This window comes from Streptomyces sp. NBC_00258 (assembly GCF_036182465.1).
Taxonomy (GTDB): domain Bacteria; phylum Actinomycetota; class Actinomycetes; order Streptomycetales; family Streptomycetaceae; genus Streptomyces.
The window spans coordinates 6,090,539-6,146,984 of the sequence record NZ_CP108081.1 but is presented as its reverse complement, the minus strand read 5'-3'; the positions used below and the strand labels follow the sequence as shown (position 1 = coordinate 6,146,984).

50 protein-coding genes, 8 tRNA genes, 1 other RNA gene and 1 pseudogene (2 of these 60 cut by a window edge) are annotated in these 56,446 nt (G+C 70.0%); 25 read left to right on the top strand and 35 right to left on the bottom strand.

Going from position 1 to position 56,446, the window contains the following annotated elements; genetic code table 11:
- Nucleotides 1-535, top strand: the 3' portion of a protein-coding gene (locus OG718_RS27315) for an ABC transporter permease (RefSeq protein ID WP_328845408.1). 260 nt of this gene lie to the left of the window's left edge; the window shows 535 of its 795 coding nt (coding positions 261-795); its start codon lies off the left edge, out of view; the stop codon is at nt 533-535.
- A gap of 79 nt (nt 536-614) precedes the next feature.
- Here OG718_RS27315 and OG718_RS27310 read toward each other — a convergent pair whose 3' ends face one another.
- The 7 genes and pseudogenes from OG718_RS27310 to OG718_RS27280 all read right to left on the bottom strand — a co-directional run bounded on the left by OG718_RS27310 (nt 615) and on the right by OG718_RS27280 (nt 6,371).
- Nucleotides 615-1,526 (bottom strand): alpha/beta fold hydrolase, encoded by a 912-nt coding sequence (locus OG718_RS27310; protein ID WP_328845407.1) that lies wholly within the window; start codon nt 1,524-1,526, stop codon nt 615-617.
- 302 nt (nt 1,527-1,828) lie between these two features.
- Nucleotides 1,829-2,455: a mycothiol-dependent nitroreductase Rv2466c family protein gene (locus tag OG718_RS27305; RefSeq protein ID WP_328845406.1), complete on the bottom strand. Its 627-nt coding sequence runs from the start codon at nt 2,453-2,455 to the stop codon at nt 1,829-1,831.
- A gap of 215 nt (nt 2,456-2,670) precedes the next feature.
- A complete protein-coding gene (locus OG718_RS27300; protein WP_328845405.1) occupies nt 2,671-3,093 on the bottom strand; it encodes a PIN domain nuclease in 423 nt (140 codons plus the stop codon).
- Nucleotides 3,090-3,305 (bottom strand): type II toxin-antitoxin system VapB family antitoxin, encoded by a 216-nt coding sequence (locus OG718_RS27295; RefSeq protein WP_143643565.1) that lies wholly within the window; start codon nt 3,303-3,305, stop codon nt 3,090-3,092. The genes OG718_RS27300 and OG718_RS27295 overlap by 4 nt, the downstream gene beginning before the upstream one ends.
- A 326-nt stretch (nt 3,306-3,631) precedes the next feature.
- A pseudogene (locus tag OG718_RS27290) lies at nt 3,632-4,497 on the bottom strand (MFS transporter); the annotation flags it as partial.
- A gap of 7 nt (nt 4,498-4,504) precedes the next feature.
- On the bottom strand, nt 4,505-4,972 hold the full coding sequence (locus tag OG718_RS27285) for an ArsI/CadI family heavy metal resistance metalloenzyme (protein WP_328845404.1): 468 nt from the start codon (nt 4,970-4,972) through the stop codon (nt 4,505-4,507).
- Between the two features lie 28 nt (nt 4,973-5,000).
- The gene (locus OG718_RS27280; RefSeq protein WP_328845403.1) at nt 5,001-6,371 is read right to left on the bottom strand and encodes an NAD(P)-binding domain-containing protein; all 1,371 of its coding nucleotides are present in this window, start codon (nt 6,369-6,371) and stop codon (nt 5,001-5,003) included.
- A gap of 106 nt (nt 6,372-6,477) precedes the next feature.
- On the opposite strand from OG718_RS27280, the gene OG718_RS27275 reads away from it, so the two are divergent.
- Nucleotides 6,478-7,539, top strand: coding sequence for a flavin-containing monooxygenase (locus OG718_RS27275; RefSeq protein ID WP_328845402.1), 1,062 nt, complete (start codon nt 6,478-6,480; stop codon nt 7,537-7,539).
- 50 nt (nt 7,540-7,589) lie between these two features.
- Nucleotides 7,590-7,967, top strand: coding sequence for an ArsR/SmtB family transcription factor (locus tag OG718_RS27270; protein ID WP_143643569.1), 378 nt, complete (start codon nt 7,590-7,592; stop codon nt 7,965-7,967).
- 20 nt (nt 7,968-7,987) lie between these two features.
- Here OG718_RS27270 and OG718_RS27265 read toward each other — a convergent pair whose 3' ends face one another.
- From OG718_RS27265 to OG718_RS27250, 4 genes are all read right to left on the bottom strand, one after another.
- Complete coding sequence (locus OG718_RS27265) at nt 7,988-9,298, bottom strand: hypothetical protein (RefSeq protein WP_328845401.1); 1,311 nt, start codon at nt 9,296-9,298, stop codon at nt 7,988-7,990.
- 118 nt (nt 9,299-9,416) lie between these two features.
- The gene (locus tag OG718_RS27260) at nt 9,417-10,481 is read right to left on the bottom strand and encodes an ArsO family NAD(P)H-dependent flavin-containing monooxygenase (RefSeq protein ID WP_328845400.1); all 1,065 of its coding nucleotides are present in this window, start codon (nt 10,479-10,481) and stop codon (nt 9,417-9,419) included.
- Nucleotides 10,478-11,260 carry an MIP/aquaporin family protein gene (locus tag OG718_RS27255; protein WP_328845399.1) on the bottom strand — a complete coding sequence of 261 codons (783 nt, stop codon included), beginning with the start codon at nt 11,258-11,260 and terminating at the stop codon, nt 10,478-10,480. Before OG718_RS27255 ends, OG718_RS27260 begins: the two co-directional genes overlap by 4 nt.
- A 36-nt stretch (nt 11,261-11,296) precedes the next feature.
- A complete protein-coding gene (locus OG718_RS27250) occupies nt 11,297-11,611 on the bottom strand; it encodes an ArsR/SmtB family transcription factor (RefSeq protein ID WP_143643572.1) in 315 nt (104 codons plus the stop codon).
- A gap of 103 nt (nt 11,612-11,714) precedes the next feature.
- Between OG718_RS27250 and OG718_RS27245 the strand changes: the two genes are divergently transcribed.
- From OG718_RS27245 to OG718_RS27230, 4 genes are read left to right on the top strand one after another with little or no spacing between them, the layout of a single operon-like run.
- The gene (locus OG718_RS27245) at nt 11,715-12,128 is read left to right on the top strand and encodes an arsenate reductase ArsC (protein ID WP_143643573.1); all 414 of its coding nucleotides are present in this window, start codon (nt 11,715-11,717) and stop codon (nt 12,126-12,128) included.
- Nucleotides 12,125-13,120, top strand: coding sequence for a thioredoxin-disulfide reductase (gene trxB, locus OG718_RS27240; protein WP_328845398.1), 996 nt, complete (start codon nt 12,125-12,127; stop codon nt 13,118-13,120). The genes OG718_RS27245 and trxB overlap by 4 nt, the downstream gene beginning before the upstream one ends.
- A 19-nt stretch (nt 13,121-13,139) precedes the next feature.
- Nucleotides 13,140-13,538: a thioredoxin gene (gene trxA, locus OG718_RS27235; RefSeq protein ID WP_328845397.1), complete on the top strand. Its 399-nt coding sequence runs from the start codon at nt 13,140-13,142 to the stop codon at nt 13,536-13,538.
- A gap of 60 nt (nt 13,539-13,598) precedes the next feature.
- Complete coding sequence (locus OG718_RS27230; protein WP_328845396.1) at nt 13,599-14,261, top strand: arsenate reductase ArsC; 663 nt, start codon at nt 13,599-13,601, stop codon at nt 14,259-14,261.
- 163 nt (nt 14,262-14,424) lie between these two features.
- On the opposite strand, the gene OG718_RS27225 is transcribed toward OG718_RS27230, so the two are convergent.
- Nucleotides 14,425-14,512, bottom strand: a tRNA-Ser gene (locus OG718_RS27225).
- 71 nt (nt 14,513-14,583) lie between these two features.
- On the opposite strand from OG718_RS27225, the gene ffs reads away from it, so the two are divergent.
- The 6 genes from ffs (at nt 14,584) to OG718_RS27195 (ending at nt 23,689) form a co-directional block, all read left to right on the top strand.
- An RNA gene (gene ffs, locus OG718_RS27220) (signal recognition particle sRNA small type) lies at nt 14,584-14,682 on the top strand.
- Between the two features lie 105 nt (nt 14,683-14,787).
- Entirely contained in the window at nt 14,788-17,136 is a 2,349-nt protein-coding gene (locus tag OG718_RS27215; protein WP_328845395.1) for a DNA polymerase III subunit gamma and tau, read from the top strand.
- Nucleotides 17,137-17,313: 177 nt separating this feature from the next.
- Nucleotides 17,314-18,573 (top strand): phosphoribosylamine--glycine ligase, encoded by a 1,260-nt coding sequence (gene purD, locus OG718_RS27210; protein WP_328845394.1) that lies wholly within the window; start codon nt 17,314-17,316, stop codon nt 18,571-18,573.
- Nucleotides 18,574-18,898: 325 nt separating this feature from the next.
- Complete coding sequence (locus tag OG718_RS27205; protein ID WP_328847839.1) at nt 18,899-20,710, top strand: hypothetical protein; 1,812 nt, start codon at nt 18,899-18,901, stop codon at nt 20,708-20,710.
- A gap of 435 nt (nt 20,711-21,145) precedes the next feature.
- Nucleotides 21,146-22,684, top strand: a complete 1,539-nt coding sequence (locus tag OG718_RS27200; protein ID WP_143643609.1) for a N,N-dimethylformamidase beta subunit family domain-containing protein — start codon at nt 21,146-21,148, stop codon at nt 22,682-22,684.
- Nucleotides 22,685-22,789: 105 nt separating this feature from the next.
- Nucleotides 22,790-23,689: a phosphoribosylaminoimidazolesuccinocarboxamide synthase gene (locus OG718_RS27195; RefSeq protein WP_328845393.1), complete on the top strand. Its 900-nt coding sequence runs from the start codon at nt 22,790-22,792 to the stop codon at nt 23,687-23,689.
- Between the two features lie 49 nt (nt 23,690-23,738).
- Here OG718_RS27195 and OG718_RS27190 read toward each other — a convergent pair.
- The 8 genes from OG718_RS27190 to OG718_RS27155 all read right to left on the bottom strand — a co-directional run bounded on the left by OG718_RS27190 (nt 23,739) and on the right by OG718_RS27155 (nt 28,474).
- Nucleotides 23,739-23,814: transfer RNA gene (locus tag OG718_RS27190), tRNA-Gly, on the bottom strand.
- 23 nt (nt 23,815-23,837) lie between these two features.
- The gene (locus tag OG718_RS27185; RefSeq protein ID WP_143643611.1) at nt 23,838-24,458 is read right to left on the bottom strand and encodes a response regulator transcription factor; all 621 of its coding nucleotides are present in this window, start codon (nt 24,456-24,458) and stop codon (nt 23,838-23,840) included.
- The gene (locus OG718_RS27180) at nt 24,455-25,771 is read right to left on the bottom strand and encodes a sensor histidine kinase (RefSeq protein WP_328845392.1); all 1,317 of its coding nucleotides are present in this window, start codon (nt 25,769-25,771) and stop codon (nt 24,455-24,457) included. Before OG718_RS27180 ends, OG718_RS27185 begins: the two co-directional genes overlap by 4 nt.
- A gap of 23 nt (nt 25,772-25,794) precedes the next feature.
- Nucleotides 25,795-26,601 (bottom strand): ABC transporter permease, encoded by an 807-nt coding sequence (locus OG718_RS27175; RefSeq protein WP_306938849.1) that lies wholly within the window; start codon nt 26,599-26,601, stop codon nt 25,795-25,797.
- The gene (locus OG718_RS27170; RefSeq protein WP_328845391.1) at nt 26,598-27,560 is read right to left on the bottom strand and encodes an ABC transporter ATP-binding protein; all 963 of its coding nucleotides are present in this window, start codon (nt 27,558-27,560) and stop codon (nt 26,598-26,600) included. The genes OG718_RS27175 and OG718_RS27170 overlap by 4 nt, the downstream gene beginning before the upstream one ends.
- A gap of 129 nt (nt 27,561-27,689) precedes the next feature.
- Nucleotides 27,690-27,765: transfer RNA gene (locus OG718_RS27165), tRNA-Gly, on the bottom strand.
- Nucleotides 27,766-27,846: 81 nt separating this feature from the next.
- Nucleotides 27,847-27,918, bottom strand: a tRNA-Gly gene (locus tag OG718_RS27160).
- A 238-nt stretch (nt 27,919-28,156) separates the two neighbouring features.
- A complete protein-coding gene (locus OG718_RS27155) occupies nt 28,157-28,474 on the bottom strand; it encodes a histone-like nucleoid-structuring protein Lsr2 (protein ID WP_143643615.1) in 318 nt (105 codons plus the stop codon).
- Between the two features lie 370 nt (nt 28,475-28,844).
- On the opposite strand from OG718_RS27155, the gene purS reads away from it, so the two are divergent.
- The 9 genes from purS (at nt 28,845) to purM (ending at nt 38,068) form a co-directional block, all read left to right on the top strand.
- Nucleotides 28,845-29,108, top strand: a complete 264-nt coding sequence (gene purS, locus OG718_RS27150; RefSeq protein WP_055613836.1) for a phosphoribosylformylglycinamidine synthase subunit PurS — start codon at nt 28,845-28,847, stop codon at nt 29,106-29,108.
- Nucleotides 29,105-29,785: a phosphoribosylformylglycinamidine synthase subunit PurQ gene (purQ, locus tag OG718_RS27145; protein ID WP_055613835.1), complete on the top strand. Its 681-nt coding sequence runs from the start codon at nt 29,105-29,107 to the stop codon at nt 29,783-29,785. Before purS ends, purQ begins: the two co-directional genes overlap by 4 nt.
- On the top strand, nt 29,782-32,040 hold the full coding sequence (purL, locus tag OG718_RS27140) for a phosphoribosylformylglycinamidine synthase subunit PurL (protein ID WP_328845390.1): 2,259 nt from the start codon (nt 29,782-29,784) through the stop codon (nt 32,038-32,040). Before purQ ends, purL begins: the two co-directional genes overlap by 4 nt.
- A 130-nt stretch (nt 32,041-32,170) precedes the next feature.
- The gene (locus OG718_RS27135) at nt 32,171-32,665 is read left to right on the top strand and encodes an ArsR/SmtB family transcription factor (RefSeq protein WP_143643618.1); all 495 of its coding nucleotides are present in this window, start codon (nt 32,171-32,173) and stop codon (nt 32,663-32,665) included.
- Nucleotides 32,666-32,702: 37 nt separating this feature from the next.
- Complete coding sequence (locus tag OG718_RS27130) at nt 32,703-33,590, top strand: M23 family metallopeptidase (protein WP_328845389.1); 888 nt, start codon at nt 32,703-32,705, stop codon at nt 33,588-33,590.
- 10 nt (nt 33,591-33,600) lie between these two features.
- Nucleotides 33,601-34,398, top strand: coding sequence for a maleylpyruvate isomerase family mycothiol-dependent enzyme (locus tag OG718_RS27125; RefSeq protein WP_328845388.1), 798 nt, complete (start codon nt 33,601-33,603; stop codon nt 34,396-34,398).
- A 97-nt stretch (nt 34,399-34,495) separates the two neighbouring features.
- Nucleotides 34,496-35,356, top strand: a complete 861-nt coding sequence (locus OG718_RS27120) for an META domain-containing protein (protein WP_328845387.1) — start codon at nt 34,496-34,498, stop codon at nt 35,354-35,356.
- Nucleotides 35,357-35,418: 62 nt separating this feature from the next.
- Nucleotides 35,419-36,945, top strand: a complete 1,527-nt coding sequence (purF, locus tag OG718_RS27115; RefSeq protein ID WP_143643622.1) for an amidophosphoribosyltransferase — start codon at nt 35,419-35,421, stop codon at nt 36,943-36,945.
- A gap of 52 nt (nt 36,946-36,997) precedes the next feature.
- Complete coding sequence (gene purM, locus OG718_RS27110; protein WP_143643623.1) at nt 36,998-38,068, top strand: phosphoribosylformylglycinamidine cyclo-ligase; 1,071 nt, start codon at nt 36,998-37,000, stop codon at nt 38,066-38,068.
- A gap of 185 nt (nt 38,069-38,253) precedes the next feature.
- On the opposite strand, the gene OG718_RS27105 is transcribed toward purM, so the two are convergent.
- Together OG718_RS27105 and OG718_RS27100 are read right to left on the bottom strand one after the other, a co-directional pair.
- Nucleotides 38,254-38,505: a DUF3073 domain-containing protein gene (locus tag OG718_RS27105; protein WP_143643689.1), complete on the bottom strand. Its 252-nt coding sequence runs from the start codon at nt 38,503-38,505 to the stop codon at nt 38,254-38,256.
- Between the two features lie 302 nt (nt 38,506-38,807).
- A complete protein-coding gene (locus tag OG718_RS27100) occupies nt 38,808-39,896 on the bottom strand; it encodes a Leu/Phe/Val dehydrogenase (protein ID WP_143643624.1) in 1,089 nt (362 codons plus the stop codon).
- 233 nt (nt 39,897-40,129) lie between these two features.
- Between OG718_RS27100 and OG718_RS27095 the strand changes: the two genes are divergently transcribed.
- A complete protein-coding gene (locus OG718_RS27095) occupies nt 40,130-40,996 on the top strand; it encodes a hypothetical protein (protein ID WP_306938840.1) in 867 nt (288 codons plus the stop codon).
- A 625-nt stretch (nt 40,997-41,621) separates the two neighbouring features.
- Nucleotides 41,622-41,828, top strand: a complete 207-nt coding sequence (bldC, locus tag OG718_RS27090; RefSeq protein WP_027749187.1) for a developmental transcriptional regulator BldC — start codon at nt 41,622-41,624, stop codon at nt 41,826-41,828.
- A gap of 506 nt (nt 41,829-42,334) precedes the next feature.
- Here bldC and OG718_RS27085 read toward each other — a convergent pair.
- The 10 genes from OG718_RS27085 to OG718_RS27040 form a co-directional block, all read right to left on the bottom strand.
- Complete coding sequence (locus tag OG718_RS27085; RefSeq protein ID WP_143643627.1) at nt 42,335-42,526, bottom strand: DUF6274 family protein; 192 nt, start codon at nt 42,524-42,526, stop codon at nt 42,335-42,337.
- Nucleotides 42,527-42,825: 299 nt separating this feature from the next.
- Nucleotides 42,826-42,900: transfer RNA gene (locus OG718_RS27080), tRNA-Asp, on the bottom strand.
- 94 nt (nt 42,901-42,994) lie between these two features.
- Nucleotides 42,995-47,026 (bottom strand): ATP-dependent RNA helicase HrpA, encoded by a 4,032-nt coding sequence (gene hrpA / locus OG718_RS27075; RefSeq protein WP_328845385.1) that lies wholly within the window; start codon nt 47,024-47,026, stop codon nt 42,995-42,997.
- A gap of 95 nt (nt 47,027-47,121) precedes the next feature.
- A tRNA-Phe gene (locus OG718_RS27070) sits at nt 47,122-47,195 on the bottom strand.
- 23 nt (nt 47,196-47,218) lie between these two features.
- Nucleotides 47,219-47,293, bottom strand: a tRNA-Asp gene (locus tag OG718_RS27065).
- Nucleotides 47,294-47,522: 229 nt separating this feature from the next.
- The gene (locus OG718_RS27060) at nt 47,523-48,776 is read right to left on the bottom strand and encodes an ATP-grasp domain-containing protein (protein ID WP_328845384.1); all 1,254 of its coding nucleotides are present in this window, start codon (nt 48,774-48,776) and stop codon (nt 47,523-47,525) included.
- On the bottom strand, nt 48,776-50,062 hold the full coding sequence (locus OG718_RS27055; RefSeq protein WP_143643631.1) for an MFS transporter: 1,287 nt from the start codon (nt 50,060-50,062) through the stop codon (nt 48,776-48,778). The genes OG718_RS27060 and OG718_RS27055 overlap by 1 nt, the downstream gene beginning before the upstream one ends.
- Entirely contained in the window at nt 50,059-51,207 is a 1,149-nt protein-coding gene (locus OG718_RS27050) for a YcaO-like family protein (RefSeq protein ID WP_328845383.1), read from the bottom strand. The genes OG718_RS27055 and OG718_RS27050 overlap by 4 nt, the downstream gene beginning before the upstream one ends.
- A gap of 75 nt (nt 51,208-51,282) precedes the next feature.
- Nucleotides 51,283-51,459, bottom strand: coding sequence for a hypothetical protein (locus OG718_RS27045; RefSeq protein WP_186001503.1), 177 nt, complete (start codon nt 51,457-51,459; stop codon nt 51,283-51,285).
- A gap of 95 nt (nt 51,460-51,554) precedes the next feature.
- The gene (locus tag OG718_RS27040) at nt 51,555-52,226 is read right to left on the bottom strand and encodes a TfuA-like protein (RefSeq protein WP_328845382.1); all 672 of its coding nucleotides are present in this window, start codon (nt 52,224-52,226) and stop codon (nt 51,555-51,557) included.
- A gap of 173 nt (nt 52,227-52,399) precedes the next feature.
- Here OG718_RS27040 and OG718_RS27035 point away from each other — a divergent pair, with 173 nt between their 5' ends.
- Nucleotides 52,400-53,347, top strand: coding sequence for an ATP-grasp domain-containing protein (locus OG718_RS27035; RefSeq protein ID WP_143643636.1), 948 nt, complete (start codon nt 52,400-52,402; stop codon nt 53,345-53,347).
- Here OG718_RS27035 and OG718_RS27030 read toward each other — a convergent pair.
- From OG718_RS27030 to OG718_RS27020, 3 genes are all read right to left on the bottom strand, one after another.
- On the bottom strand, nt 53,316-54,689 hold the full coding sequence (locus OG718_RS27030; protein ID WP_328845381.1) for a KamA family radical SAM protein: 1,374 nt from the start codon (nt 54,687-54,689) through the stop codon (nt 53,316-53,318). The genes OG718_RS27035 and OG718_RS27030 overlap by 32 nt on opposite strands.
- Nucleotides 54,690-54,892: 203 nt before the next feature.
- Nucleotides 54,893-54,968: transfer RNA gene (locus OG718_RS27025), tRNA-Glu, on the bottom strand.
- A gap of 80 nt (nt 54,969-55,048) precedes the next feature.
- On the bottom strand, nt 55,049-56,446 hold the 3' portion of the coding sequence (locus tag OG718_RS27020; protein WP_143643640.1) for a metallophosphoesterase family protein. The gene runs 177 nt beyond the window's last position; only the last 1,398 of its 1,575 coding nucleotides appear in the window; its start codon lies off the right edge, out of view — the gene reads right to left on this strand; its stop codon occupies nt 55,049-55,051.

The window sequence follows — 56,446 nt, the reverse complement described above, 5'->3', positions numbered from 1 at the left end:
GGTGTCCGTCTCCATGGATATGACCGAGGGCATCATCGCCCGTTTCCGCACGATGGCGATCCACCGCCCGTCCGTGCTCATCGGACACGTCGTCGGCAGCGTGCTGCAGTGCGTGATGAGCGTGATCCTCGTCGGGGCCGTCGCGGTGGCCATCGGCTTCCGGTCCACGGACGCGACCGTCCTGGAGTGGATCGCGGCGTTCGGACTGCTCGTGCTCTTCGCCCTGGCACTCACCTGGATCGCCGTCGGCATGGGCCTGATCAGCCCGAACCCCGAGGCGGCCAGCAACAACGCGCTGCCGCTGATCTTCCTGCCCCTCATCTCCAGCGCCTTCGTGCCGGTGGACTCCATGCCGGGCTGGTTCCAGCCGATCGCCGAGTACCAGCCGTTCACCCCGGCCATCGAGACCCTGCGGGGCCTGCTGCTCGGCACCGAGATCGGCCACAACGGCTGGCTCGCCCTCGCCTGGTCCCTGGCGCTGACCGTACTGGGCTACTTCTGGTCGCAGGCGTCGTTCAACCGCGACCCGAAGTAACCGCCAACGGCCACGACAGTCGTACTCGTACGTCGAAGGGCCCCACCACGAACGGTGGGGCCCTTCGACATCGTGATGACTACGAGTGGGCCGTGGCCTGCGCGGTGACTCGCTGGATGGCCTTGACGGCGATGTCCGGGCGGTCGACGTGGACGTAGTGGCCGCTTCCGGCGGCGACGCTGATCCCGCTGCGGCCGGAGAGCGCGCGCCACTGGTGCTGGCCTTCGGCCCACATCTGTTCCAGGGCGGGCCCGTAGTCGGGGACCTCGGCGTACTGGGACTCGTGCCTGATGATCTGCACCGGGATGTTCCCCGCGGAGCGGACCTTCGCGTCGGCGATGACGAACTTCTCCGGGTTCTGGCCCTCGTTCACCGCGATGGTCTGGTCACGCAGTTCGGCCGCCATGCCGGTGGCCGACCCGGGGATCGCTTTCGAGATACCTGCCGTCAGGGCCGGGATCGTGGCGTCCATCAGGACCAGGCCCTTGACCCTGTCGCGGTGGTCGGGGGCGTACCGGGCGGCGATCAGCCCGCCCAGTGAGTGGCCGGCCAGCACGACCGGGCGGTCACCGGTGATCCGGTCCAGCACGCCCGTAAGGATCTTGGAGCTGTCGTTGATGGTCTGGATGCCGTTCGGCCGGTCGCTCTCGCCCTCGCCGAGCCGGTCGTAGGAGCAGACCCTGGCCTTCTTGCTCAAGCTCTTCTGCAGGCCGGCCATCGTGTCCAGTCCGTCGCCCCCTCCGGCCATCAGGACGACCACCGGCTTACGGGCCGCCGAGTGGCCGGAGCACGAGACATTGACCGAGTAGCCGCCGACACGGATCCTCTTGGTCCCCGAGAACGAGTCCCCGTGTCCCCGAGCGGTCGTCGTGGCCGCCCACTGCGTCTGCCCCTGCGCCTGGGCGGCCTGGGCGGTGGCCTCCCCGTAACCGACGATGCCCGCGCCGGCCACGGCGCAGAACGTCGTGGCCACGGCAGTTGTCTTGAGCATGCGGTTCACGAGGACCTCCAAGAAGACAAGGGGAAGACGAGGAGAAGACAAAGGGCTGGGAGCGGGCCGGTCGGCCGGAGTGCGGCGGCGACAACTCAGACGCTACGGATCCGGCGGCCCTGGATCGTCACCCCGCAGTGGTCACTCGCGCGTAGCTCGCCAGGGGGACAACGCCCACGCCCCGGTGGCCAATGGCCGGATGACCGGGGCGGCTAGTGGTCGGCGTCGGCCCATGGGCGCGAGCCCCGCCGGATGTGCCGTGCCAGTCGCCCGCGTCAATCGGCCCGCGTCAGTCGCCCGTGTCAGTCCCCCATGTCCATGTCGAACCGGGGCGCTTCGGTACGGGTGCGCTTGACCTCGTAGAAGCCCGGAACGGTGGCCAGCAGCAGAAAGCCGTCCCACAACTGCCCGGCCGTCTCTCCGGTGGGCGCGGGGGAGACGACAGGACCGAAGAAGCCGACCCGTTCGCCACCGGGCCCGGCGACCGACAGCACAGGGGTGCCGATGTCGTCGCCGGCCAGGGCGACGGCCTGCGCGTGCGAGGACCGGATCGCCTCGTCGTACGCGGTGGACTCGGCGACCTCGGCGATCTCCTCCGGCAGCCCGGCATCGGCCAAGGCCGCCGTGAGGCCCCCCCACTCACCCCGGAGATGAAACCGGGTGCCCATCGCGGTGAAGAGGTCACCGAGCGCCTGTTGACCGAACCGCTCCTCCACGGCGGCACACACGCGCACCGGAGCCCACATGTAGTCGCCCCACTCGCCCTCGGGGTTGTCGTCCCGATGCTCGTTGAGCACCGACAGACTCATCACCCGCCAGCGGACGGTCACCGGCCGCACCTTGGTGACCTCCACCATCCACCGCGAGCTGATCCACGTGTACGGGCAGACGGGGTCGAACCAGAAGTCCACGATCCACTGTTCGCTCATCTCATCGGCTCCTCGCAACAGTCCCGCTCCGACGGAGACCCCCTGAAGCAGAAAACCGGGACGGAAAGCGTCGAAGGGCCCCACCGCGAACGGTGGGGCCCTTCGAGTCGTGCCCGGTGAGGCACCGGCGGAGGATACGAGATTCGAACTCGTGAGGGGTTGCCCCCAACAGGCTTTCCAGGTCTCCGGCCGGGAGTTCTGGGGCGACCGCCACCCTATTTGCCGTGCTCCGGGCCATACCACTGGAGGGCTTGTCCGGTCACTGCGGCGATGCACTCGAAGTCGTGATCGCGATGGAGCAGGGTGAGCCCCTGCAGCTCAGCGGTCGCGGCGACGACCAGATCGACCGCTCCGGCGCTCCGGTGTTTCCCCTGCTTGGTGAGGGCTTCCTGGACGTGCCAGGCGCGGTCGTAGGCGCGGACGTCGACGGGAACCCAGCCGAAGATCAGCCGCATGTCCTCGATGCCGTCTGCCCGATCGGCGGCCGACCGTGCGCTGTAGAAGAACTCGAGCTCGGTAACGGGGCAGGTCGCGATGAGTCCGGCCGCGGCGGCCTGGTCCCAGCCGTACTGCTCCGCGTCCCCGCGCATGAACCGCGCGAGCGCGCTGGTGTCGATCAGGAACTGGGCCGCGTTCACCGGCGGTAGTTCCCCTTGTTCTCGAACAGCTCCAGATCAAATGCGCCGTCGCCCGCAGCGGCCCGCAGCCGGGCGAGAGCCAGGGCGCGACGCCGGCTCTCCAACACCTCGCGAAGAGCGGTGTTGACGGTCTCCTTCTTGGTGCTCGTCCCAAGGGCTTTCGCGACGTCCGCGACCAGTTCGTCGTCCAGATCGATAACCGTCCGACTCATGTCCGCCTCCCGTATATCAAATGTGGAGCTAAGTATATCTCGGGAGGTGCCATCGGGTGCCTTGCCTGACCACCGAGTCGTACACGGGCATCCCCCATGGATGGGGGAGAGTGAAGACGCGTTCCGCCTGGCACAGGTGGCACCAGGCGGCGAGGTGGGGTGGGTCGAGCTCTACGCGGCAGGCGCTTTTCGATGCGCACCGTTCCCTGTCGGTCTCGGCGATAGGGGGCGTAGTCCGTGGCGCGCAGCGCAGCGCGGCGAGCGCCGCTGCGGGTGGACTACCGATGGGTACGTCGATGGCTTGTCCAGACCGACGGCCCACCCGGCAGGGCGACCGTGCGGGTCGTGACACCGGTGCGGCGGGCGAGGGTGGCGTACAGGGTGCGGCCGAGGGGCTGTCCCGCACCCCCGAGCCCGAGTGCCCAGGCGGCGGCCGTGGGGCTGGCGCCGCGAGTGATCAGTAGGGGGACGAGGGCGATGACGACGGCGTACATGGTGAAGCTGTTCAGCGTGAGTGCGGTGGCGAGCATCAGGAAAGGGCGGCTGCGGACCACCGAGCCGTTGGGGGTGTCTCGTTGGGCGGGCGGCGTTGGCGCGGGCGGCCGGGGTGCTCGTAGGGCGAAGGCGTGAGCGGGGATGGTCACGAGGGCCAGGATCACCGCGAGTACGGCGTACGTGGTGCGCCAGCTCAGGTGCTCGGCCAGCGCGGCGGTGAAGGGTGCGAAGGCGGTGGAGGCCTGGCCGCCGGTGAGGGCGCGGACGCGGTCTTCGCCCCACCAGCGGGTGAGGGCGGCGAAGGCGGGCTGGTAGAGGTGGCAGACATGGCCACGCCGGCCAGCAGCCAGGCGGCGGTGAAAGTCGCGAGGTTCGGTGCGTAGGCGATGGCCAGCACGGCGATCACACCGATGAGCGAGCCGGTGGTCATGACGGCGCGCGGGCCTCGTCGGTCGAGGATGCGTCCGATGGGGATGCCGGTGAGGGCGGAGACCAGGAGCCCGCCCGAGAAGGCTCCGGTGGTCGCGGTCGCTGACCAGCCCGTGGCGGCGGTGATCTGGGGGTTCAGGACGGGGAAGGCGTAGTAGACGATTCCCCAGCTGGTGATCTGGGTGGCGCACAGGGCGGGCAGCGCGGCGCGAGGCCGTGACCGGTCCCCCGTGCCGGTCACGGCCTCGCTGGTGTGGAGGTTGGTCATCGGCGGATCAGCAGCAGCCGCCCGCGACGGACGGTTCCTTCGTGACGACCGCGGCGTCGGTCTGGCCGGTGCAGCAGGTGCTGCCCTGTTGCTTGGCCAGGGAGTCGGCGTCGGCCTTGACGACGTACACCTCCCAGGGCTCCTGGCCGGGGCCGTGGACCCAGACCTTGTCCTGGAGGGCGTAGCAGCAGGTGGTGTCGTCTTCCACGTCGGTGGCCAGGCCGGCCTCGGTCAGGCGGGAGGTGGCGGCGTGGACGGCGTCGGTGCTTTCGACCTCGACGCCGAGGTGGTCCATACGCGTTTCCTCACCCGCCGCGCCCTCGATCAGGACGAGCTTGAGCGGGGGCTCGGCGATGGCGAAGTTGGCGTTGCCGCCCCGCAGTTTGGAGGGCTCGGTGCCGAAGAGCTTCGTGTAGAAATCGATGGACGCGGCGAGGTCGGGGACGCGGAGGGCGAGCTGTACGCGGGACGACATGGCGAACCTCCTGGGGTGGGTGGGGAGTTCAGCAGCCGCCGGAGGTGGTGGCCGGGGCGCCGATGCCGATCTGGAGCGTGGCGGGAGCCGCGCAGCATCCGCCGCCCTCGCTGCTCTGCGCGGCGTCGGGGTCGTCGAACAGGCCCGCGCCGCCACAGACTCCGGTCTCCGGCAGGGTCAGCTCGACGCGCTCGGCGGCCTCCTGGTCTCCGGCGATTGCCGCGGCGATGGAGCGGACCTGCTCGTAGCCGGTCATCGCGAGGAAGGTGGGCGCGCGGCCGTAGGACTTCATCCCGACCAGGTAGACACCCTGTTCCGGGTGGGACAGCTCGTTCACGCCGTGCGGGTAGACGGTGCCGCAGGAGTGGACGTTGGGGTCGATCAGCGGGGCCAGCGCGGTCGGGGCCTGGAGGCGCTCGTCGAGGCCGAGGCGGAGTTCGGACAGGAAGGACAGGTCTGGGCGGAAGCCGGTCAGGACGATGGTCTCGTCGACCGGGTCGAGGCGGCGGCCGTCCTCGGCGACCAGGACCAGCCGGGCGTCGGCGTCGCGCTCGACGGACTCGGTGCGGAAGCCGGTGGCCGCGCTCGCGTATCCGTTCTCGACGGCGGCCTTGGCGCGCAGTCCGAGGGCGCCTCGGGCGGGCAGTTCGTCGGCCTCGCCGCCGCCGTACGTGGAGCCGGTGATCCCTCGACGCAGGATCCACACCGCGTGCGTGCCCGGCTCGTCCTTGGCCAGGTCCGCGAGGTAGGCCAGGGCGGTGAAGGCGGAGGCGCCGGAGCCGACGACCGCGGTGCGCTTGCCCGCGTAACGAGCGCGTACGGCGGGGTCGGTGAGGTCGGGGACGCGGTAGGAGATGCGGTCGGCCGCCGACTTCTCGCCGAGGGCGGGCAGGCCGTTGGCGGCCAGCGGGCTGGGCGTGGACCAGGTGCCGGAGGCGTCGATGACGGCGCGGGCGGTGATCCGCTCCTCGTTGCCGTCGGCGGTCTGGATGTGCACGGTGAAGGGCTGCTCGTCCCGGCCCGAGTCGACGATGCGGTCGCGCCCCGCGCGCGCCACGCCGGTCACGGTCGCGCCGTAGCGGACCTTGTCGCCGAGGACGTCGGCGAGCGGCTGCAGGTACTGCTCCGCCCAGTCGCCGCCGGTGGGGTAGGCGGCGCCGTCGGGGCGGGCCCAGCCGGTCGGGGCGAGCAGCTTCTCGGCGGCGGGGTCGGTGACCTCTGTCCAGGGGGAGAACAGGCGCACGTGCGCCCAGCCACGTACGGCATGGCCGGCCGACGGCCCGGCTTCCAGCACCAGCGGTTCGATGTCCCGCTCGATGAGGTGGGCGGCGGCGGCCAGGCCGATGGGGCCGGCTCCGACGACCACGACGGGCAGCTGGTCGGTGGTGGGCGCCTTCACGATGTTCCCCTTTGCTTCGATGTCTGTCGATGTCTTGCAGGGTCCAGCATGGCACCTGTATTGATAAGCGTCAACATAGACATTCGCCGAATCAGGGGATCGCGGCATGGAGCAGATCGACGTGGCAGTGATCGGTGGTGGCCAGTCGGGACTGGCGGCGGCATACGCGCTGCGGGGGTACGGGCTGCGGCCAGTGGTGCTGGAGGCGTCCGAGCGGGCGGCCGGGTCGTGGCCGCGCTACTACGACAGCCTCACCCTCTTCTCGCCCGCCCGGTACAGCTCACTGCCGGGGATGCCGTTTCCCGGCGGAGATCCGGACCGATACCCGCACCGGGACGAGGTGGTTGCCTACCTCGCCGCGTACGCCGCGCGTCTGGACGCCGAAATTCGCACCGGCCGCCGCGCCGCAGGGGTCCGCAAGGCCGATGACGGGTTCGAGGTGGACCTGGAGGGTGGCGGTCGGCTGGCGGCACGTGCTCTGGTCGCCGCGTCCGGCACGTTCGGCCGTCCGTACCGGCCGACGCTGCCTGGCTTGGGGGGCTTCACCGGTTCGGTGCTGCATGGCGCCGACTACCGCAGCCCGGCACCGATCGCCGGGCAGCGGGTCGTCGTGGTCGGGGCGGGGAACTCCGCGGTGCAGATTGCTGCAGAGCTCGCCGGTGTGGCCCGGGTGACGCTTGCGAGCCGGGGGCCGGTGAAGTTCGCGCGGCAGCGGATTCTCGGCCGTGACCTGCACTTCTGGCTCGCACGCAGCGGCGTGGACACCGCCCCGCTCGGACGCTTGATCCGCACTCCACCGACGCAGCTGGTCATCGATGACGGCCGCCACCGAGCCGCGCTCACCCGGGGTGCACCGGACCGGCGGGAACTGTTCACGGGCATCGACGGCGCCAAGGTGATCTGGCCCGACGGGGTGCGGGAGGAGGTGGACACCATCCTCCTGGCCACCGGCTACCGGCCGGACCTCCCCTACCTCGCCGACTTGGACGGGGCACTCGACGACGCCGGTCGTCCCCGCCGGCGCGACGGCATCTCTCTTTCCCACTCGGGTCTGGCGTACGTGGGGCTGGAGTGGCAGCGCAGTCTGTCCTCGAACTCGCTGCGCGGGGTCGGCAGGGACGCGAGCCGGATGGCACAACGCTTGGCGGCGTACCTGCATCGAGGCTGATGAGACTGCGACCCGGGGCGCTCTGGTTCGACGTATGTCAACATAGACGTATGTCGAACATCAAGGTGCTGCCGCTGCTGGAGCCCGGGGTTGCCGAGGGTGTCGTGCCGTGCTGCCCGCCGCTCACCGAGCGGCCGCTGACGGCCGAGGAGGCCGAGCGGACCGCTGCGATGTTCAAGGCGCTCGGTGACCCGGTCCGTCTGCGTCTGTTCTCGCTGGTCGCCTCGCACGAGGGCGGCGAGGCGTGCGTGTGCGACATCTCCGACGTGGGTGTCTCGCAGCCGACGGTCTCCCACCACTTGAAGAAACTCAGGGAAGCCGGGCTGCTGAGCTCCGAGCGGCGAGGCACGTGGGTGTACTACCGGGTCGAGCCGTCGGTCGTGGCCGCAATGGGGCAGATGCTGACCGCAGCCATCCCCGCGGCTTGACCTTCACGTAGCAACGGGGATCAGGCCGTCGCGGCGTTCTCGTTCCACAACTTGCCGAACTCCGTGGCTTCTTCGTCCGTCAGCGTGCTGGGTCCGTGGACGCGGATCATCGTGGTGTCCCATGGGCGCCGGCCGCTGCGGCTCGGCGTCAGCACCACTCCGACGGTGACAAGTCCATCGGGTCGGCCGATGCGTTCGGCGACCTCGTGATGGCGGAGCTGCACGTAGCTGCCGAAGATCGCCTGGATCTGCTCGTCGAAGCGGGTGGCGCAGGCGTACACGGTCTGGCGGGTGGCGTCGGCGTTGAGCTGCCTCCGGAAGCGCCACTTCGTGCTTTCCTCGGGTACCTGTGTGACGTCGTCGAGCATCTCCAGCAGCAGTTGTCCCCACTCTTCCCGGACTCCAACGGGAAGTTGGTCCAGATCGGAGAGGACTGCCAGGCGGTCCGCTTCACCGGCGTGGTCCGGCAGCGGGCTGGTGGTGATGTCCTCCATGACCAGACGCAGCACCAGGTGGGCGCGGGTGCCGGCGGCGCCGATCGGTGTCTGTGGCAGCAGCGGTGTGGAGAACAGCCGGCCACCGGGGCCGACGAGTTCGGTGTCGATGTCCGCGGGCGGTGCCTCCTCGTCGGCCGCGGCGAACTCGTAGTACCGCACAGGCTCTTCGCCCAGGGGTATGGGAGGTTCGGCGGCAGCGCGGAAGAGATAGTCCAGCACGGCTGTGGTGGAACGCAACTGGTCGAAGAGGAAGTCCCAGTCTCGCCGCGTCAGGGCGATCGCGGGGATGCCGATCGGCTCCAACGAGCAGATCGTGCCGCTCGGTACCTGCTCGTGGTCCAGCAGGAACACCCCGATCCACTCGAAGGCGTTGCCGTCGACGGACAGGGTGCGGTCGCGGCCGTTGACCATGTCGGCGGGCAGCATCCGCAATTGGCGCACGGTGCCCTTGGCCTGGCGCATGGCCTTGGTCGCCACCTTCTGGATCCAGGCAATCTCTCCAGCCGGTTCCTTGGGCTGGACAGTACGTGCCTTGACCTGGATCACTGCGCCGCGTCCGCCGGAGATCAGCAGACTGTCGCCGAGCTCGCGCCGCCCGGAGCCCTTGTTGGCGTAGGCGGACTGGAAGACGAAGTCCGGCAGGCCCCAGGTGGCTGCCGCGGTGTGTGCGGCCGCTTCGGCACCGGGGCCGTGTTCCACGTCGGACGGCAGGGGCAACGCCGGAGGTATGCGCCGTACGTAGGGCCCGTTCGCGGTGTCAACGATGAGCGTGAGCGCGTTGGGGTCGTCGTCCTGGACGAATTGCCACAACGAGGATGAAGGCTGATCAGTCACCCCACTATTAGACGCAATGCACGCCGACTGGCGCCCTGCCATTTCGTACGGGCTGCGGTGGCGGGCTTTCCCCCGGTGTTCGCGCAGGTCCGCGAAGCGTGGAACGTCGCCCCTCGCATCAGCTGTCGGCGGCGAGGAGTTGACCGATCTCCCGGGCTGCGTCACGGGCCGCGCGGCCGACGCCGATCAGAGTCGCGGAGGCAGGGCCGGTCCAGTCGCCGTAACCCAGCAAGTGAAGGCGCGGTTCGGCCGAAGCACGGGTGCCGGACACGAGGATGTGGCCGCGCCAGCCCCGCAGGCCGAGCGGTGCGAGGTGGGACAGGGCCGGGCGGAAGCCCGTGCACCAGATGATCGTGTCGGCCTCGGCGTGAGTGCCGTCGGCCCATTCGGCGCCGCCGGGGACGAGACGTGCGAACATCGGGCTCGCCTTCAGGAGGCCGCGGTCTCGGGCCTCGCGTACGGGCGGTACGGCGACGATGTCCCCAAGCGAAGCGACGCCGCCCGTATCCGTGCGTCCCTCGTCCAGGGCGCGGCGGCGGGCGGTGGCCGCGTCGAAGAGCGCACGCCCGTCGATGTCGTCGGCGAGGAAGCGCGGCGAACGCTGGGTCACCCAGGTCAGGTCCGTGGCGTAGGCGAGGTCGGCGGCGATCTGGGCGCCGGAGTTGCCCCCGCCCACCACGATCACGCGTTGGCCTGCGAAGTCGGCGGGGGCGCGGTACTCCACCGTGTGCAACTGCCGGCCTTCGAAGGTCGCTTGGCCGGGGACGGCGGGGAGGAAGGGGCGCCACCAGGAGCCGGTCGCGCTGATTACCGTGCGGGCGTGCCAGGTGCCGAAGTCCGTCTCGACGCACAGGAGTTGGTCGTCTCGATGGACGCCGAGGACGCTCACGGGCCGCTCTACGGGAAGTTCGTAGCGTTTCTCGTAGTCGGCGAGGTACTCCACCACGTGCTGCGCGTCGGGGTAGGTCTCGCCTCTCTGCGCCGGCATGAGGCGGCCGGGCAGCGAGGAGTACGCGGCCGGGGAGAACTGACGCAGTGAGTCCCAGGTGTGCTGCCAGGCCCCGCCGGGCTCGGTCTGGGCGTCGAGGATGACGAAGTCGAGGCCGAGGCGGCGCAGGTGGTAGCCGGCGGCGAGTCCCGCCTGGCCGCCGCCGATCACCACCACCTGCGTTTTGTTGGTCACGCGGCCGATCGTCCGCGCATGAAGATGAGGGCCACCAGCGCCAGCCCGACCGCGCCGCCGACGATTTGCATGCCGATGAACCCTGCGACCGAACCCGGCGCGATGCCCGCGAAGGTGTCGGTGAAGGCACGGCCGACGGTCACCGCGGGGTTGGCGAACGATGTCGACGAGGTGAACCAGTAGGCCGCGCCGATGTAGGAGGCGACGGCCACCGGGGCGAAGCGCAGTTGGTCGGTGCGGGCCAGGCCGAAGATCAGCAGGATCAGGCCGGCCGTGGCGACGACCTCGCCCAGCAGCAGATGCCCCGCCGACCGGTCATGCGTGGACCACTCCACCAGCGGTTTGCCGAACATCGCGTCCGCCAGGATGGCGCCCGCGATCGCACCGACGATCTGCGCGGGCACGTACACCGCGGCTTCGCGCAGGGTGACCCCGGCGCCTCCGCGTCGCGCTGTCCACCACTCGGCCAGGGTGACGACCGGGTTGAAGTGCGCGCCGGAGACCGGGCCGAGCAGGAGGATCAGGATGCCGAGGCCGAAGACGGTGGCCGTGGAGTTGGCCAGCAGCTGCAGGCCGACGTCCTTGGTCAGTTCGGTGGCCTGGATGCCGGAGCCGACCACGACCGCCACCAGCAGCGCCGTGCCTATGAGTTCGGCGGCGGCGCGGGCGGCCAGGGGGTTACGCGGCGGGGTGGCCCCCGGCGCGGGCTGCGGCTCGGCGCCGACGGCTGTGGCGGACTCCCCGGCTCTGTCGTGCTCGGTGGCCTCGGTGGCGGTCAACAGGACTCCTCGGTGCAGTCGCCGCGAGGGCGGGGGTCAGGGGCAGGACCGCTTGACGTTGTTCTCGGCGGTGGCGCGCGCGGTCTCCGCGAGGTCGGCGAACTGACCGGCGAGGGCGGCGATGACGTCGGGCTTGAGCCGGTAGTAGGTGAACCGGCCGCAGGGCTCTGTCTCCACGACCCCGGCCTCGCGCAGCACCTTCAGATGGTTGGAGAGGTTCGTTTGTCTGGCCCCCGTCTCCTCGATCAGGTGCGTGCTGCAGAGCGTCTCCTTGGCGAGCAGGGTGACGATCTGGAGGCGGAGCGGGTCGGCCAGGACCCGCATCAGATCAGTGTCGACTGACGTCAGCATGCGCTGATACTCTCACATCAGTGGTGACTGACACCACCGGGTGCTGATGTGTGCGTGCCCTCTTCTGCCGCCTGACAGGCGCGAGATCAAGAGAGACCTCCTGATGTCCGACAAGCCCTCCGTGCTCTTCGTCTGTGTCCACAACGCCGGCCGTTCCCAGATGGCCGCCGCGTGGCTGACCCACCTGGCCGGGGACCGTGTCGAGGTCCGCTCCGCCGGCTCCAACCCGGGCGCCGGCGTCAACCCGGCCGCCGTCAAGGCTATGCGCGAGGTCGGCATCGACATCTCCGCCGAGGTCCCGAAGATGCTCACGGTCGACGCGGTGAAGGAGTCGGACGTCTGCATCACCATGGGCTGCGGCGACACCTGCCCCGTCTTCCCCGGCAAGCGGTACCTGGACTGGCAGTTGGAGGACCCGGCGGGCCAGGGCGTCGAGGCCGTCCGCCCGATCCGCGACGAGATCAAGGTGCTGGTCGAGGGCCTGATCAAGGAGATCGCGCCGGAGCCCCAGGCATGAGCGCAGCGGCGAACACTTCCACGGACATACGCAACGTCATCATCATCGGCTCCGGCCCCGCCGGATACACCGCCGCCCTCTACACCGCCCGCGCCTCGCTGAAGCCGCTGGTCTTCGAGGGCGCGGTCACGGCCGGCGGCGCGCTGGTGCAGACGACCGAGGTGGAGAACTTCCCCGGCTTCCGCGACGGCATCATGGGCCCGGACCTGATGGACAACATGCGGGCCCAGGCCGAGCGTTTCGGCGCCGAGCTCGTCCCCGACGACATCGTCGAGGTCGACCTCACCGGCGCCGTGAAGACGGTCACCGACAGCGCGGGTACGGTCCACCGGGCGAAGGCCGTCATCGTGGCGACCGGCTCGCAGCACCGCAAGCTGGGCCTGCCGGGCGAGGACGCGCTGTCCGGCCGTGGTGTGTCGTACTGTGCGACCTGCGACGGCTTCTTCTTCCGCGAGCACGACATCGTGGTGGTCGGCGGCGGCGACACGGCGCTGGAGGAGGCCACCTTCCTCTCCCGCTTCGCGAAGTCCGTGAGGGTCGTCCACCGGCGCGATGCCCTGCGTGCCTCCAAGGCCATGCAGGACCGCGCCTTCGCCGACCCGAAGATCTCCTTCGCCTGGAACAGCGAGGTCGCCGAGATCCACGAGGACGGCGGCAAGCTCGCCGGACTCACCCTGCGCGACACCGCCACCGGCGAGACCTCCAAGCTTGCCGCCACCGGGCTCTTCGTAGCCATCGGCCACGACCCGCGCACCGACCTGGTCACCGGCCAGCTCGACCTCGACGGCGAGGGCTACCTCAAGGTCGCCTCCCCCTCCACGCGCACGAACCTCGCCGGCGTCTTCGGCGCCGGCGACGTGGTCGACCACACCTACCGGCAGGCGATCACCGCGGCAGGTTCCGGCTGCGCGGCGGCCCTGGACGCCGAGCGGTACTTCGCCGCCCTCAGCGACGCCGACACCGCGGGCGAGCCCGTCGAGGCCACCGTCTGATACCCGCTGGAGCAACATCATGGCTCTCAAGAACGTCACCGACGACTCCTTCGACCAGGACGTCCTCGCCAGCGACAAGCCCGTCCTGGTCGACTTCTGGGCCGCCTGGTGCGGCCCGTGCCGCCAACTTGCCCCCTCGCTGGAGTCGATCGCCGCCGAGCACGGCGACAAGATCGAGATCGTCAAGCTCAACATCGACGAGAACCCGGCCGTCGCCGCCCGGTACGGAGTGATGTCCATCCCGACGCTGCACCTCTACAAGGGCGGCGAGGTCGTGCAGACCATCGTCGGGGCCAAGCCGAAGGCCGCCCTCGAACGCGAACTCGCTGACCACCTCGCGTGGTCCCCGACCGCCTGCACTGGTCGGTTCCCGACCCCACCCGCACCGGCACCGATGACGCCTTCGCCGACGCCCTGAGTGATCTCGTCGACCGGGTCGACCGGCTGGCACCCGCCGTACAGCCTCCTGGAGGCAGCGATGACTGAGACCGCGCCCGTCCCGCACCGCAACCTGAGCATCGACCAGCAACTCGCCTTGCGCACAGCCGCCACCCACCTGAGCCGCGAGTTCGACGGCACCTTCGGCCAGGAGACGATCGAACGGTTCCTGCACACCAGCTACGACCAGTTCGCCGGCCGCAGCACCATCCCCAACTTCCTCCCGCTCATGGCCGAACGCTTCGCCCGCCAGCGCCTGCGCGCCCTGGCCAAGATCGAAGGCCACCACACCGACGGCAAGCCCGTCGTGCTCTTCCTCTGCGTCCACAACGCCGGCCGCAGCCAGATGGCCATGGGCTTCTTTCAGCACCTGGCCGGCGAGGGTGCGGTCGCCTGGTCGGGCGGCTCTGAACCCGGCAACGAGGTCAACCCGGCCGCCATCGCCGCGATGAGCGAGCGCGGCATCGACATCTCCCGAGAGTTCACCAAGCCCTGGACCGACGAGATCGTCCGCGCCGCCGACGTCGTCGTCAGCATGGGCTGCGGCGACGCCTGCCCGGTCTTCCCCGGCAAGCGCTACCTCGAATGGACCCTGGACGACCCCGCCGGCGAGACCGTCGACAACGTCCGCCCCATCCGCGACGACATCGAACGCCGCGTCCGCGGACTCCTCGACGAACTCGGTGTCCCGGCCCAGCACTGACGCGCTCTCTCAGGTTCTCTGCTCGGCACGGTGAACCAGATCACTGTTCACCGAGGTTCGCCCCGGTCCCATCACGCGAACTGAGACCAGAACTGAGACCACGCACGACGAAGGGCCCCACCGCGAACGGTGGGGCCCTTCGACATCGTGCCCGGTGAGGCACTGGCGGAGGATACGAGATTCGAACTCGTGAGGGGTTGCCCCCAACACGCTTTCCAAGCGTGCGCCCTAGGCCACTAGGCGAATCCTCCGCGGCAAACAATACAAGACGTTGAGGAGTGCTCGCGAACTCGTTCCCCCCGCTCAGATCGGGTACTGTGTGCGCAGCCCCTCACGTGGCGCTATCTGACTGAACTCCCCCAGGGCCGGAAGGCAGCAAGGGTAGGTTGGCTCTGGCGGGTGCGTGGGGGGCGCTTGCGTTTGCGGCGTGGTCGGAGCCGAGGGTTCGGCCCGGCGCCGGTGGGGCGGAGCGGGGAAGTCCGGCGGGCGGTCCTCGTTGTCAGTGGGCGCCTATAACCTCGTATGTGTGTCGTCTCTCGCGCTGTACCGCCGTTATCGCCCGGAGTCGTTCGCCGAGGTCATCGGGCAGGAGCATGTAACCGACCCGCTGCAGCAGGCGCTGCGGAACAACCGGGTCAATCACGCGTACCTGTTCAGCGGGCCGCGCGGGTGCGGGAAGACGACCAGCGCGCGGATCCTGGCGCGGTGTCTGAACTGCGAGCAGGGGCCCACACCGACGCCTTGCGGTGAGTGCCAGTCCTGCCGGGACCTCGCGAGGAACGGGCCGGGTTCCATCGACGTCATCGAGATCGACGCCGCCTCGCACGGTGGCGTGGACGACGCCCGTGACCTGCGCGAGAAGGCGTTCTTCGGACCTGCCAGCAGCCGGTACAAGATCTACATCATCGACGAGGCCCACATGGTCACGTCGGCCGGGTTCAACGCGCTGCTGAAGGTCGTCGAGGAGCCGCCCGAGCACCTCAAGTTCATCTTCGCCACCACCGAGCCCGAGAAGGTCATCGGGACCATCCGGTCGCGTACGCATCACTATCCGTTCCGGCTGGTGCCGCCGGGGACCCTGCGGGAGTACCTGAGCGAGGTGTGCGGGCGCGAGGGCAGTCCCGTCGAGGACGGGGTGCTTCCGCTGGTCGTGCGCGCCGGCGCCGGGTCCGTGCGTGACTCCATGTCCGTCATGGACCAGCTGCTGGCCGGGGCCGGCGACGACGGTGTGACGTATGCCATGGCCACCTCACTGCTCGGTTATACGGACGGGTCACTGCTCGATTCCGTCGTCGAGGCCTTCGCCGCGGGGGACGGCGCCGCCGCCTTCGAGGTCGTCGACCGGATCATCGAGGGCGGAAACGATCCTCGGCGGTTCGTCGCCGACCTGCTGGAGCGGCTGCGCGATCTGGTCATCCTGGCGGCCGTGCCCGATGCCGGCGAGAAGGGGCTCATCGACGCTCCCACCGATGTGGTGGAGCGGATGACGGCCCAGGCCGGAGTGTTCGGCGCCGCCGAGCTCAGCCGGGCCGCCGATCTCGTCAACGAAGGCCTGACGGAGATGCGCGGGGCCACCTCGCCCCGCCTGCAGCTCGAACTGATCTGTGCGCGCGTTCTCCTGCCCGCGGCGTACGGCGACGAGCGGTCCCTCATGGCCCGGCTCGACCGCATCGAGCGCGGGGTGAACTTCACGGGGGCGGCGGCTGCCGGAGTACCCGCCATGGGGTACGTGCCCGGGCCCGACGCGCATGCCGGGATGCCGGCCGGTATGCCCAGCGGTGTGCAGGGTGGCGGCGCGGCTGCTTCCGGTCCGCCCGCTCCTCCTGTTTCCTCTGTCCCGCCGGGTGGCGGGCCTGCCGCGGCTCGCGCTGCGGTACGGGGGGCGGGGGGCCCCGGCGGAGATACGGGTCCGGGGGCGGCCCAAGCCCCCACACCAGCCCAAGCCCCCACACCAGCCCAGGTCCCCGCCTCGGCCCAGGCCTCCCCGGGAGCCGCGGCCGCCCCCACCCCGGCCCCGGTCGCGCCCTCGCACGCCCCCGCCCCGGAACAGCCGCCCGCCCAGGCTCCCCCCTCCGCCCCCGCGGCCGGCGCCGCTCCCGGTGCCTGGCCCGCCGCGACCGCCGCGGGCAGTGGCAGGCGACCCGGCGGGTGGCCGACCGCCGCACCCGCGGGCGGCGGGCAGCCACCGGCCGAGGCACCCGGTCCGCCCTCGACCCAGCCCGCCCAGCCCCAGCACCAGGCCCCCGAGCCGGCGGCTGCGTACGCCTCCCCGCCCCCCAGCGGTGGCCCCGACCCCCGCATGCTGTGGCCGAACATCCTGGAGGCGGTGAAGAACCGACGCCGCTTCACCTGGATCCTGCTCAGCCAGAACGCGCAGGTGACCGGCTTCGACGGCACGACCCTCCAGATCGGTTTCGTGAACTCGGGCGCCCGGGACAACTTCGCGAGCAGCGGCAGCGAAGAGGTGCTGAAGCAGGCGCTGACCGAGCTGTTCAACGTGCATTGGAAGGTCGAGGCGGTCGTCGACCCGTCCGGCGGTTCGGCACCGCTGCCCGCGCCCGGCCCCGGGTCCGGTTACGGCGGTGGTTACGGATCGGGGGGCGCCCCGGCCCCGGCGGCACCGCGCCCCGCCCCGCAGCAGCAGCCGACGGCTCCGGCTCCCCGGCCTGCCTCCTCGGCTCCTCAGTCCCAGTCGGCGCCCGCGCCCAGCGCGCCCGCTCCCCGTCCCTCCGCCCCGGAACCGCCCCCCATCTCCCCCGAGGACGACATCCCGGAGGACGACGATCCGGACCTCGACGAGTCCGCCCTGTCGGGCCACGAACTGATCGTGAGGGAGCTGGGAGCGACGGTGGTGGAGGAGTTCTCGAACGAGTAGCCGTTCAGCGGTTCATGCGGCTGCCTCGAATCGGACAAGGATGCCTGGCCGACAGCGCCCGTCAGGCGCCCCGCGAGGGGCACGGGGAACCGCGCGCTCAGCCACACCCGACCCGCACCGGTCCACCGGCCCAAACCCGCCCGGGCCCAGCGCCCGCGCCCGGCTAGGCTGACCCCCGTGAAGGTCCTAGTAATCGGCGGCGGTGCCCGCGAACACGCCCTGTGCCGTTCTCTCTCCCTCGACCCCGACGTCACCGCGCTGCACTGTGCCCCAGGCAACGCGGGAATCGCCGAGGTGGCCGAGCTGCACCAGGTCGACGCCCTCGACGGCAAGGCCGTGGCCGCGCTGGCCACGGAACTCGGCGCCGAGCTGGTGGTCGTCGGCCCGGAGGCCCCTCTCGTGGCCGGGGTCGCCGACGCCGTGCGCGAGGCGGGCATCCCGGTGTTCGGCCCCTCGAAGGAGGCCGCCGAGCTGGAGGGCTCCAAGGCCTTCGCCAAGGACGTCATGGCGGGCGCGGGCGTACCCACGGCCCGTTCGTACGTCTGCACGAACCCCGACGAGGTCGACGAGGCGCTCGACGCCTTCGGAGCCCCGTACGTCGTGAAGGACGACGGTCTCGCGGCCGGCAAGGGCGTCGTCGTGACCGCCGACCTCGACAAGGCCCGCGAGCACGCCAACGCCTGCGAGCGCGTGGTCATCGAGGAGTTCCTCGACGGCCCCGAGGTCTCCCTCTTCGCGATCACCGACGGCGTGACGGTCGTCCCGCTGCAGCCCGCGCAGGACTTCAAGCGCGCACTCGACGACGACGAGGGTCCGAACACCGGCGGCATGGGCGCGTACTCGCCCCTCCCGTGGGCCGACCCGAAGCTGGTCGAGGAGGTCGTGCAGACCGTTCTGCAGCCGACCGTCGACGAGATGCGCCGCCGCGGCACCCCCTTCTCCGGGCTCCTCTACGCCGGTCTCGCGATCACCTCGCGCGGCGTACGGGTCATCGAGTTCAACGCCCGCTTCGGCGACCCCGAGACCCAGGTCGTCCTCGCCCGCCTGAAGACCCCGCTCTCCGGCATCCTCCTCGCGGCGGCGGACGGCACCCTGGCCGACCTCGAACCCCTCCGGTGGAGCGACCACGCGGCCGTCACCGTGGTCATCGCCTCGCACAACTACCCGGACACTCCGCGCACCGGCGACCCCATCGAGGGCCTCGATGCGGTGGCGGCACAGGACGCCCCGCACGCGTACGTCCTGCACGCGGGCACCAGGCGTGACGGTGACGCCGTCGTGAGCGCGGGCGGCCGGGTGCTCTCCGTCACGGCCAGCGGCAAGGACCTCACCCAGGCTCGCGCACGCGCGTACGAAGCGGTCAACCGAATCCACCTCGACGGCTCCCAGCACCGTACGGACATCGCGGCGAAGGTTGCGGGAGCGGCCCAGGCGTAACCGACAGTTACACACCTTCACCTGCGTCAACGCGCATCGAAGAACCACCCCGGGCCCCGGATCCAGCACAGGATCCGGGGCCCGTTCGTCAGCCACCTCTGCCCAAAGCCATTCCATCGAGTGACCGATCCCCCATCCGGCTGACGAGGGCCGGGGCCCCAACTAGGGTGCGGCGCAAGCGTTCCGGCACTTGGCCCACCGGCATTGCGATGTCGGTCGTGGGTGCCACAGTGGGGGAGTGAGCAACGCCATGGACGTCCGCCGGCAGTGGCTGGGTATGCACGCGCCGGGCGGGCAGTAGGGGGTGACACCGGTCGTGTCCGGTATGGGTGTGGAGGTGGGCGCGCAGGCCGCGCGCTCACGGGCTCTCGCCGTGCTGCGGGTCCGCAGCAGGGCGCTGGCCGTCGCCCTGCTGCCCGCGGCCGTCGCCGTCGTGCTGCTCGTCGGCGGGTCGACGGGCCACATCGACGGCCCCGGCTGGGCGGTCACGCGCTGGATCGTGGCGGGGTTCGCCCTGTTCGTCCTTCTCGCCGCGGTGGGCATCGCGCTGGTCGTGGTCCGCTCCCGGCCCGCCGTGAGCCCCACGGTCACGATCGCCGAGGAGTCGGCGCCCGATCTCTACCGCATGGTGCGGGACCTGGCCGACCGCCTCGAAGTGCCCGCGCCCTCCGCGATAGCGCTCACTCCGGACTGCGACAGCTGGCTGGAGGACCGCACCCACCCGGCCCACGGCACGCCCCGGCCGCAGGCCCGTGACGAGATCGAGGGCGTACCGGGCGTCCGCGGCCTCCCGTCGGCCCACCGCCGTCCGCCGGCCGCGCCCGTCCTCGTCATCGGCTCGCCCTTCCTGTGGTGGATGCGGGTCGGCGAACTGCGCGCCGTCCTCGCACCGGTCGTCGCCGGTACGGGACCGTCGGCGCACCCCGACATAGCCGCGGCACGGCGTTTCGTCCGGGGCCTCGACGCGGCGGTGGCCGTGACCTCGGAACCCCGTGGACCCCTGTCCCGGACGGTGCTCGGCGGGGCCGGCTGGGTCGCGCGGCTTCTGCTGCGCAGTTGTCGCGGGCACGCCGCCGAGATGGAGCGGGGTGTCGCCGCGGCGGCGGCGGAGCGTGCACAGGCTGTGGATTACGGTCTGCGGATCGTCGCCCAGGAACAGGTGGGGCTCGCGTACGCGGGCTGGGACCGGCTGCTGACGCGGGTCGCGCTGCCCGCCTGGCGCATGGGGCGCTGGCCGTCCCGGCTGGACGCGGGCGTGGTCGCGGCCCTGACCGAGCTCTCGCGGCGCGACCGCCTTGCCGAGGGGTTCGCCTCCCGGCTCGGCGAGCGGCCCGCCTGCGACCTGCTGGAGGAGCCCGGCGCGATCGACGAGGCGGCGTCCCTGCTCGCCGCGCGCCTCTTCCACGGCGGACCGGCCGAGACCGGGCCCGACTGGGCGCCGGTCGACTGGGACGAGTATCCGGACGAGGTCGTGGACCGGAAGTGGCGTACGGACGCGGCGCGGTTGCACCGGGTGCTGGATGCGCTCGGCGTGAGCCGGTCTTCCGGGGCCGGGGCCGGCGCCTCGGATCCGGAGGGGCCGACCTTGGCCCGAGTGATGGATCACCTCAGTGACGGGGAGCCGGGGGAGCAGCGGGAATCCGGGGACCCCGGTGATCCGGTGGTCGTGGAGAGGCCCGAGACCGCGGCGTACGAGGACGAGGACGAGGACGGCGGGCCGGAGAACGAGCGGAGTTCGGCCCTGGCTGCGGGGCTGAGTGCGGAGGTGGCGCGGGAGGAGGCCGCGGTGGCGGCCGGGCCTGCCGCTCCCTCCGGGGCCGCCGGGCAGGTCGGTCCGGACACGGCTCTCTGGGACGACGGGTCGTTGCCGCTCTTTCCTCTGCAACCGCCTCGGACCGGGCGGGAGTTGCTGGCCGACCATGTCACGGCGATGGTCTGCTGCGCGGCGATGGACACGGCCGGGGCCACTCCGGGGCTCGACTGGCTCGACGGCCCGTCGCTCCTCATCAACGGCGAACGCTCCGTGGACCTCGGCCCCCGAGTCCTGAGCCTCATCGAGGAGGGCGACCCCGCCCCCCTCCGCACCTGGCTCCTCCACCTGGGCATACGCCCCGAGAAGCCGGTCCGCCTGGTCTGAGCCCCAAGCCGTTTTCGCCCCCGCCGCCCCTACCCATTCCCGTCCCTTCCGGGGGCTCCGCCCCCAGCCCCCCACATCGCGCTACCGCGCTCGTCCTCAAACGCCGGACGGGCGGAGAGGTGCGGACGGAGCTGAGAAGTGCGGATGGGACTGAGAAGTGCAGGACGGGCCGGAGCGGCCGGGCGGCCTGGAAGCAGGGCGCAGCCCGTCTTCCAGGGGCGCGGGGAACTGCGCGACCAGCCCTCACCGGACCCGCACGCCACCACCCACCCGCACCACCCACCCGCACCACCCCCGCCCAACCGCCGGAGGCGATTCGCAACGAACGGTGACGGCGCGCGTGCGTAATGTGATGTGCTGGGACCGCTCATTGACAAGGCAAGAGCCTGCAAGGGCCGACAGGGGCTGACGGGGGCACGAGGGAGGGAACGCGGTATGGGGTCGGAGCAGATTCGCCGGTGGGAGTCGGGAGCGCTGGCGCATGCCGTCACGGACCCCTTCGGACAGGGCCCCGTCCCGTGGCTGCGCGGCAGTGAGCACTACTTCGACGACACGGGCCACGTCGTCCCGTGGTACGTGGACCAGGCCCCGCCCCCCGGCGCGGCATCCCCCGGCGACGGCAGCCGCAGCCGCAACCACCACGGAACCACCGGCCCACGCGTCCCCACCCCCCGCCAGACCGCCGGAGGCCCCCGTACGGCGGACGACGTCCACCGGCAGATCAAGGGCTTCGCCTCCACCGGCGCGGCCGCCCCCGGCGAGGCCATCGACTTCCACATCACGGTCGACCCGCCGCAGCAGTTCAGCGTGGACATCTACCGCATCGGCCACTACGGCGGCGACGGCGCCAGCAAGATCACCACCAGCCCCCGCCTCCCCGGCATCGTCCAGCCGCCCCCGCTCACCGCGGACCGCACGGTCTCCTGCCACCACTGGTGGCTCTCCTGGCGGCTGCAGATCCCGACGTACTGGAGCGTCGGCGCGTACGTGGCCGTGCTGACCACCGACGACGGCTACCGCTCCCACATCCCGTTCACGGTCCGCGACAACCACCCCGCCGACCTGCTGCTCCTCCTCCCGGACATCACCTGGCAGGCGTACAACCTCTATCCGGAGGACGGCCACACGGGCGCGAGCCTCTACCACGCGTGGGACGAGAACGGCCGGCTGCTCGGCGAGGCCGAAGCCGCCACGACGGTGTCGTTCGACCGCCCGTACGCGGGCGCGGGCCTCCCCCTCCACGTCGGCCACGCCTACGACTTCATCCGCTGGGCCGAGCGCTACGGCTACGACCTCGCGTACGCCGACGCCCGCGACCTGCACGCCGGCCGCGTCGACCCCACCCGCTACCGCGGTCTGGTCTTCCCGGGCCACGACGAGTACTGGTCGACGACCATGCGCCGCACCGTGGAGACCGCCCGCGAGCACGGCACGTCCCTCGTCTTCCTCTCCGCCAACACCATGTACTGGCAGGCGGAGCTGGGCCCGTCCCCGTCCGGCGTCCCCGACCGCCTGCTCACCTGCCGAAAACGCCGCGGCCCCGGCAAACCCGCACTGTGGCGTGAGGTCGACCGCCCCGAGCAGGAACTCCTGGGCGTCCAGTACGCGGGCCGGGTCCCCGAGGCGCACCCCCTGGTCGTCCGCAACGCCGACCACTGGATGTGGGAGGCGACCGGCGCCCACGAGGGCGACGAACTGGAAGGCATGGTCGCGGGCGAGGCCGACCGCTACTTCCCGCGCATCACGCTCCCCGAGCACCAGGGCCGCATCCTCCTCTCCCACTCCCCCTACCGGGACACCGAGGGAGCCATCCGCCACCAGGAGACGTCCCTGTACCGCGCCCCCTCGGGTGCTCTCGTCTTCGCGGCCGGCACCTTCGCCTGGTCCCCGGCCCTGGACCGCCCGGGCCATATCGACACCCGCGTCCAGCGCGCCACGGCGAACCTCCTGGACCGCATCTGCAAACGCGACTGAGTCCGTGGAGAGCCCGCAGAGAACCTTCACACCCGACCCCTGGCCGGCCCGGTTCCTCCCGTACGGGAGAATCGACCCAGTTGGCCAGAACGACGGGGAGGAACCGTGTCCGGATTCGTAGAAAAGCCCGAGCCCGTCGAGGTGCCGGGTCTGGTGCATCTGCACACCGGCAAGGTGCGCGACCTGTACCAGAACGAGGCGGGCGACCTCGTGATGGTCGCCAGCGACCGCATCTCCGCGTTCGACTGGGTGCTGCCCACGGAGATCCCCGACAAGGGCAGCGTCCTGACGCAGCTCTCGCTCTGGTGGTTCGACCAGATCGCCGACCTGATGCCGAACCACGTCCTCGGCACCGACCTCCCGCCCGGCGCCCCCGCCGAGTGGGCGGGCCGCACCCTGGTCTGCAGGTCGCTGCGGATGGCCCCGGTCGAGTGCGTGGCCCGCGGCTACCTCACCGGCTCGGGGCTCGTCGAGTACAACCAGACCCGCACCGTCTGCGGTCTCGCCCTCCCCGAGGGCCTGAGCGACGGCTCGGAGCTGCCCGCCCCGATCTTCACCCCGGCCACCAAGGCCGCCGTCGGCGAGCACGACGAGAACGTCTCGTACGAGGAGGTCGCCCGCCAGGTCGGCGCGGACACCGCGGCCCAGCTGCGCCAGGCGACGCTCGCCGTCTACGGCCGGGGCCGTGACATCGCGCGCGAGCGCGGGATCCTCCTCGCGGACACGAAGTTCGAGTTCGGCTTCGACGGCGAGACGCTTGTCGTCGCCGACGAGGTGCTCACCCCGGACTCCTCCCGCTTCTGGCCCGCCGACCAGTGGGAGCCGGGCCGCGCGCAGCCCTCGTTCGACAAGCAGTTCGTCCGCGACTGGCTGACCTCCGCCGAGTCAGGCTGGGACCGCAAGAGCGAGCGGCCGCCGCCCGCCCTGCCCCAGCAGGTCGTGGACGCGACCCGTGCCAAGTACGTGGAGGCGTACGAGCGTCTCACGGGCACGGTCTGGAGCTGAGCGCAGACACGAGAAAGGCCCCGGTCGCGATGACCGGGGCCTTACTTGCTGGAGCGGACGACCAGGTTCGAACTGGCGACCTCAACCTTGGCAAGGTTGCGCTCTACCAACTGAGCTACGTCCGCACTGCGCCGTGGCGCGAGAGCAACTATACCCAACCTCGCTCCCGCGCGAGACGCACCGCCGAGTGCCGGTTCTCCACCCCGAGCTTGGAGACGGCCGACGACAGATAGTTCCGTACGGTCCCCTGCGACAGCGCGGCCCGCTCCGCGATCTCCGCGACGGGCGCCCCGTCCGCGGCCAGTTCCAGCACCTCCGCCTCACGCGCGGTGAGCGGCGAGTCCCCGGAGGAGATCGCGTCGGCGGCCAACTCCGGGTCGACGTAACGGTTTCCGGCATGGACGGTACGGATGATCTCCGCGAGCCGCTGCGCGCTGACGGTCTTCGGGACGAACCCGCGCACACCCGCCGCAAGCGCCCGCTTCAGATGGCCCGGCCGCCCGTGACTGGTCACGATCAGCACCCGGCACGCGGGCAGTTCGCCCCGCAGCGATGTGGCGACCCTCACACCGTCGGCCCCGGGCATCTGGAGATCCAGTACCGCCACGTCGGGTTCGTGGGCCCTGGCCATCGCCAGCGCCTCGGGCCCACTGGCCGCCTCCGCCACCACCAGCAGGTCGTCCTCGAGCCCGAGCAGCGCGGCGAGCGCCCCCCGGATGAGGTGCTCGTCGTCGGCGAGCAGCAGCCGGATGGGGCGTACGGGCGTCATGGGGCGACCTCTTCGTTCACGGTGCGCGGGGCGGAAGACGGGGAAGAGGACGGCGGTGGTGACGTGGACGGCGGCCGCGACATGGGCGACGAGGAGGTGGCCGCCGGAGGCAGCGGAACCTCGGCCACCACCCGGAACCGGTCACCGTCGACCGGCCCCGCCTCCAGCGTCCCGTCCACCGCGGACAACCGCTCCCGCAGCCCGGCGAGGCCGGACCCCTTGCTGGTGGGCGTACTCGGCACCCTGTCCCTCTCCACCCCGTCGTTCTCCACGGTCAGGACCACGCGGGTCCCCTCCACCCCCAGTGACACCCGGCAGTGCCCCGCGTCCCCGTGCCGCAGCACGTTCGTGGTCGCCTCCCGTACGACCCAGCCGAGCGCCGACTGGACCGCCGAGGGCAGCTCCGACGCGGATCCGGTCACCGTGCACTCGACTCCGGCCGCGGTCAGCACGCCCTGCGCGCCCAGGAGTTCGACGCCGAGGTCGACCTCGCGGTAGCCGCGTACGACCTCGCGGACCTCCTTCTGCGACTCGCGGGCGATCCGCTGCACCTCGATCATCTGCTCCACGGCCTCGGGCCGTTCGCGCCGGGCGAGCTGGACGGCCAGCTCGCTCTTCAGGGCGATCACCGCGAGGTTGCGGCCCATCACGTCGTGCAGGTCGCGCCCGAAGCGCAGCCGCTCCTCGGCGACCGCGAGGCGGGTACGGGTCTCGCGGGCCACGTCGAGTTCGAGCACGGCTTTGAGCAGCCACACCGAGAAGAGGGAGGCGAGACAGAGGAACCCGCCGAGCAGCAGCACCCCGGCCATCAGGGCCGGCACGCTGTACGCGGGCATCCCGACCAGGAACGAAGTGACCCCGGCACCCGCGGTGAAGCCGGCCAGAAGCATCAGTACGTGCCGTCGGTACATCCCGAGCGTCATGAGGCCGAGCCCGTAGGGCACCACCACGATGAAGAACACGCCCATGGTGCTCTCCATCTTGTCGCCGCCCGGCCCGTGCTCGGAGAGCGCGAGTGCCCCGATCCCGAGCAGCGCGGTGAGGGCACCGAACACCACGAGCAGTCGTACGGGTTGCTCACGGCGACCGCACGTCCAGTCGAGCCCCCGGGACGCGGTCGCCGAACCCAGCAGCCCGTGCCCGCACGCCATCAGGAACACCCAGAGGGCGATTGGCATCCTCAGCTCGCCGAAGGCCGGCAGCCCGATCGCGCACACCTCGACCAGCGCGAAGCTGTGGAAGGACCACCGGGTGTACGTCTCGACCTTCGCCGGCGTCGTCTTCCCGTGCCACCAGGCCCCCGGCCCGCGCATACCCGCTCCTGCCTTGTCGCCGTTCAGTGCCGTGGCTCCCAGCGGAACCACCGCTGTACAGCAAACACCGAGAGCACGAGCCAGGCCACTGCTGTGGCGATGGCGCCCAGGGCGTCGTACGCGCCGAGGTCTCCGGTCCAGCCACCGCGGATGAGCGTGATCACCGGGGACAGCGGGAGCAGTTCGCAGACGGCGGCGAGCCGGTCGGGCATGAGCTCGAACGGGATGAAGGTGCCGGAACCCATCATCGACACGAGCAGCAACGGCATCGCCGCGACCTGGGCGCCTTCCAGGCTCTTGCTGAAGCTCGCGACGACGGCCGCGATGGCGGGCCACATCACGAGTCCCAGCAGCAGACCCAGGACGGCGAGGTGCGGTGCCTCGGGCGCTCCCACGTCCAGGAGTGCCGCGCACGCGATCGTCAGGACCACGCACTGCACGAGGCCGATCAGGACCGACGGCAGCGCGGCACCCGCCAGGATCTCCACGTCCCGCAGCTCCCCGGTGCGCAGCCGCTTGAGCACCAGCTCCTCACGCCGGGCGGCGTAGACGCTCACCAGCGAGCTGTAGACGGCGAAGAGCAGGGAGAAGCCGACGGCGGAGGGCAGGATGACCGAGCCGACCGAGAGCCCCGCATCCGCCAGGTCCATGTCCTCGACCGCCCCGCGAAGGCTGAACGGCATGATCAGCGGCACGAACAGGGCCGCGAAGAACGTGGCCTTGCTGCGGCCGAGCAGCGTCAGTTCGGCCCGTGCGAGGGCCGTCATCCGCCGTGCGGCGGTCGCGGTCGGGCCAGCCTGTGCGGTGTTGGTCACAGTCTCCGCGCTCATGCCACACGCTCCTTCTCCGCCGTCATCTCCGACGTCTGCGACGCCTCACGGGCTATCCGCAGGAACGCCTCCTCCAGGGACCCCGACCGGACGTCGAGCCCCCGTAGCTCGACCCCCGCCCGCTGGGCCCACACGAGGAGCTCGGTGGCGGCCCGCTGGAGTTCCAGCGTCTGCAGCCGGAGTGTCCGGCCCTCCATCTCGTGGCCGGTGATCCCGAGCGAGGCGAGCGGCGGCAGATCGCCGGGGAAGTAACCGGCGGGCAGCTCGAAGGAGATCCGGGCCGGCTGGGAGGCGGTCACCTCGGCCGGAGTACCGGAGACGGCGATGCGCCCGGCGTGCAGGATCGCGAGCCGGTCGGCGAGCCCTTCCGCCTCCTCCAGGTAGTGCGTGGTCAGCACCACGGTGGTGCCCGTCTCGCGCAGCTCGCGCACCAACTCCCAGGTCTCCTGGCGCCCTTCGGCGTCGAGTCCGGTCGTCGGCTCGTCCAGGAAGAGAACCTCGGGCCGCCCGAGGATCGCGCACGCCAGGTCCAGGCGCCGCTTCTCGCCCCCGGACAGCTGCTTCACGCGTACGGCGGCCCGGCGCGACAGGCCGACCAGCGCCAGTGCCTCGCGCTCCGGCCGGGCCCCGCTCGTGCAGCCCGCCCACATCCGTACGGTCTCCGCGACCGTCAGCTCGGACGAGAAGCCGCCCTCCTGGAGCATGACGCCGATGTGCGGGCGCACCTTGGCGCGTTCGGTGTACGGATCGTGGCCGAGGACGCGCACCTGGCCGCCGGACGGCGGGGCGAGCCCTTCGAGCAGTTCGACGGTGGAGGTCTTGCCCGCGCCGTTGGTCCCGAGGAGCGCGAACAGCTCCCCGCGGCCGACGGAGAAGGACACCCCCCGGACCGCCTCGAACTCTCCCCCGTACACACGTCGTAGATCCGTGACCTCGATCACGTGCTCGTTCGTGTTCATGAGACAAGCCTCCCCGTCGCCGACGGGCCGGAGCAGTGCGCGCTGTCATCGCTGAACATGACAAATGTCAGACGGACGGTCCCGGCACAAGAGAAAGGCCCCGATCGTGATGACCGGGGCCTTACTTACTGGAGCGGACGACCAGGTTCGAACTGGCGACCTCAACCTTGGCAAGGTTGCGCTCTACCAACTGAGCTACGTCCGCATTTGCCTCCGACCGGCTCTCACCGATCGGCGCAGGCACCAGCCTACCTGATCGAAAACGCTGACCAGACCGGCAGTGCAGAGCGGGTGACAGGAATTGCACACTGCGCCTTCCCCCTGGAAGGGGGATGTTCTACTACTGAACTACACCCGCGTGACTCCGGGACCGGGCCTTTCGGCCTTGCCCCTCGGCGTGCTCCAGACTCTAGCTGATCAGCAGGGGTACTACGCAAGTCGGCTGCTCCCAGGGCCGGATGAAGGCTTCCGGAGGGCCCGAGCCCCGTAAGGGGCGCGGGACTGTATCGATGTGCGGCTCCGCCGCGTGGGCGCGACCAGCCCAGTCGAACCCGCACCCACCCACCAACATGCGGAAGCCACGCCTCCCCAGGGGGTCACTGCGCGGCGCTGAACGCCTCATACACCCGCTTGGGGATCCGCCCCCGAGCGGGCACCTCCATCTTGTGCGACTGGGCCCACGCCCGAACGGCCGCCGGATCGGGCGCAACGGCGGTCTGCCGGTACGCCTTGCCGGACCGGGACCGCTTGCGGCCGGCCTCCAGGTACGGCTCCAGCGCCCTACGCAGTTTCTTGGCATTGGCTTGATTCAGGTCGATCTCGTACGACTTGCCGTCCAGACCGAAGGCGATCGTTTCCGCCGCTTCCGAGCCGTCGATGTCGTCGAAGAGAGTGACTACGACACGCTGCGCCACGAATATCGGTCCCTTCGTGCGGCACCTCTCCAGCGACACGTGATGACGTGCGGAGATGCCGACTGTCCGGCTGTTTTTATGGGCGATTGGGCAAAGTATCGGCTATTGCCAATTCCTTTGTACAGTGCCCGGCAATCCAATGTGAAGCTCGACTAAATCTCTTGGCGTGTCTCAAGGCAATAGGAGACCGGGTCCTGATCCGGATCTTTCCCAGGATTTTTCGTGAAGGTAGCCCCTTCATCCCCGGTCGATAGCGTCTCGATGCGGAATCGTGATGGCCATCACGTAGATTCCTACGAATCTACCCGCGTAGAAATTTTGTACGGGTAGTCTGAACGAACCTGCTCAGCACCACACACCGGGAGTGCCAGTGGCACGCGTCGTAGTCGACGTCATGCTCAAGCCGGAGATCCTCGACCCCCAGGGCCAGGCGGTGCAGCGTGCACTGCCGCGCCTCGGTTTCGAAGGCATCGCCGACGTACGTCAGGGAAAGCGATTCGAACTGGAAGTGGACGGACCGGTGGACGAAGCCGCCCTCGCCCGCATCCATGAACTTGCGGAATCCTTCCTCGCCAACACCGTGATCGAGGACTTCACCGTCAAGGTCGAGGAAGTCGCGGAGGCAGGAAAGTGACCGCTCGTATTGGCGTCGTCACTTTCCCGGGAAGCCTCGACGACCGGGACACCCAGCGCGCGATCAAGCTCGCCGGTGCCGAACCCGTCGCTCTCTGGCACAAGGACAAGGACCTCAAGCAGGTCGACGCCGTGGTGCTGCCCGGCGGTTTCTCGTACGGCGACTATCTGCGCGCAGGTGCGATCTCGCGCTTCTCGCCGGTGATGGAGACCGTGATTGAGCAGGCGAAGTCGGGAATGCCGGTGCTAGGCATCTGCAACGGCTTCCAGATCCTCACCGAGGCCCATCTCCTCCCGGGCGGGATGCTCGGCAACGACCACCTGCACTTCATCTGCCGTGACCAGAAGCTGCGGGTGGAGAACGCGGAGACGTCCTGGACCGCCGACTACGAGTCCGGCCAGGAGATCCACATCCCGCTGAAGAACATGGACGGGCGGTACGTCGCCGACGAGCACACGCTCGACATGCTGGAGGCGGAGGGCCGGGTCGCGTTCCGGTACGTGGACTTCAACCCGAACGGCTCGCTGCGGGACATCGCCGGCATCACGAACGAGGCCGGCAACGTGGTGGGCCTCATGCCGCACCCCGAGCACGCCGTCGAGCCGCTCATCGGTTCGGGCCGCACCGACGGCCTCCCCTTCTTCACCTCGATCCTCAAGAAGCTGGTCAACGCATGAGCCGGACGCCTCTGGACACGGTCGAGCACGCGGCCGAGACCCCCGACGTCGAGCTGCCCTGGGCCGAACTGGGCCTGAAGAAGGACGAGTACGAGCGCGTCGTCGAGATCCTCGGCCGCCGGCCCACCGGTGCCGAGCTCGCCATGTACTCCGTCATGTGGTCCGAGCACTGCTCGTACAAGTCCTCCAAGGTGCACCTGCGCCAGTTCGGCGAGAAGGCCCCCCAGTCCGACGCCCTCCTCGTGGGAATCGGCGAGAACGCGGGCGTCGTCGACGTCGGCCAGGGCTACGCCGTCACCTTCAAGGTCGAGTCGCACAATCACCCGTCGTACGTCGAGCCCTATCAGGGCGCGGCCACCGGCGTCGGCGGCATCGTGCGCGACATCATCGCGATGGGCGCCCGCCCGGTCGCGGTCGTCGACCCGCTGCGGTTCGGTGCGGCCGACCACCCCGACACCAAGCGCGTACTGCCGGGCGTCGTCGCCGGCATCGGCGGCTACGGCAACTGCCTGGGCCTGCCGAACATCGGCGGCGAGGTCGTCTTCGACGCCTGCTACCAGGGCAACCCGCTGGTCAACGCCGGTGCCATCGGCGTCATGCGGCACGAGGACATCCACCTCGCGAAGGCGTCCGGCTCCGGCAACAAGGTCATCCTGTACGGGGCCCGCACGGGCGGTGACGGCATCGGCGGCGCGTCGATCCTCGCTTCCGAGACCTTCGACGACGCCAAGCCGTCGAAGCGTCCCGCCGTCCAGGTCGGCGACCCCTTCCAGGAGAAGCTCCTCATCGAGTGCACCCTGGAGGCCTTCGCCGAGAAGCTGGTCGTCGGCATCCAGGACCTCGGCGCGGCCGGACTGTCCTGCGCCACCAGCGAGTTGGCGTCCAACGGCTCCGGCGGCATGCGCGTCACCCTGGACGACGTACCGCTGCGCGACTCCACGCTCTCGCCCGAGGAAATCCTCATGAGCGAGTCGCAGGAGCGCATGTGCGCGGTCGTCGAGCCGGAGAAGGTCGACCGGTTCCTGGAGATCTGCGACAAGTGGGACGTCATCGCCACGGTGATCGGTGAGGTCACCGACGGCGACCGCCTGGAGATCTACTGGCACGGCGGCAAGATCGTCGACGTCGACCCGCGCACGGTCGCGCACGACGGCCCGGTCTACGAGCGCCCGTACGCCCGCCCGGAGTGGCAGGACGCCCTCCAGGCGGACGACGCCAACAAGCTGGCCAGGCCCGCCACTTCGGAGGAGCTGAAGGACCAGGTCCTCCAGCTGGTCTCCTCCCCGAACCAGGCCTCCAAGTCCTGGATCACCAGCCAGTACGACCACTTCGTGCAGGGCAACACCGTGCTGGCCCAGCCCGAGGACTCGGGCATGATCCGCATCGACGAGGAGTCCGGCCTCGGCGTCGCGATCGCCACGGACGGCAACGGCCGCTACACCAAGCTGGACCCGTACCACGGCGCCCAGTTGGCCCTGGCCGAGGCGTACCGGAACGTCGCGACGACCGGTGCCAAGCCGCTCGCCGTCTCCGACTGCCTGAACTTCGGTTCGCCCGAGGACCCGGCCGTCATGTGGCAGTTCGCGGAGGCCATCCGCGGACTGGCAGACGCCTGCCAGCAGTTGGGCACGCCGGTGACCGGTGGCAACGTCTCGCTCTACAACCAGACGGGCGAGGTGGCGATCCACCCGACGCCGGTCGTGGCCGTGCTGGGTGTCATCGACGATGTCGCCCGCCGCACCCCGGTCGCCTTCCGGGAAGAGGGCCAGCTTCTCTACCTCCTCGGCGACACCCGCGAGGAGTTCGGCGGTTCGGCCTGGTCGCAGGTGGTCCACGACCACCTCGGCGGACTGCCCCCGCAGGTCGACCTGGAGCGCGAACGCCTCCTCGCCGAGATCCTGATCTCCGCCTCCCGCGACGGCATGATCGACGCCGCGCACGACCTGTCCGACGGCGGTCTGATCCAGGCCGTGGTCGAGTCGGCCCTGCTCGGCGGCAAGGGCGCGCGTCTCGTCGTACCGGACGGGCTCGACGCGTTCACCTTCCTCTTCTCCGAGTCCGCGGGCCGCGCGATCGTCGCGATCCCGCGCTCCGAGGAGCTCCGCTTCAACGACATGTGCGGGGCGCGCGGCCTGCCCGTCACCCGCATCGGTGTGGTGGACGGCGACGAGGTCGAGGTCCAGGGCGAGTTCACCCTCCCCCTGACCGAGCTGCGCACGGCCCACGAGGGAACGATCCCGGCGCTGCTGGCGTAGAGCCCCACAGAGGTACCCAGTCGAAGGCCCCGTCCGGATTCCGGGCGGGGCCTTCGGTGTGTCCGGGTCCGGCCTCGAACGGCATGTCGCACCCATTGACCGTTCCTACGTAATTACGTAATCTCTTCTCATGGATCTGGAGCAGCGCGTCGCGGAGCTGGAGCGGCGTCTCGACGCCCTGGAGAGCAGTGAGCCTGTTCCGCGTGCGGGCGACGGCGACTTCTGGGCCCTCGAAGGGCTCAAGGCGCAGCTGGCCGACGTCGAGGGCGGCGGTGTGCTGTTCACGGGTTCGGTGCGGCTGCCGACCGAGGAGCGGTACGAGTGGCAGTACGGCATGGCCACCGACCAGCTGCTCGACGCCGACTGGAGCGAGCTGGCCGAGGTGTTCGCCGCGCTAGGGCACCCCATGCGGCTGCGGCTGCTGAGCGAGATCGTCGGCGGCCGGCGCACGGCCACCGAACTCGCCGGGCTCGACGACGTGGGGACGAGCGGCCAGATCTACCACCACCTGCGGCAGTTGACCGCCGCGGGCTGGCTACGACAGGCGGGGCGTGGCCGCTACGAGATCCCGGGAAGCCGTGTGGTCCCGCTTCTCGTGGCGCTGACCACCGCTCAGCCGGTCTAGGCCCCGACGACTTCCGGCCTTCAGCCCTGGGGGAACCATGTCCGTCCGCAAGATCGTGATGATTCTGTACCGGGTACTCCTGCCGACCGGCTTCGCCCTGGTCCTGTGGGACGTCTTTCTGCCGGGCTATCCGTTCGGTTGGGGGTGGGCACTCCTGCCGCTGCTGGTGGCCTTTCCGCTCTGGATGTTCGTGAGCCGGACCGGGCCCCGGCGGGAGGTCCTCGACCATCCGCCGGTCGAGGTGGAGCCGCCGGTCAGGGGCCGTTGGTCCGCCATGAACAGCCCGGCCACGAAGGTGCCGAGCCACGGCACGCACGCGTACGGGCAGACGTACGCGATCGACATCGTGGCGGAGCCCGCCGAAGGGCACCGTCCCGCCTTCGCGAAGTTCTGGCCGATCGTCCGCCGCAGCCGCGCCTTTCCCGCCTACGACGAACCGCTGTTCGCCGTGGCCGACGCCACCGTCGTGCACGCGTCCGACTGGATGCGCGATCACCTCAGCCGCAACTCCCTTCCGGCGATCGCCTACTTGCTGCTCGTCGAGGGGACGGTCAGGGGGCTCGGCGGCGCCCCGTGGATCACCGGCAACCGCATCGTCCTCAACCTCGGCGACGAGGTGTACGCGATGTACGCCCACGTGAGGCGGGGCTCGCTCAAGGTCAAGCCGGGCGACCGCGTACGCGCGGGTCAGCAGATCGCCCGCTGCGGCAACTCGGGCAACTCCACCGAGCCACACGTGCACTTCCAGCTGATGGACAGCCCGGACCTCGACGCGGCCCGCGGAATCCCCTTCACCTGGAGCGAAGTCGGAGTGCCGGCCAACAAGGAAACGTTCACAGCAGCGCCCCAAAGGGGCGCGGGGAACGGCGCGACCAGCCACGACGAATCCGCAGACGAAGTACCCCCCTCCCAGCGGAGCGCATAGGCTCGCCGCCATGCCACCGGCCAAGAAGCGCACCCGTAGCTACGACCCGGCGAAGACCCGCGCGGCGGTGCTCGCCCAGTTCGGGAACGTACGGGAGGCGGTGCGCGGCCTGACCCCCGAGCAGCTGGCCGGGCCGACGCGGCTCGGGGACTGGACCGTACGGGAGCTGGCCGCGCACGTCACGATGGCCGCTGAGACCGTCAGCCGGAGTCTGGAGCGGGCCGAACCGGCGAAGGCTGAACTGACCCTGCTGGACTGGCCGTTCGCGACCGGCGCCAGGGCGGACGACATCGCCGAGGGCACCCGCGAGCTGACCCGGGCGAACCCGGACCTCGACGCGCTCTACGCCCACACGGAGCAGCGCCTCGCAGAGCACCTGGCGGCGGCCCCCGGCGCTCGCCTGCTCGCCGCCCGCACGGGTTCCATGACCCTCGCCGACTATCTCGTCACCCGCACGGTGGAGCTGGTCGTCCACACCGACGACCTCAACGCGGCCGTCCCGGGTCTCGACGTTTCGTACGACCGCCAGGCCCTCGCCGCCTGCACCCGTCTCCTCGCCGACGCGCTCGCCGCGAAGGCCCCCGGCGCCTCCACCGAGGTGCGCGTACCGCCGTACGCGGTCGTGCAGTGCGTGGAGGGCCCGCGCCACACCCGCGGCACCCCGCCGAACGTCGTCGAGACCGATCCGCTGACGTGGATCCGGCTCGCGACCGGGCGCCTGGAGTGGAAGGCGGCCCTCGACGAAGCGAAGGTCAGCGCCAGCGGCGAACGTGCCGACCTGGGCGGACTGCTTCCCCTCATGCGCTGACCCCGGCACCGACCCGGCGGCCGGCCCACGGGCCGGGCGTTGCGCGGCCGTTACCCGGCGAGGGAACCAAGCACCCCACCCGTCCCGTCAAAGCGGCATGCACACGCAGCGTCTCAACCTCAGCGCCCTCAACCCGCGGGTCGGCCTCAGCGCCCTGGCCGTCACCGGACTCCTCGCCACCGCCGCCTGCGGAACGGAAAGCGGCAGCGACGATTCCGGTTCCGGTTCCGTCGGTACCCGCCAGGCCACCGGGATCACCGGAAAGCAGTGGAACGTCGAGAGTGTGACGGTCGACGGCAAGACGCAGGACGCCCCGGCCGGCGCCCACATCGAGTTCGGCAAGGACGGCAAGGTGGGCGGCAACTACGGCTGCAACCACTTCGGGGCCTCCGCCGACATCGAGGGCGACACGATCAGGATCGGCGACGACACCTTCAAGACCGAGATGGCCTGCACCGCCGGCGGGACGATGGGCTTCGAGTCCCGGCTCGGCGGCATGATCTCCGGCAGCACGCTCAAGGCCGAGGTCAACGACGACAGGCTGACGCTCACCACGGAGAACGGGTACACCGTGAAACTCACCGCCGAGAAGCCCGCCGAGCTCTACGGCACCAAGTGGAACGTCACCACGATGACGAAGGGTGCCGTGAAGGGCGAATCGGGCGTGGCCCTGGCCTCCGAGGCCGAGGGCAAGGTCCACCTCACCTTCGACAAGGACGGCACGGTCGGCGGTCAGCTCGGCTGCAACAAGGTGACCGCGAAGGCGACGGTCGGCGACGGCACTATCACTCTGGGCGCGCCGGGCACCACCCGGAAGATGTGCTCCGCCTCACTCATGGACACCGAGAAGACGCTCCTGAAGCTCTTCGGCGGCACCGTGAAATACCAGCTGAAGGGCAGCACGCTCACGCTGACCAGCGAAAACGGCCAGGGCGTCGAAGCGGTCGCCGCCAAGTGATCCATTAGGGCCGCTGGATCCCCAATTCGGACCAGTGGTCGATCTCGCCTACACTCGGTGGCGTGCCACGTGGTGACGGTCGACTCAGTCATGATCTGCTCCCCGGCGAGAAAGGACCCCAGGACGCTTGCGGCGTCTTCGGAGTCTGGGCTCCCGGTGAAGAGGTCGCCAAGCTCACTTACTTCGGGCTCTACGCCCTCCAGCATCGAGGCCAGGAATCCGCGGGAATCGCGGTCAGCAACGGCTCCCAGATCCTTGTCTTCAAGGACATGGGGCTCGTCTCCCAGGTCTTCGACGAGGCGTCCCTCGGTTCGCTCCTAGGTCATATCGCGGTCGGTCACGCCCGCTACTCGACCACCGGCGCGTCCACCTGGGAGAACGCCCAGCCCACCTTCCGTGCCACCGCGCACGGCTCCATCGCGCTCGGCCACAACGGCAACCTGGTCAACACGGCCGAGCTCGCCGAGATGGTCGCCGACCTGCCCAAGCAGGAGGGCCGCACCCCGCGTGTGGCGGCGACCAACGACACGGACCTGCTCACGGCCCTGCTGGCCGCCCAGGTCGACGACGACGGCAAGCCGCTGACCATCGAAGAGGCCTCAGGCAAGGTCCTCCCGCAGGTCAAGGGCGCCTTCTCGCTCGTCTTCATGGACGAGCACACGCTGTACGCGGCCCGTGACCCGCAGGGCATCCGCCCGCTGGTCCTCGGCCGCCTGGAGCGTGGCTGGGTCGTCGCCTCCGAGTCCGCCGCCCTCGACATCTGCGGCGCCGCCTACGTCCGCGAGATCGAGCCGGGCGAGTTCGTCGCCATCGACGAGAACGGCCTGCGGACGTCCCGATTCGCGGAAGCGAAGCCCAAGGGCTGTGTCTTCGAGTACGTGTATCTGGCCCGTCCGGACACGGACATCGCCGGCCGGAACGTGTATCTCTCCCGTGTCGAGATGGGCCGCCGTCTCGCCAAGGAAGCCCCCGCAGAGGCCGATCTGGTCATAGCGACTCCGGAGTCGGGCACGCCCGCGGCGATCGGTTACGCGGAGGCGTCCGGCATCCCGTTCGGTGCCGGTCTGGTGAAGAACGCGTACGTGGGACGTACCTTCATCCAGCCTTCACAGACCATCCGCCAACTGGGCATCCGACTGAAGCTGAATCCGCTCAAGGAAGTCATCAAGGGCAAGCGCCTGGTCGTCGTCGACGACTCGATCGTGCGGGGCAACACCCAGCGCGCGCTGGTCCGGATGCTCCGGGAGGCGGGCGCGGCGGAGGTCCACATCCGGATCTCCTCGCCCCCCGTGAAGTGGCCCTGCTTCTTCGGCATAGATTTCGCCACCCGCGCCGAGCTGATCGCCAACGGCATGACGATCGAGGAGATCGGCACCTCGCTGGGCGCCGACTCCCTCTCGTACATCTCCATCGACGGCATGATCGAGGCCACGACCATCGACAAGCCGAACCTCTGCCGTGCCTGCTTCGACGGCGAGTACCCGATGGCGCTTCCGGACCCCGAGCTGCTCGGCAAGCAGCTCCTGGAGACCGAGCTGGCCGCCGGGCCCGCCGCCACGGCCGCGGCCGACGCGATCCGTCGCCCGTAGACAGCCCGAAACACCTGCTCACCTGCAGTACGACACGAAAGTTCTCACCGTCATGTCTGAGACAACTGGTGCCAGCTACGCAGCCGCGGGCGTCGACATCGAAGCGGGCGACCGCGCCGTCGAACTCATGAAGGAGTGGGTGAAGAAGACGCAGCGCCCCGAGGTCCTCGGCGGACTCGGCGGCTTCGCCGGCCTCTTCGACGCCTCCGCCCTCAAGCGGTACGAGCGCCCGCTGCTCGCCTCCGCCACGGACGGCGTGGGCACGAAGGTCGACCTCGCCCGTCAGCTCGGCGTGTACGACACCATCGGCCACGACCTGGTCGCGATGGTCATGGACGACATCGTGGTGTGCGGCGCCGAGCCGCTCTTCATGACCGACTACATCTGCGTCGGCAAGGTCCACCCGGAGCGCGTGGCGGCCATCGTGAAGGGCATCGCCGAGGGCTGCGTCCTCGCGGGCTGCGCCCTGGTGGGCGGCGAGACGGCCGAGCACCCCGGCCTCCTCGGTCCGGACGACTTCGATGTCGCGGGCGCCGGTACGGGCGTTGTGGAGGCCGACCGGCTGCTCGGCGCGGATCGCATCCGTACGGGTGACGCGGTGATCGCCATGGCGGCCTCAGGCCTTCACTCGAACGGGTACTCACTCGTCCGGCACGTCCTCTTCGACCGCGCGAAGCTGAAGCTCGACCAGCACGTGGCGGAGTTCGGCCGCACGCTCGGCGAGGAGCTCCTGGAGCCCACCAAGATCTACTCGCTGGACTGTCTGGCCCTGACCCGCACGACCGACGTGCACGCCTTCTCGCACATCACGGGCGGCGGACTCGCGGCCAACCTGGCCCGGGTGATCCCGGACGGCCTCCACGCGATCGTGGACCGCGCCACCTGGACCCCGGCCCCCGTCTTCGACCTCGTGGGCACCACCGGCCAGGTGGACCGCCTGGAACTGGAAAAGACCCTCAACATGGGCGTCGGCATGATCGCGATCGTCCCGGAGGAGTCCACGGATGTGGCCCTCGCCACACTGGCCGACCGAGGCGTGGAGGCCTGGGTGGCAGGCGAGATCACAGACCGGGGCGAACACGAGACGGGCGCGGCCCTGATCAACGACTACGCGCCCCGTTGACGGCAGCCCAGTAAAGGGCGCGGGGCCGTGCCGATATGCGGCCCCGCCGTGTGGGCGGTACCGGCCACGACGAACCCGCACCCTTCAGAGGCACCGCTCAGCCGAAGAAGCAGCGCAAAACCCGGTCCGGCAGACTTCTCCGGACCGGGTGAAGCGCAGCTAGAAAGACAAGCTCAGCTGGAGCGTCAAGCGCCGCGGCGTTGAGACGTGGGACCGGACTCGTCGTCCTCGTCCTCGTCGTCGTTGTAGAGATCCGCGTACTGGGAGTACGGGTCGTCTTCCTCGTCGTCGTCCTCGAACGGCTCGCCATTCGGCGGCTGTTGCGAAGTCGAAGCGCCCAGCTCATTGGCCAGACGCGAGAGGTCAGTCCCGCCGCTGCTGTACTTCAGCTGGCGGGCGACCTTCGTCTGCTTGGCCTTTGCCCGGCCGCGCCCCATGGCTCGACCCCCTCGGATACGGGGCTCGACGGCCCCAGAGTCTTGACACGCGTTCATGATCTGGAACGGGCTCTCCGTGGAGAGACCGGTCCGTAGGGCTTCCACGGTACCTGAGCCCACGCCCATACGGTACGTCGCCCGCAGGACGCGCCTGGTCCCAGAACCCTCGGGGTGCCCTGTCCCCGCTGGTCAACCGCGATTTTAACCTCTTCTTGGCGAACGACCCGCCGACGAACGTGAGAGTTCTCTCCAACACCCGCCGACGGGTACCCGCCAGACGTCCCGGACAGGCCCTCGGGACCTCAGGGACGGCGTGCCTCCGCCATGCGGTGTTCGGCGATCCGGTCGGCCGCGGCGGCCGGCGGAATCCCGTCCTCCTTCGCACGTGCGAATATGGCCAGCGTGGTGTCGAAGATCTTCGCGGCCTTCGCCCTGCACCGCTCGAAGTCGAATCCGTGGAGTTCGTCGGCGACCTGGATGACACCGCCGGCGTTCACCACGTAGTCCGGCGCGTAGAGGATCCCGCGGTCGGCGAGGTCCTTCTCGACGCCGGCGTGCTCCAGCTGGTTGTTGGCCGCACCGCAGACGATCTTCGCGGTGAGCACCGGCACGGAGTCGTCGTTCAGGGCGCCGCCCAGCGCGCAGGGGGCGTAGATGTCCAGCCCCTCCACCCGGATCAGCGACTGCGTGTCCGCGACGGCCGTCACGCCGCCGGACGGGTGCTTGTCCAGAATTCGCCGTACGGACTCCGCCCTGACGTCCGTGATCACGACCTCGGCGCCGTCCTCCAGCAGATGCTCGACCAGGTGGTGCCCGACCTTGCCCACGCCCGCGATGCCGACCCTGCGGCCGCGCAGCGAGGGGTCGCCCCACAGGTGCTGTGCGGAGGCCCGCATGCCCTGGAAGACACCGAAGGCCGTCAGGACGGACGAGTCGCCCGCGCCGCCGTTCTCGGGGGAGCGTCCGGTCGTCCAGCGGCACTCGCGCGCCACGACGTCCATGTCGGCCACGTACGTACCGACGTCACACGCGGTGACGTAGCGGCCACCGAGCGAGGCCACGAAGCGGCCGTACGCGAGGAGCAGCTCCTCGCTCTTGATCTGTTCGGGATCCCCGATGATCACGGCCTTGCCGCCGCCGTGGTCGAGCCCGGCCATGGCGTTCTTGTACGACATCCCGCGGGAGAGGTTCAGCGCGTCGGCGACGGCCTCCTCCTCGCTCGCGTACGGGTAGAAGCGCGTGCCGCCGAGGGCGGGGCCCAGGGCGGTCGAGTGGATGGCGATGACGGCCTTGAGGCCACTGGCTCGGTCCTGGCAGAGCACGACTTGCTCATGGCCGCCCTGATCCGAGTGGAACAGGGTGTGCAGGACGCCGTCGGATACGTCGGTCACGGTGGTGACTCCCAGTTAGGAAGCGGCGGTTGGGGCGGCCTCCGTACGGGTGGCGGAGGTCTGTGTGGCATGAGATTAGAGCCTGGACACGACCGTCATCCGCGCAGTGGTCAGGATCACCCTCTCGCGGAGTACGGTCACGATGGGGCGTGGGACGATTTGCAGTGTTTTCCCGCACTCCTGTGAGCGGGTTTCACGGGTTTTCCGTCGGGTCGGCGGGGGAGGGAGCAAGCGTGCCCAAGGTGTCCTCGTTGATCGTCCCGTACGCGTCCTATCTGCGCGTGTACGAACCGCTCGCGGCCTTCCCGGAGCCGGAGCGCGGCCACTGGGCCCGCTACGCGCGCCGGCCCGACCGCCCCTCGTACCAGGACGAACTGCGCCGGTCACTGGCCGACTTGCTGCCCACCCCGCCGATCCCGGTGCCGGTGCACGAGAGCGGTGACGCGTTCGTCGCGGATCTGGACGGCGTCCTGTGCGTGTGCCCCTGGCGGACCCGGCTGCGCGGCTGGCAGGCCCTGGGAGACCTGGCGGAGGAGCTGCCGGGGCCGGTCCTGGAGGCGGTGCTCCCGGCGGTCGTACGCCATCAGGCGACCCAGGACTACGAGCGCTGGCTGACCCGTAACCCCGACGCCCGGCCCTGGATCCGCACGTCGACCTGGCAGGTCCCGCTGAACTGGTTCGTGCTGGTGTCGGACGAGGAGCGCGAGTACGACAAGGGAACCGGCTCCGGGGATGGCCAGGAGGCGGCGGAGGACGCTCCCGTCCTGCGCTACCGGACGCCGATGGTGCAGGCCCGGCGGCGCGTGGCGCGGGGCCTGCGGACGCTGCGGGACGCCCTGGACGAGGGGCCGCTCATCGACGGCCTGGTGGACGTGGGGCGTTGGCTGGAGGAGTTCCACCCGCGCTCGCTGGTGGAGCTCGACTACGGCGGCCTGGTGCACGTCCTGCCGGCCGGGGAGCTCGACGGCGACCATTCGGCGGCCGACGTCGCCGAGGGCATCGAGGCGCTGCGTACGGGCGACGGGGCCGGAGCCGGCGAGGCGTACGGCCGGCTCGTGGAGCGGTGGCGCTCGGTACGGGACCGTCGCTCGGCGAACTGAGGCCGAGGGGCCGAGGGGCCGAGAGATCTTCCGAGGGCCCCTGAAGCCGGGACTCCGAAGCAGGGACCCTGAAGCAGGGAGTCCGCATACTGGAGGTCCGCATACCGGCGTCGGAGGTTCGCTCGCTGGGGCGGGACATGACCTGTGGGACTGATGGTCCCTGTGCGTCACGGGTTCTGACAGGACGTAAGTCCCTATCCGGGTCGTACGGGGTAAGCGTGACGGACGGCACTAACGCGGACCTTGCGCCTAACGCCCCTCCTCATGCCAAAATAGGACAAGGAGTCCGGGGAGGGCTCCTTCTGCCCACGTATGGGTGGAATCTCAGCATTGCACGCTATGGGGGGTCTGTTGACTCCTGATCGCCCTGTGACTGATCGTCACAGCGGCGTGACTGTCCGCTATGGCATGGTCCATCGGCTTCCGTCGCTGATGAACACCTGGGAGGGCAATTCCATCGGTTTGGCCGACGCGGCTGGACAGATGGTGTAGTTGTAGTGCCGAGGACAAGCCGTTCGTCCTATAACCGACTCGACCCGCATCCGCCATTTCGGGCAACGCGGGTCAAGGTGCAGAATTTAGAGGAAAGAACCGAGAAGGTTCGGTTCTCCCGAGGAGGCCGCTCATGACCGCTCGCACCCCTGATGCCGAGCCGCTGCTGACCCCCGCTGAGGTTGCCACGATGTTCCGCGTGGACCCGAAGACGGTGACGCGGTGGGCGAAGGCCGGCAAGCTCACTTCGATCCGCACGCTCGGCGGCCATCGCCGTTACCGCGAGGCCGAGGTTCGTGCCCTGCTCGCGGGTATCCCGCAGCAGCGCAGCGAAGTCTGAACAACAACTACATAGCAGGGCATTTCGGCAGGTCCCCTAACTTGTCGGACTGCCCGAACCCAAGCTCCAAGCGACGCGGATCCTGCCCCAACGGGGTCCACGCCCGAGCGAGAACCACAAGCAACAAGGGTGCGTCGTAGATCGCGCTGGACTCCGCCGGGTCCAGCGCGATCTTTTTTGTGCGCCGATGGTGTGCCGGCGGCGTCCGGTCATGTGCTGGTCATGGGGTGCGCACAGGGTGTGGGGCCGTTCTGTGAGCGGCCTTGTCGCAGTCTGGGGAGACCTGTCGGATCAGCTGTGTGTGGCCCTGGCGTGAGGTGCAATTGCACATATTAAATTGACCAGTTGTAGGTGGGGGGTAAGTTCCGCAGGTTTGAAAACTTATGCGGTGACACCCGTCACACGTCATGGTCCTTGTTGTGAGTGGCGTTTCTGCGCTAGAGGAGGCAGTGCGCATCTGGCGTCGCCCGAGGGGCAGTTGGGGCGCGGAGCGTCGAGCGGTCCGCTCACGCCGGGGAGGTGCTCTCGTCCTCGTAGGAGGTCTCGGGGCTCTCCTGGTCGTAGGGAGCGCTCTCGGAGGCCAGTCTGAGGAGCCGGTGGCAGATCGGGCAGTGCCTTGTCCGATGGCGGTAGCCGGAGGCGGCCGACAGGTGGGCGCGGAGCAGGGCTCGCGTCTCATGTCGAGCTGTCGCCGCCATGGTCACCTCCGGTGGGGTGTGCGGTGGGGTGTCTTCGGCCCTGGTTTTTAGGTACTGGGGGAATGTGACGGCGTCAAGCCCGGGCCGTGCGGGGTGCGCTGCGCGGGGCTTGTGGGGTTTGGGTGGCCGTCTGTTGCCGGGTGCGGGGGGTTTCTTGGGGGTGCGCCCAGAGGGATGGGGCTTGGGGTGGGGTCGCGACTGCCTGCCGGTGGGGGCTTGTCGCGCAGTTCCCCGCGCCCCTTGAGGGGCGCACGAAGAAGGCCCCGCATCCTTGCGGATGCGGGGCCTTTCATCTGATGCGGTCCTGACGGGATTTGAACCCGCGGCCTCCACCTTGACAGGGTGGCGAGCACTCCAAACTGCTCCACAGGACCAGGTTTCGCAGTGCGGATCTTGCGTTGCGCTGCGAGACAGGACTCTACAGGAGGGTGAGCCCCCTGGGCGAACTCACCCACTGTGCAGGCGCCGTTACGGGACGGCGGCGTCGATCGCCTTCACGATGCGCTTGTCGGAGACGGGGTACGCGGTGCCCAGAGCGTGGGCGAAATAGCTGACGCGGAGCTCCTCGATCATCCAGCGGATGTCCAGGACCGAGGAGGGCACGGGACGCCCCTGCGGCATCTGTTCCAGGAGCCAGGCGTACTCGTCCTGCATCTCGTGGACCTTCTCCATACGGCTCGTGTCCCGCTGGACGTTCGTCGGCATCTGCTGGAGCCGGCGGTCCGCGGCCACCAGATAGCGCATCAGGTCCGGCAGCCGCCGCAGACCCGTCTCCGTCACGAAGCCGGGCTTCACGAGGGCGTCCAGCTGCTTGCGCACGTCCGTGAGGTTCGCGAGCAGCACGGCACTCCGTACGCCCTTCAGGCGGCGCTCACAGGCCTGCCAGGCGGCCAGGACCTGCTGCACCTGGTCGACCGTACGGACCGTCGTGTCGACGATCTCCGCGCGCACCTTCTCGTACAGCTTGCGGTACGACTCCTCGTCCCAGGCCGGGCCGCCGAAGTCGGCGATCAGCTTGTCGGCGGCGGCCGTCGCGCAGTCGTCGAAGAGGGCCTGGACCGAGCCGTGCGGGTTCGCGGACAGGGCCAGCTTGTGGGCGTTCGTGAGCTTGTCCGAGGCGAACTTCGCCGGGTTCACCGGGATGTTGCGCAGGATGAGCCGCCGCGTGCCCTTCCACATGGCCTGCTGCTGCTCGGCCTCGGTGTCGAAGAGGCGTACGGAGACGGTGCCGGCCGCCGGTCCGTCGTCGACCAGGGCCGGGAACGCCCTCACCGGCTGGCCGGCCCGACGCGTCTCGAAGACACGGGTGAGGGAGCCGATGGTCCAGTCCGTGAGGCCCTTGCGTTCCAGGGACTCGCCGCCCTCCCGCTCGGCCGTCGCCGCCGCGGCCTGCGAGATCGCCTGGCGCGCCTTCGGCTTCAGGCGCAGCTTCAGGGCCTCCAGGTCCTTGTCCTCGGCCAGCTTGCGACGCCGCTCGTCGACGATCCGGAAGGTGATCTGCAGGTGGTCGGCGACCCGGGACCAGTCGAAGTCGTCGGCCGTGAAGGGAACGCCGACCATGCGCTTCAGCTCGCGCGCCATCGTCGTCGTCAGCGGCTCCTGCAAGGGCACCGCCCGGTCCAGGAACCGCTGGGCGAAGTTGGGGGCCGGGACGTAGTTCCGGCGGATCGGCTTCGGGAGGGAGCGGATCAGCTCCGTCACGACCTCCTCGCGCAGGCCCGGGATCTGCCAGTCGAAGCCCTCGTCCGTGACCTGGTTCAGCACCTGGAGCGGGACGTGGACGGTGACGCCGTCCGCGTCCGCACCTGGCTCGAATTGGTAGGTCACCCGGAACTTCAGCGGGCCCTGGCGCCACGTGTCCGGATAGTCGTCCTTGCTGACGTCCCCGGCCCGCTCGTTGATGAGCATCGACCGCTCGAAGTCGAGCAGCTCGGGCTCTTCATGGCGCTTGTGCTTCCACCAGGAGTCGAAGTGCGCGCCCGACACGACGTGCTCGGGCACCCGCTCGTCGTAGAAGTCGAACAGCGTCTCGTCGTCCACGAGGATGTCGCGGCGCCGGGCGCGGTGCTCCAACTCCTCGACCTCGGTGAGGAGTTTGCGGTTGTCCGCGAAGAACTTGTGGTGCGTACGCCAGTCGCCCTCGACCAGTGCGTTGCGAATGAAAAGCTCGCGGCTGGCCTCCGGGTCGATCCGCCCGTAGTTGACCTTCCGCTGGGCGATGATCGGCACGCCGTACAGCGTGACCTTCTCGTACGCCATCACCGCGGCCTGGTCCTTCTCCCAGTGCGGTTCGCTGTACGTGCGCTTCAGCAGGTGTTCCGCGAGCGGCTCGACCCACTCGGGCTCGATCCTCGCGTTGACCCGGGCCCAGAGGCGGGACGTCTCGACGAGTTCGGCGGACATCACGAAACGCGGGGGCTTCTTGAAGAGGGCCGAGCCGGGGAAGATCGCGAACTTGGCGCTCCGCGCGCCCAGATACTCGTTCTTACCCGTGCTTCTGCCGCTCTCCCCGCCGGTCTCCTTCACGTCCTTCATGCCGATGTGGGAGAGCAGGCCGGCGAGGAGGGAGAGATGGACCTGCTGGTCCGGGGCGTCGTCCTCGTTCGGATGGATGCCCATCTGCTTGGCGACGGTCCGCAACTGCGTGTAGATGTCCTGCCACTCGCGGATCCGCAGGAAGTTCAGGTACTCCTGCTTGCACATCCGGCGGAAGGACGACGAGCCGCGCTCCTTCTGCTGCTCGCGCACGTACCGCCAGAGGTTGAGGTACGCCAGGAAGTCGGACGTCTCGTCCCTGAAGCGGGCGTGCTGCTGGTCGGCCTGTGTCTGCTTGTCGGCCGGGCGCTCGCGCGGGTCCTGGATGGAGAGCGCGGCGGCGATCACCATGACCTCGCGCACACAGCCGTTCTTGTCGGCCTCCAGGACCATCCGGGCCAGCCGCGGGTCCACTGGCAGCTGGGCGAGCTTGCGGCCCCGCTCGGTGAGCCGCTTGCGGGCGTCCTCTGAAGAAGTGGGGGGCCGCGAAGCGGCTCGTTGAGGGGTGGTGGTCGGGTGACGGGTGGGCGGGTCCAACGCGCCCAGTTCCTGGAGGAGTTGGACGCCGTCGCGGATGTTGCGGTGGTCCGGCGGGTCGATGAACGGGAACTTCTCGATGTCCCCGAGCCCGGCCGCGGTCATCTGGAGGATGACGGACGCCAGGTTCGTACGGAGGATCTCGGCGTCGGTGAACTCCGGACGCGCGAGGAAGTCGTCCTCCGAATAGAGGCGGATGCAGATGCCGTCGCTGGTGCGGCCGCAGCGACCCTTGCGCTGGTTGGCGCTGGCCTGCGAGACCGGCTCGATGGGGAGGCGCTGGACCTTCGTGCGGTGGCTGTATCTGGAGATACGGGCGGTGCCCGGGTCGATCACGTACTTGATGCCCGGGACGGTGAGGGACGTCTCGGCGACGTTGGTCGCCAGAACGATCCTGCGGCCGGTGTGCTGCTGGAAGACGCGGTGCTGCTCGGCGTGCGAGAGGCGGGCGTAGAGGGGGAGCACCTCGGTGAAGCGGTAGTTCCTCTTCGTGATCGCGTCCGCGGTGTCGCGGATCTCCCGCTCGCCGGAGAGGAAGACGAGGATGTCCCCCTTGCCCTCGCCCTGGAGCTCCTCGACGGCGTCGCAGATCGCGGTGATCTGGTCGCGGTCGGAGTCGTCGCCCTCCTCTTCGAGGAGCGGTCGGTAACGGACCTCGACCGGATACGTACGCCCGCTGACCTCGACGATCGGGGCGTCCCCGAAGTGCCGGGAGAAGCGCTCGGGGTCGATGGTCGCGGAGGTGATGACGACCTTGAGGTCGGGGCGCCTGGGCAGCAGCTGGGCGAGGTAGCCCAGCAGGAAGTCGATGTTGAGGGACCGCTCGTGGGCCTCGTCGATGATGATCGTGTCGTACGCGTACAGCTCGCGGTCCGTCTGGATCTCGGCGAGCAGGATGCCGTCCGTCATCAGCTTGACGAAGGTGCCGTCCGGGTTCACCTGGTCGGTGAAGCGCACCTTCCAGCCGACGGCCTCGCCCAGCGGGACGTCGAGCTCGTCCGCCACGCGCTCGGCGACGGTGCGGGCGGCGATACGGCGGGGCTGTGTGTGTCCGATCATGCCGCGGACGCCGCGGCCGAGCTCCATGCAGATCTTGGGGATCTGGGTGGTCTTACCGGAACCGGTCTCGCCGGCCACGATGACGACCTGGTGATCGCGGATGGCCGCCGCGATGTCGTCCTTCTTCTGGCTGACCGGGAGCTGCTCGGGATAGGTGATGGCGGGCACGCGCGAGGCGCGCTCGGCCATCCGGGCCTCGCCCTTGGTGACCTCCGCCTCGATCTCGGCGAGGACGGCGGCCCGGGCCTCGGGCTTACGGATCTTGCGCGCGCCTTCGAGCCTGCGCCCGAGCCGCTGCGCGTCGCGCAGGGACAGCTCGGTCAGGCGGGGGGCGATGGCGCCGAAGGCGGGGGCAGGAGTCGTTGACATACGCCCTCCAGGATCTCACCTCGGGGAAACGAGGGGCGAACGCTTTTGTGCGGGCATACAACAAGGCCCCGATCCGGGGATCGGGGCCTGTGCTGTGGCTGGGGCCGGGGTCGAACCGGCGACCTACCGCTTTTCAGGCGGTCGCTCGTACCAACTGAGCTACCCAGCCGAGAGATTCACGAGGAATCTCAGCGGTCCTGACGGGATTTGAACCCGCGGCCTCCACCTTGACAGGGTGGCGAGCACTCCAAACTGCTCCACAGGACCAAGCTGTTGTGTCCGAACAGTGTCGCACACGGGATTGCGTGTCCCCAACGTGATTCCGTCTGCCACCGACGTCGGGAAGGTGATTCCCGGTGAGGGTGGAGGTGCTGGTCAGCTGGGGTGACGTCGCTGAAGCAGCGTATCAGAGGATGAGCGGTGGGCTGAAAACGTGCTGAGTGCGGGGCAGGTGACCCGGGGGGAGGGTTCCGCGCGGGACGGCGACGTGTGACGGTCATGCGTACGGACCGGTCGTGATGCCGATTTTCCCAGCTGCGTTCCGGGCGGCCAGCCGGGCCTCGTGACGGGTTTCGCCGGTGGCGAGGACGTAGCACAGGCGGTCGGTGTTCGAGCCGGTGGTGGTGACCGTGTCGCCGACGGCGGTGGAGCAGACGACGTCGTGGACTCCGGGCGATGTGCGGGCGGCGTCGATTCCTTCGACGGCTTCGACACGGCCGTCGGCCGGGATCGTGAGGTGGGCGAGGCAGGCCGCGCCGTCGGCCCGCGGGGGCAGCAGCGGGAGGCCGAGGTAGCCGCGCAGCACCTGTTCCGCGCAGGAGGCGCTGGTGGCGAGGTCGATGGCCCGGTGGATTCCGGCGCCGACGAGACGGGTGTTGATCTCGACGAGGACCGGGCCGGTGTCGGTCAGTACGGCCTCGAAGTGGAAGGGGCCGTTGCGGTAGCCGAGCGCCTTGCACACGGCGGCCGCGTAGTCGTCCAGGTCGGGGTGGAGGGGCTCGGCCGAGAAGGCGACGCTGGTCTCGACGTAGTGGGGAGGCGGACTGAGGGTCCGGTCGGTGTGACCCCAAATCTCCAGCCGGCCGTCGACGGCCATGCCCTCGGCGCTGACCAGCGGACCCTGCAGCTCCTGTTCGCAGATCAGCCGGCCGGCCGGGGTCACCGCGTCTCCGTAGCCGGTGCGGCGCCGGTGTGCGGCGACCGCCTGCCGCAGTTCCGCGAGGGTGGCGGCTCGTACGGTGTCGAGGCTGGAGAAGCCGTCCACTGGTTTGACCACGGCCGGTGCCGGCAGCGGCATGGCCGCGAGGTCGTGGTGCGGGGCGATGACCGACCAGCGGGCGTTGTTGAGGCCGTGGTCGTCCAGCCGGGCGCGTACGGCGGCCTTGTCGTTCCAGCCGTTGGTCGGCCAGTCGGGGTTGGCCGTGTCGAGGCGGAGCCGGGTCGCCGCCTGCTGGGCGATGCCGGCGAAGGGGTCGGCCCAGCTGATGAGCGCGTCGAGTCGCCGGCCGGCCACGGCGTCGGCGACGCTGTCCGCGCTGGTGGTGTCGCAGTCGATCCAGGTGTCGACGAGTTCGCCGACGACCGGTTCCAGCCGGTCGCGGTGGGCGGTGACGACGACGGTCTCGCAGTGGAGCGCGCGTGCGGCGCGCAGCCCGGCGACGCCGTTGGCGCCCGGGGTCGGCCGGACGCCGGGCGGCAGGAGTTCGACGAACCCGACGCGTCCGCCGGTGCGCCGGTCGGGGGCAGCCATCACGGTGTCTCCTCGCTGGAGGGCAACTGGCGCATGTGACGGATCTCCTTGCGCAGCAGGAACGGCAGTCCGCTGACGGTGACCAGGCCCGCGGCGGCCAGGGCGGCGGCGAGCCCGGTGCCTTCGCCCCACACGTCGGAGGCCCAGCCGGCGAGGAGACCGCCGGCCACCGCTCCCACCGGGATGGTGCACAGGTTGATCGTGCGGGCGGTGGCGTGCACCCGGCCCAGGAGGTGGGGCGGGGTGATCAGCTGGCGCAGGGTGATGACGGTGATGTTCCAGACCGGCAGCCACAGTGCGGAGACGAAGGCGATGGCGATGACCACCGTGCTCGATCCGGTCGCCAGGGCCAGCGGGGCCCCGGCCCAGACGATTCCCTCGGTCGCGGTGGCGAGCAGGACGGGGCCGGCGCCCATGCGCTGGACGAGCCGACGGCTGACGACGGCGCCGAGCACGGCGGCCAGCGCCCCGGCGGTCAGGACGGCGGCGGCCAGTGCGGGGGACAGGTCCATGGCGCGGTAGAGGAAGAGCAGCAGGATGGTGTCGACCATGGCCATGCTGAAGTTGCGCAGGGCGGCGGCGGCCGAGAGCCATCGCAGGACGGGCGTACGCCACATGTACCGCGCGCCGTCCAGGATCTGCTTCCGCCAGGGGGCGCCGGTCGGGTCCGGTACGGCGGACTCGGGGGTGCGGATGGTGAGCAGGCCGGCCGCGGAGGCGAGGAAGCTGAGCGCGTTGGCCGCGACGGCGAGCGCGGGACCCAGCAGCTGGGTGACCGCGCCGGCGATGGCGGGGCCGCCCGCGCGGGCCACGCTGCTGGACATTTCGAGGCGCGCGTTGCCGAGCGGCAGGAAGTCGCGGCTGACCAGGCGGGGCAGGTGTGTCTGGTATCCGACGTCGAACACGACGGTGCACACGCTCGCGAGCGCCGCCGCGGCATAGAGGTGCCACAGCCCGAGCGCGTCCGTCAGCGCCAGCGCCGCGATGGACAGGAAGAGGACCAGGCGCAGCAGATCCGCGCCGATCATGAAGGGGCGGCACCTGACGTGATCCATGAAGGCGCCGACGAACAGGCCGAGCGCGGGAAAGGCGATCGTCGCCATCGCGTGCAGCACGCCGACCTGGGGCCCGGTGGCGTCCAGCACCAGAATGGCCAGGCTGGGCAGGGCGAACAGGGACACCTGATCGCCGACGAGGCTGATGCTCTGGCCCGTCCACATCCGGCGGAAGTCCCGGCGGCCCGTGTCCCGTGCGGTGACGTCCGTACCGACGGCGGCCGACCTCACCGCTCTCCCGGAGCGGACTCGTCGGGCGACGCGGGAGCGCACATCCCGAAGGGTCCTTCCATGCGGGTGACGATCACCTTGGCCACCGGCACCCCGGCATCGGGGCGGGTCAGGTCGACCGCGGTCACGGTGTGCCGGGAGCCGGAGGTGACGGCTCGCAGTACGGCACGGAGATCACCGGCCAAGGTGCCGGTGGCCAGCGTCGGCCGGTCCTGGAGGTCCATGTCGGCGGGCTCTGCGGCCAGTTCGTCCCAGACGGCGTCGATCAGCTCCGGCGCGCGGACCCGTTCGACCTCCTCGCGGCTGAGGTCGTCCCGGCTGCCGGCGATGTAGGTCAGACGTTTCTGGAGCGCTTCCTCGACCGCTCCGGCGAGGGCCGCCGCGGGAGAGGGGCGGCAGCTGAAGCCGTCGTGCACTCCGGCGTCCAGGTCTCCGTCGAGGCCCGGCGGAGCCAGTACGACACAGCCGTAGCAGGGCACCCCGGTGTGCGAGGTCACGTCCCAGGCCGCCAGGTGGAGACCCGCCGCGTCGATCATCCCGATCAGCCGCCGGCAGTCCGGGTCGTCCACCGTGTCCAGCCGCACTCGGTACGAGTCCGAGGAGGCACGCCAGCGGGACTCGGCGTCCCGCTCGACGACCTCGCACAGGCCGTGCAGCATCGCCTGCTCCAGGCTGTTTCCGGAGGCGAGGCCGTTGGAGTTCCTGGCGAGTCCGGGCTCGCCGAGCCGTTCGGCCACGAAGTCCATCGAGACGGAGTCGACCGGGACCCAGGTGGGCGCCCGGGTGGAGAGGTCGACTCCCCGTACCCAGGACCGTGGTTTATGCGGGTCGATCACCGCGCCGACGGCCCGGGGCAGTTCGGTCACGTCCAGGGCACGCTCGCCGTCGGCGGTGAGCTCGGCGGGGGTCGCGGTCCGGGTGGGCAGATCGAGGTGCTCCGCATGCCAGGTCTCGATGCTCTCCATCAGGGCGCCGACCTTGGCCGCGGCGGGAGTCGGGCCCTTCCCGATGCTCGTCACCAGCGAACGGGCCGTGGGCCGGAGCGCGAGACAAACCGGCAGACCGACACGGTCGAGGCCGGTCACATCGGCCAGCCGGGTTATCCCGATTCGCTTTCCCACGGGGCCGAAACGCCGCAATGTCACTTCGGGCGGTATTCCGGAAACCGATCGGCCGCTCCGCCCGAGTGGGGGATCGGCCCTGCGGAAATCTGTCAACGCCTAACAGGCGCCGTTGGCCGCGCCTGCGCTGGACACCGAAGACTTCACGGCGTTGGCGGCGCCGGCGGAGCTCACCCGATTCTTCACGGAGTTCGCCGCACCCGCGCTGTGCACGGAAGTCTTCACGGAATTCGCGGCTCCCGCACTGGCCACCTGCTGCCGCACTACCTTCGACATGTGTGCCCTCCTAAAGCTGGATTAGCTGGATGACAGTCAACGATTCAAACGCTAGCCATGATCACGAAATGCGTCAACGTGGCCTCACCATCCAGTCAATTCATGCCTTCCGCCATGCGCAGCACGAGGAAGCTGTGGGTCTCCTCAAAGGTGAAATCCTCGACCATTTCAGGCCGTCTGAGATCCCCGTCGGCAATGCGCCACAGTGTCTCGATCGCGTCGGCGCGTTTCAGATCGGTGTCGGTCTCGCGCAGGAACCGGCGCAGCCGCGCCGCCTCGTCCTCCGAGCCGGTGAGACCTGCCAGGTCCGCCACCACGCGGGACCAGTGCCGGTCCGCGTAGAACAACGCCCTGGCGCGCGCGACCAGTTGCCGCTCCAGCGCGGCGGAGACCACCCCCGCCCGGCGGGCCAGGCCCAGTCCGTGGCGGATGTTGACCAGGGGTTCCGACGCGCAGCGGTAGCCGGATTCCCCGTCACCGTGCAGCACGGCGACCTCGTCGTCGCTCTCGTGGGTTCCGTCGCGATATGCCTCGAAGATCCGACCGCTTCCGGCCATTCCGTACGGCCACAGCTCGGCGGCGCGGAGCGCTCCCATACTGGAGCAGCCGGCCACGCCGATATTCAGCGACAGCGCGTACATGATTTCCTTGTGCCACACCGACGGAACGCCGTGGAAGTATCCGTCGATGAGCACCAGGTTCTCGTATCCGTCCCGTACGGCCCTGAGTACGTCCCCGACCGAGACAGGGGGCAGGAAATCGGCCATCGGCAGTATCTTTTCGGCCTCCGGCAATGGCAGGGTCGGCCCCAGGAACACACATGTTCTCATTGCGGCACCTCCAGTGAAATTCGGCCGGAAAGAAAAGGCGGGAGACGCGCCGAGGTGGTCGAGGTAGCATCGCTCGCCGAATACCCGAACGTTTCGAAACGGGGGTAGCGGTGGGTGAATCCGTATGGCTGCTCGACCGGGTGCAGAGCGACTGGGAAGTCGACACGCTCTGCGCGGGACTGGCCGACCGGGGCATCGACTCGGAGCGGGTGGACTGGGGGGAGATCCTGCCCCACGGTTCCCCGCCCGGATTCGCCGGACCGCAGGGCATCCGCGAGGTGCCCGCACTCGCCGTCGTGACGGCACGCGTCCTCACCCGGCACACCGAGGGCGACCTGGCACTGCTCTACGACTGGCTGACCATGCTGGAGGAGAGCGGCACCCGGCTGGTCAATCCGGTCGCCTCGCTCCGGGTCTGCCAGAACAAGATCCGGCAGGCGGCGACCCTCGCGGCGGCCGGGGTCCCGGTCCCCGAGACCCGTGCCGTGCGCAGTGCCGCGGACGTCGAGCGGTGCCTCGTCGACTGGGACGACGTCATCGTCAAACCGATCACCGGACACGCCTCGGTGGATGTGATCCGGCTCGTTCCCGTCGGCCGCGGAGGGCAGCCCGGCAGCCTCCTCGGGCTCCGCGAGGACATCGTGATCTGGCACTGGCTGAAGCGCCATCACGTGCTCTGCGCCCAGAAGTTCGTCGAGAATCCGGGTCGCGACCTGCGCGCGGTCGTCATCGGAGACCAGGTCGCCTCCTGCCACTTCCACATCAGCACCGCACCCGACGGAAGCGTGCGCAGCCTGCTCCACCCGCTGCGCTGGGCGCCCGCTCCGCTCACCGGCGAACTGGCGGAGCTGCTGGTGGCGAGTGTCCGCGCGCTCGGGCTCGACATGGCGACCATCGACGTCGTCGAAGGACCCGACGGCCCGGTCGTCATCGAGGTCAACCCCACCGTCAGCCGCTGGGAGCCCGTCGAGGGAACGGAGCTGGACCTCACCCCGGACGGCATCACCGCCGCCCAGGTCGAGCTGATCACCGGCCTGCTCCGGCACCCTGCGGCGTGAGCCCGCCGGGCAGCCTCGCCCACGGCGAGCTGTCCGGGACGCCGGAGACCGGCGCGAGCTGGGAGAACCAGGTGGCCCGCGGATCGAAGCGGGCCAGAAACGGTCGTCCCACCCAGGACGGCCGGCGCGCCTGCAGATACCGGAGGACGAACACCTCGTCGTCGCCGAGGTTCAGCACACCGTCCACACAGACCTTGCCCTCGTCGGCGGACATCACGGGCCCCCGGGCCGTACGGCCGAGCCCGGAGACCTGCGCGGCGGAGTCCCGGAAGATCTCCCAGGCCCGGACGAGCGGCACGGCGAAGTAGTCCTGCGGCCCCGTGTCCCGCTCGACGAACATGTAGTACGGCACCATGCCGAGCCGTACCGCCGACGACCACAACTCCGCCCACAGCCCGGCCTCGTCGTTGACCCCGCGGATGACCGGGGCCTGCACCCGGACGGTCGCGCCCGTCTCGCGCACCCGGCGGACCGCCTCCAGGGCGACGTCGGTCGACAGCTCCCGGGGGTGCGAGTAGTGCGCCATGACCACCAGATGCCGTCCGGCCGCGACGATCCGCCGGAACAGCGCGAGCAGCTCCTCCGAGTCCGGGTCGGTGAGGAAGCGATGCGGCCAGTAGCTCAGCGACTTGGTGCCGAGACGGATCGTCGACACGTGCTCCAGGCCGCCGTCGAGCAGGGGTTCGACACAGCGGGCGAGCAGCCCCGCGGACATCACCAGGGGATCGCCGCCGGTCACCAGCACATCGGTGACCTCGGTGTGCTCACGCAGATACCGCACCAGCGGCTCCACGTCACCGGCGAACTTCAGGTCCGTGTCGCCCACGAACTGCGCCCACCGGAAGCAGTAGGTGCAGTAGGCGTGACACGTCTGGCCCCGGCGCGGAAAGAACAGCACGGTCTCGCGGTACTTGTGCTGGATCCCGGGGATTCCCCGCTCGCCCTGCTCCCCGCTCTGTCCCTGCCTCCCGGCTGTGGGGACGTTCCGCTCCAGCTGGCCCGCGGGGTGGGGGTTCAGCCGGCTCCGTATGCCGCGCACCGCCTCGCCGAGCAGCGCCCGAGAGGCGGACGCGTCGAGAAGCCCGGCCACCCGGAGCCGGTCGTCGAGGGGCAGCATGTCCGGCTGCGGAAAGGTCAGCCGGAACATCGGGTCGTCGGGAACGGCCGACCAGTCGATGAGGTGGTCGACGACGTACGAGTTCGTGCGGAACGGAAGCACTTCGGCGACGGCCTGTGCCTCGCGCCGGTACTGCTCGGTCAGCGACGACCGGCGTAACAGCGCCGCGAGCTCCTTGCGTCCGTACGGCCGGAAGACGTCGGCCTGTGCCCTCTGGACCGCCAAGCCGGGCCCTCCTCATCGCACGCCGACGCCTCTTCCGCAGCTCTGCTCGCTCTCTTCTAGCAAACAGCCGCACGTCGCAACCAGTACGCCTCGGAGGAGAGGGTCGGTTCCCGGACAGGCCGCGGGCCGAGGCCGGGGAGAATCAAGGGGAAAAACAAATCGCAGGCCAGAGAAGACTCTGACCTGCGACCCATACAAGTAGCTGGTGCCCCCAACGGGATTCGAACCCGTGCTACCGCCTTGAAAGGGCGGCGTCCTAGGCCGCTAGACGATGAGGGCTATCGGCCCGCCTGGGCGCCTTGCAGCGCGTCGGGGACGTGAGAAGCATATGGGATGTCGGGAGGGATCGCCAAAACGGTTTACGGGGTGGGGGCGGAAGGGGTCGGGGTGGCCGGGGTGGTGACGGCGCCCGGCTGGTTCTCCTTGGGGAGGTGGCGGCTGACCTCGGCGGTGGTGAGGCCCAGGCCACCGAGCTTGATCTCGTCCCAGGCCTGGAGACGGCGGGTGTCGCGGTCGAGGTAGAGGATCGACGTCTCGATCGGTGCGGGGTCCTCGCCCTCCAGCGCGCGCAGACCGCCGCCGCCCGTGGAGCCCTCGATGCGCAGCCGGGTGCCGTACTTCATGACCTCCATCTCCTGGTGGTGGAGGTGGCCGGCCAGGACCAGGGGCACGTCGCCGTCCGTCTGGCGCGCCGCCGTCGGGTTGTGCGCGACGGCGATGTCGACCGGAGTGCCGGCCGCCTTCTGGTCGCGCAGGGAGGAGGCGAGGCGGGCGCCCGCGAGCACCTCCGACCGGTCGCCGCCCAGCTTGGCCGTGCGGTCGGGGGTGAACTGCGGGTCGCCGACGCCCGCGAAGCGCAGGCCCGCCACCGAGACGGCCCGGCCGTCGTCGAGCACGTGCACGTTCTTCATGCGCTCCAGATAGCTCTGGGTGACCCGGCCGTCGTGGTTGCCGCGTACCCAGACGTACGGGGCGCCGAGGTCGGACGCCGGGTCCAGGAAGCCGTTCTCCGCCGCCGTTCCGTGGTCCATGGTGTCGCCGGAGTCGACGATCACATCGATCTTGTACTGCTTCACCAGCGAGGCGATGATCTTCCAGCTCGCCGGGTTGAGATGGATGTCGGAGACGTGCAGGACGCGGATGGTGGAGGGGTCGGGCGCGTAGGCGGGGAGCGTGGACGTGACGTCGTACAGCTTCGTCACGTTCGTCACCAGGCGGGCCAACTCCTTCTGGTAGACGTCGAATTCGCTGACGATGCTGCGTGCGTTGCCGACGACCGAGGGAGCGGAGGAGAGCAGGCCCGAGAACTTCGGCTCCAGGACCGAGTTGGGGTTCCAGGTCGCGAAGGCGGTCGCTCCCGAGGCCGCCAGCAGGCTCAGGGCCAGGCCGCCGGCCGCCAGCGCCCGGCGTGGGCGGCGGTAGACCGCGAGGCCGAGTGCGGTCGCGCCGGAGACGACGGCCACGCAGGAGCGTACGGCCAGGTCGAGGGTGCCGTCGCCGACGTCCTGGGCGACCTCGTCCTGGAGGCCGGAGAGGCGTTCGGGGTGGTCCACGAGGGCCTGGGAGCGGACGGGGTCGAGCTGGTCGACGTCCACGTCGAGGCGGAGCGGGGCCGTGTGGCTGCGCAGTTCAAGGGCGCCGAGCGGCGAGACGTTGATCTTCGTGCCGCCCGTGAGGGAGGGGCGCAGCGTCATCGTGGTGTCCATGGGGCCCACCGGCGCCCGGACGTTCCCGACGATCAGCAGGCCCAGCCACGC

Excerpts from the sequence above, each read along its gene's own strand:
- OG718_RS27310 (WP_328845407.1), bottom strand. The coding sequence starts at position 1,526 with ATGCTCAAGACAACTGCCGTGGCCACGACGTTCTGCGCCGTGGCCGGC.
- OG718_RS27305 (WP_328845406.1), bottom strand. The coding sequence starts at position 2,455 with ATGAGCGAACAGTGGATCGTGGACTTCTGGTTCGACCCCGTCTGCCCG.
- OG718_RS27295 (WP_143643565.1), bottom strand. The coding sequence starts at position 3,305 with ATGAGTCGGACGGTTATCGATCTGGACGACGAACTGGTCGCGGACGTC.
- OG718_RS27285 (WP_328845404.1), bottom strand. The coding sequence starts at position 4,972 with ATGTCGTCCCGCGTACAGCTCGCCCTCCGCGTCCCCGACCTCGCCGCG.
- OG718_RS27275 (WP_328845402.1), top strand. The coding sequence starts at position 6,478 with ATGGAGCAGATCGACGTGGCAGTGATCGGTGGTGGCCAGTCGGGACTG.
- OG718_RS27270 (WP_143643569.1), top strand. The coding sequence starts at position 7,590 with ATGTCGAACATCAAGGTGCTGCCGCTGCTGGAGCCCGGGGTTGCCGAG.
- OG718_RS27250 (WP_143643572.1), bottom strand. The coding sequence starts at position 11,611 with ATGCTGACGTCAGTCGACACTGATCTGATGCGGGTCCTGGCCGACCCG.
- OG718_RS27245 (WP_143643573.1), top strand. The coding sequence starts at position 11,715 with ATGTCCGACAAGCCCTCCGTGCTCTTCGTCTGTGTCCACAACGCCGGC.
- trxB (WP_328845398.1), top strand. The coding sequence starts at position 12,125 with ATGAGCGCAGCGGCGAACACTTCCACGGACATACGCAACGTCATCATC.
- trxA (WP_328845397.1), top strand. The coding sequence starts at position 13,140 with ATGGCTCTCAAGAACGTCACCGACGACTCCTTCGACCAGGACGTCCTC.
- OG718_RS27230 (WP_328845396.1), top strand. The coding sequence starts at position 13,599 with ATGACTGAGACCGCGCCCGTCCCGCACCGCAACCTGAGCATCGACCAG.
- OG718_RS27205 (WP_328847839.1), top strand. The coding sequence starts at position 18,899 with ATGGGTGTGGAGGTGGGCGCGCAGGCCGCGCGCTCACGGGCTCTCGCC.
- OG718_RS27200 (WP_143643609.1), top strand. The coding sequence starts at position 21,146 with ATGGGGTCGGAGCAGATTCGCCGGTGGGAGTCGGGAGCGCTGGCGCAT.
- OG718_RS27185 (WP_143643611.1), bottom strand. The coding sequence starts at position 24,458 with ATGACGCCCGTACGCCCCATCCGGCTGCTGCTCGCCGACGACGAGCAC.
- OG718_RS27180 (WP_328845392.1), bottom strand. The coding sequence starts at position 25,771 with ATGCGCGGGCCGGGGGCCTGGTGGCACGGGAAGACGACGCCGGCGAAG.
- OG718_RS27175 (WP_306938849.1), bottom strand. The coding sequence starts at position 26,601 with ATGAGCGCGGAGACTGTGACCAACACCGCACAGGCTGGCCCGACCGCG.
- OG718_RS27170 (WP_328845391.1), bottom strand. The coding sequence starts at position 27,560 with ATGAACACGAACGAGCACGTGATCGAGGTCACGGATCTACGACGTGTG.
- purL (WP_328845390.1), top strand. The coding sequence starts at position 29,782 with ATGAGCCGGACGCCTCTGGACACGGTCGAGCACGCGGCCGAGACCCCC.
- OG718_RS27135 (WP_143643618.1), top strand. The coding sequence starts at position 32,171 with ATGGATCTGGAGCAGCGCGTCGCGGAGCTGGAGCGGCGTCTCGACGCC.
- OG718_RS27130 (WP_328845389.1), top strand. The coding sequence starts at position 32,703 with ATGTCCGTCCGCAAGATCGTGATGATTCTGTACCGGGTACTCCTGCCG.
- OG718_RS27125 (WP_328845388.1), top strand. The coding sequence starts at position 33,601 with ATGCCACCGGCCAAGAAGCGCACCCGTAGCTACGACCCGGCGAAGACC.
- OG718_RS27120 (WP_328845387.1), top strand. The coding sequence starts at position 34,496 with ATGCACACGCAGCGTCTCAACCTCAGCGCCCTCAACCCGCGGGTCGGC.
- purM (WP_143643623.1), top strand. The coding sequence starts at position 36,998 with ATGTCTGAGACAACTGGTGCCAGCTACGCAGCCGCGGGCGTCGACATC.
- OG718_RS27105 (WP_143643689.1), bottom strand. The coding sequence starts at position 38,505 with ATGGGGCGCGGCCGGGCAAAGGCCAAGCAGACGAAGGTCGCCCGCCAG.
- bldC (WP_027749187.1), top strand. The coding sequence starts at position 41,622 with ATGACCGCTCGCACCCCTGATGCCGAGCCGCTGCTGACCCCCGCTGAG.
- OG718_RS27085 (WP_143643627.1), bottom strand. The coding sequence starts at position 42,526 with ATGGCGGCGACAGCTCGACATGAGACGCGAGCCCTGCTCCGCGCCCAC.
- hrpA (WP_328845385.1), bottom strand. The coding sequence starts at position 47,026 with ATGTCAACGACTCCTGCCCCCGCCTTCGGCGCCATCGCCCCCCGCCTG.
- OG718_RS27060 (WP_328845384.1), bottom strand. The coding sequence starts at position 48,776 with ATGGCTGCCCCCGACCGGCGCACCGGCGGACGCGTCGGGTTCGTCGAA.
- OG718_RS27045 (WP_186001503.1), bottom strand. The coding sequence starts at position 51,459 with ATGTCGAAGGTAGTGCGGCAGCAGGTGGCCAGTGCGGGAGCCGCGAAT.
- OG718_RS27040 (WP_328845382.1), bottom strand. The coding sequence starts at position 52,226 with ATGGCCGATTTCCTGCCCCCTGTCTCGGTCGGGGACGTACTCAGGGCC.